The organism is Okeania sp. SIO2C9, from assembly GCF_010672455.1.
Classification (GTDB): domain Bacteria; phylum Cyanobacteriota; class Cyanobacteriia; order Cyanobacteriales; family Microcoleaceae; genus Okeania.
Genome location: NZ_JAAHGO010000068.1, coordinates 1 through 49,650 on the forward strand (window position 1 = coordinate 1; position 49,650 = coordinate 49,650).

General features: G+C 36.1%; 34 protein-coding genes, 1 tRNA gene and 5 pseudogenes. 22 read left to right on the forward strand and 18 right to left on the reverse strand.

The window, feature by feature from the left end; translation table 11 throughout:
• Window positions 1-18 precede the first annotated feature (18 nt).
• On the reverse strand, window positions 19-162 hold the full coding sequence (locus tag F6K23_RS31670) for a hypothetical protein (RefSeq protein ID WP_293163484.1): 144 nt from the start codon (window positions 160-162) through the stop codon (window positions 19-21).
• 265 nt (window positions 163-427) lie between these two features.
• Between F6K23_RS31670 and F6K23_RS31675 the strand changes: the two are divergent.
• From F6K23_RS31675 to F6K23_RS31690, 4 genes and pseudogenes are all read left to right on the forward strand, one after another.
• Window positions 428-1,277 (forward strand): annotated as a pseudogene (locus tag F6K23_RS31675) (IS630 family transposase).
• Between the two features lie 429 nt (window positions 1,278-1,706).
• Window positions 1,707-2,216, forward strand: a complete 510-nt coding sequence (locus F6K23_RS31680) for a hypothetical protein (protein WP_293163488.1) — start codon at window positions 1,707-1,709, stop codon at window positions 2,214-2,216.
• 261 nt (window positions 2,217-2,477) lie between these two features.
• Window positions 2,478-3,368, forward strand: coding sequence for a hypothetical protein (locus F6K23_RS31685; RefSeq protein WP_293163491.1), 891 nt, complete (start codon window positions 2,478-2,480; stop codon window positions 3,366-3,368).
• 14 nt (window positions 3,369-3,382) lie between these two features.
• A complete protein-coding gene (locus F6K23_RS31690) occupies window positions 3,383-3,832 on the forward strand; it encodes a DUF2996 domain-containing protein (protein WP_293163493.1) in 450 nt (149 codons plus the stop codon).
• A 155-nt stretch (window positions 3,833-3,987) separates the two neighbouring features.
• Here F6K23_RS31690 and F6K23_RS31695 read toward each other — a convergent pair whose 3' ends face one another.
• A complete protein-coding gene (locus tag F6K23_RS31695) occupies window positions 3,988-4,812 on the reverse strand; it encodes an alpha/beta fold hydrolase (RefSeq protein WP_293163496.1) in 825 nt (274 codons plus the stop codon).
• 786 nt (window positions 4,813-5,598) lie between these two features.
• Window positions 5,599-6,330, reverse strand: a complete 732-nt coding sequence (locus tag F6K23_RS31700) for a 1-acyl-sn-glycerol-3-phosphate acyltransferase (protein WP_293163499.1) — start codon at window positions 6,328-6,330, stop codon at window positions 5,599-5,601.
• 748 nt (window positions 6,331-7,078) lie between these two features.
• Between F6K23_RS31700 and metG the strand changes: the two genes are divergently transcribed.
• The 5 genes from metG (at window position 7,079) to F6K23_RS31725 (ending at window position 15,847) form a co-directional block, all read left to right on the forward strand.
• Window positions 7,079-8,683, forward strand: coding sequence for a methionine--tRNA ligase (gene metG, locus F6K23_RS31705; protein ID WP_293163501.1), 1,605 nt, complete (start codon window positions 7,079-7,081; stop codon window positions 8,681-8,683).
• A 119-nt stretch (window positions 8,684-8,802) separates the two neighbouring features.
• Window positions 8,803-9,411, forward strand: a complete 609-nt coding sequence (locus F6K23_RS31710) for an NYN domain-containing protein (RefSeq protein ID WP_293163503.1) — start codon at window positions 8,803-8,805, stop codon at window positions 9,409-9,411.
• Window positions 9,412-10,095: 684 nt separating this feature from the next.
• Window positions 10,096-11,367 carry an LPS export ABC transporter periplasmic protein LptC gene (lptC, locus tag F6K23_RS31715; RefSeq protein ID WP_293163505.1) on the forward strand — a complete coding sequence of 424 codons (1,272 nt, stop codon included), beginning with the start codon at window positions 10,096-10,098 and terminating at the stop codon, window positions 11,365-11,367.
• A gap of 523 nt (window positions 11,368-11,890) precedes the next feature.
• The gene (locus F6K23_RS31720; protein ID WP_293163507.1) at window positions 11,891-12,967 is read left to right on the forward strand and encodes a tocopherol cyclase family protein; all 1,077 of its coding nucleotides are present in this window, start codon (window positions 11,891-11,893) and stop codon (window positions 12,965-12,967) included.
• 1,119 nt (window positions 12,968-14,086) lie between these two features.
• Window positions 14,087-15,847 (forward strand): GspE/PulE family protein, encoded by a 1,761-nt coding sequence (locus F6K23_RS31725; RefSeq protein ID WP_293163509.1) that lies wholly within the window; start codon window positions 14,087-14,089, stop codon window positions 15,845-15,847.
• Window positions 15,848-17,496: 1,649 nt separating this feature from the next.
• Here the strand turns inward: F6K23_RS31725 and F6K23_RS31730 are convergent.
• Entirely contained in the window at window positions 17,497-17,925 is a 429-nt protein-coding gene (locus F6K23_RS31730) for a phosphomannose isomerase type II C-terminal cupin domain (RefSeq protein ID WP_293163511.1), read from the reverse strand.
• Between the two features lie 1,364 nt (window positions 17,926-19,289).
• On the opposite strand from F6K23_RS31730, the pseudogene F6K23_RS31735 reads away from it, so the two are divergent.
• Window positions 19,290-19,864, forward strand: a pseudogene (locus F6K23_RS31735) (IS1 family transposase); the annotation flags it as partial.
• Window positions 19,865-20,379: 515 nt separating this feature from the next.
• Here the strand turns inward: F6K23_RS31735 and F6K23_RS31740 are convergent.
• Both F6K23_RS31740 and F6K23_RS31745 read right to left on the reverse strand, forming a co-directional pair.
• On the reverse strand, window positions 20,380-20,874 hold the full coding sequence (locus F6K23_RS31740) for an HD domain-containing protein (RefSeq protein WP_367267879.1): 495 nt from the start codon (window positions 20,872-20,874) through the stop codon (window positions 20,380-20,382).
• 979 nt (window positions 20,875-21,853) lie between these two features.
• A pseudogene (locus F6K23_RS31745) lies at window positions 21,854-22,541 on the reverse strand (TIGR03985 family CRISPR-associated protein).
• 204 nt (window positions 22,542-22,745) lie between these two features.
• Between F6K23_RS31745 and F6K23_RS43010 the strand changes: the two are divergent.
• A complete protein-coding gene (locus F6K23_RS43010) occupies window positions 22,746-23,009 on the forward strand; it encodes a hypothetical protein (RefSeq protein ID WP_375340807.1) in 264 nt (87 codons plus the stop codon).
• 125 nt (window positions 23,010-23,134) lie between these two features.
• On the opposite strand, the gene F6K23_RS31750 is transcribed toward F6K23_RS43010, so the two are convergent.
• Together F6K23_RS31750 and F6K23_RS31755 are read right to left on the reverse strand one after the other, a co-directional pair.
• Window positions 23,135-23,207 (reverse strand) — tRNA-Thr (locus tag F6K23_RS31750).
• A gap of 58 nt (window positions 23,208-23,265) precedes the next feature.
• The gene (locus F6K23_RS31755) at window positions 23,266-23,646 is read right to left on the reverse strand and encodes a cytochrome c (RefSeq protein WP_293163514.1); all 381 of its coding nucleotides are present in this window, start codon (window positions 23,644-23,646) and stop codon (window positions 23,266-23,268) included.
• Window positions 23,647-24,171: 525 nt separating this feature from the next.
• Between F6K23_RS31755 and petG the strand changes: the two genes are divergently transcribed.
• Window positions 24,172-24,288 (forward strand): cytochrome b6-f complex subunit V, encoded by a 117-nt coding sequence (gene petG, locus F6K23_RS31760; protein WP_124147707.1) that lies wholly within the window; start codon window positions 24,172-24,174, stop codon window positions 24,286-24,288.
• Here petG and rsmD read toward each other — a convergent pair.
• The 3 genes and pseudogenes from rsmD to ltrA form a co-directional block, all read right to left on the reverse strand.
• The gene (gene rsmD / locus F6K23_RS31765; protein ID WP_293163517.1) at window positions 24,274-24,849 is read right to left on the reverse strand and encodes a 16S rRNA (guanine(966)-N(2))-methyltransferase RsmD; all 576 of its coding nucleotides are present in this window, start codon (window positions 24,847-24,849) and stop codon (window positions 24,274-24,276) included. The two genes, petG and rsmD, sit on opposite strands and share 15 nt — an antisense overlap.
• Before the next feature lie 7 nt (window positions 24,850-24,856).
• Window positions 24,857-25,465, reverse strand: a pseudogene (hisH, locus tag F6K23_RS31770) (imidazole glycerol phosphate synthase subunit HisH); the annotation flags it as partial.
• Between the two features lie 83 nt (window positions 25,466-25,548).
• Window positions 25,549-27,432: a group II intron reverse transcriptase/maturase gene (gene ltrA / locus F6K23_RS31775; RefSeq protein WP_293163520.1), complete on the reverse strand. Its 1,884-nt coding sequence runs from the start codon at window positions 27,430-27,432 to the stop codon at window positions 25,549-25,551.
• A gap of 732 nt (window positions 27,433-28,164) precedes the next feature.
• On the opposite strand from ltrA, the gene F6K23_RS31780 reads away from it, so the two are divergent.
• Entirely contained in the window at window positions 28,165-28,671 is a 507-nt protein-coding gene (locus tag F6K23_RS31780) for a peptidase C15 (protein ID WP_293163523.1), read from the forward strand.
• A gap of 1,927 nt (window positions 28,672-30,598) precedes the next feature.
• Window positions 30,599-33,082 carry a bifunctional diguanylate cyclase/phosphodiesterase gene (locus F6K23_RS31785; RefSeq protein ID WP_293163526.1) on the forward strand — a complete coding sequence of 828 codons (2,484 nt, stop codon included), beginning with the start codon at window positions 30,599-30,601 and terminating at the stop codon, window positions 33,080-33,082.
• 916 nt (window positions 33,083-33,998) lie between these two features.
• On the opposite strand, the gene F6K23_RS31790 is transcribed toward F6K23_RS31785, so the two are convergent.
• Together F6K23_RS31790 and F6K23_RS43015 are read right to left on the reverse strand one after the other, a co-directional pair.
• A complete protein-coding gene (locus F6K23_RS31790; protein WP_293163529.1) occupies window positions 33,999-35,066 on the reverse strand; it encodes an ABC transporter ATP-binding protein in 1,068 nt (355 codons plus the stop codon).
• 414 nt (window positions 35,067-35,480) lie between these two features.
• Window positions 35,481-35,597 (reverse strand): annotated as a pseudogene (locus F6K23_RS43015) (IS200/IS605 family transposase); the annotation flags it as partial.
• A gap of 230 nt (window positions 35,598-35,827) precedes the next feature.
• Here F6K23_RS43015 and F6K23_RS31800 point away from each other — a divergent pair.
• From F6K23_RS31800 to F6K23_RS31825, 8 genes are all read left to right on the forward strand, one after another.
• Window positions 35,828-36,022, forward strand: a complete 195-nt coding sequence (locus F6K23_RS31800) for a hypothetical protein (protein WP_293163534.1) — start codon at window positions 35,828-35,830, stop codon at window positions 36,020-36,022.
• Window positions 36,023-36,617: 595 nt separating this feature from the next.
• A complete protein-coding gene (locus F6K23_RS42335) occupies window positions 36,618-36,983 on the forward strand; it encodes a transposase (RefSeq protein WP_367267880.1) in 366 nt (121 codons plus the stop codon).
• Entirely contained in the window at window positions 36,937-37,164 is a 228-nt protein-coding gene (locus F6K23_RS42340; protein ID WP_367267881.1) for an IS200/IS605 family accessory protein TnpB-related protein, read from the forward strand. The genes F6K23_RS42335 and F6K23_RS42340 overlap by 47 nt, the downstream gene beginning before the upstream one ends.
• Before the next feature lie 19 nt (window positions 37,165-37,183).
• A complete protein-coding gene (locus F6K23_RS42345; RefSeq protein WP_367267882.1) occupies window positions 37,184-37,411 on the forward strand; it encodes a hypothetical protein in 228 nt (75 codons plus the stop codon).
• Window positions 37,412-37,710: 299 nt separating this feature from the next.
• Window positions 37,711-38,676, forward strand: a complete 966-nt coding sequence (hpsE, locus tag F6K23_RS31810; RefSeq protein ID WP_293163537.1) for a hormogonium polysaccharide biosynthesis glycosyltransferase HpsE — start codon at window positions 37,711-37,713, stop codon at window positions 38,674-38,676.
• Window positions 38,677-38,691: 15 nt separating this feature from the next.
• Window positions 38,692-39,762 (forward strand): polysaccharide pyruvyl transferase family protein, encoded by a 1,071-nt coding sequence (locus F6K23_RS31815; RefSeq protein ID WP_293163539.1) that lies wholly within the window; start codon window positions 38,692-38,694, stop codon window positions 39,760-39,762.
• 52 nt (window positions 39,763-39,814) lie between these two features.
• Window positions 39,815-41,608 carry an asparagine synthase-related protein gene (locus F6K23_RS31820; RefSeq protein ID WP_293163542.1) on the forward strand — a complete coding sequence of 598 codons (1,794 nt, stop codon included), beginning with the start codon at window positions 39,815-39,817 and terminating at the stop codon, window positions 41,606-41,608.
• Between the two features lie 593 nt (window positions 41,609-42,201).
• Complete coding sequence (locus F6K23_RS31825) at window positions 42,202-42,570, forward strand: hypothetical protein (RefSeq protein ID WP_293163545.1); 369 nt, start codon at window positions 42,202-42,204, stop codon at window positions 42,568-42,570.
• 124 nt (window positions 42,571-42,694) lie between these two features.
• Here the strand turns inward: F6K23_RS31825 and F6K23_RS31830 are convergent, their stop codons facing one another.
• The 5 genes from F6K23_RS31830 to F6K23_RS31850 form a co-directional block, all read right to left on the reverse strand.
• Window positions 42,695-43,762, reverse strand: coding sequence for a hypothetical protein (locus F6K23_RS31830; protein WP_293163548.1), 1,068 nt, complete (start codon window positions 43,760-43,762; stop codon window positions 42,695-42,697).
• The gene (locus F6K23_RS31835) at window positions 43,759-44,955 is read right to left on the reverse strand and encodes a hypothetical protein (protein ID WP_293163551.1); all 1,197 of its coding nucleotides are present in this window, start codon (window positions 44,953-44,955) and stop codon (window positions 43,759-43,761) included. Before F6K23_RS31835 ends, F6K23_RS31830 begins: the two co-directional genes overlap by 4 nt.
• 531 nt (window positions 44,956-45,486) lie before the next feature.
• On the reverse strand, window positions 45,487-46,671 hold the full coding sequence (locus F6K23_RS31840) for a hypothetical protein (RefSeq protein WP_293163554.1): 1,185 nt from the start codon (window positions 46,669-46,671) through the stop codon (window positions 45,487-45,489).
• Between the two features lie 46 nt (window positions 46,672-46,717).
• The gene (locus F6K23_RS31845) at window positions 46,718-47,884 is read right to left on the reverse strand and encodes a hypothetical protein (RefSeq protein WP_293163557.1); all 1,167 of its coding nucleotides are present in this window, start codon (window positions 47,882-47,884) and stop codon (window positions 46,718-46,720) included.
• Window positions 47,885-48,045: 161 nt separating this feature from the next.
• A complete protein-coding gene (locus F6K23_RS31850; protein ID WP_293163560.1) occupies window positions 48,046-49,530 on the reverse strand; it encodes a DASH family cryptochrome in 1,485 nt (494 codons plus the stop codon).
• Window positions 49,531-49,650: the final 120 nt, after the last annotated feature.

Genomic DNA, 49,650 nt, shown 5'->3' on the forward strand with positions numbered 1-49,650 from the left:
CTTTCCCCATCTCCCCATCTACCACACTCCCCATCTCCCCACCTCCCCATCTCCCCATCTCCCCTTCTCCCCATCTCCCCATCTCCCCATCTCCCCATCTCCCCACCTCCCCATCCCCCCACCCCCCCATCTCCCCATCTCCCCATCTCCCCATCTCCCCATCTCCCCATCTCCCCATCTCCCTACACTTTATCTCCTATTACTATCACCACCACCTTATTTATTTGTCAAGTTTAGCCGTATATTTTATCTCAACAAAATAAGATTAATTTACTTTTTTCTGCTGACCGTAGATTTTTTTTATTTGCCTTTAAACTGATATAAAATTAATCAAAATCAAAGCCATCTATAAGATATAGTCATTTAACTTAAGGATGAGACAAAAATAGGGTAAAATACTCAAATAGAATTGAGGAGAGTTTAAAGAATGAGTTATAGTTTAGACTTAAGACAAAAAGTGATAGATTACGTAGAAAGCGGTGGTAAAATCACCAAAGCAGCGAAACTCTTTGGAATAGGAATAACATCCATATATAGATGGTTAGATAGGGAAGAACTTGAAGCCACAAAGGTAAGGAATCGTCAGAGAAAACTAGATAGAAAAGAATTATAAAAAGATATAAAAGAAAATCCAGAAGCAAAACTTAAACTCATAGCAGAAAAATTTGGAGTCAGTACAACAGCAATTTGGGGTGCCCTGAAAAAAATAAAAATAACTATAAAAAAAAAGAACTGCGTTATAGACAAAGGAATAGAAAAGAAAGAATAAAATATTATAGATTCTTGAGATAATTAATAAAAATATCTGGAAGTCCAAGTAAGCGTATATATTGATGAATCAGGATTTGAGGAGGAAAGCAGTTGTATTGATGCTTGGTCAAAAAGAGGTAAGAAAATTTATGGATACAGACAAGGAAAGGGAGGAAAAAGAGAAAACCTAGTAGCGGGGAGAAGAAAAAGAAAAAAGGACTTAATTGCCCCAATGATATTCACAGGAAGTTTAAATGCAGAAGGATTTGAAGGCTGGCTATCAAAATATTTATTACCCTCAGCTCGAAATTCCTTCAGTATTGATTATGGATAATGCTCCAATCCATCGCCAAAATATAATTAGAGAAATGGTAGAATAAACAGAACATCAAGTAATATTCCTCCCCAAATATTCTCCTGATTTAAATAACATTGAACATGATTTTAGTGCATTAAAGAGAGCCAGAATGTATGCCGATTCACATAAATCTTTAGATGAAATTATTCGTGATTATTGTATAGTTTAATGTCTCATTCTTAAGTTAAATAACTATAGTTCTAGTTGATAATAGTTGTACTTGTGCGGATAAAAAAATCACTTACAATCATCAATACAATCAACTTCATCTATACAAACATAGACTGTAGCTGAAGAAGGAAGAAGGAAAGACTGAAGTTGGAAAGACCGAAGTTGGAAAAAGTGGATGGGGACTCAAACTCCAACCAATTGTAAACACTATTTAGACCGCAGGGTATTAAACCCAAAAGAAAAAGATAAAAATCAGCCATAAGATTTAGTTAAATATTGACCAGACCAACTAGAATTGAAAAAGAAAACATTCGCTCAGTTTTGGACAATTGTTCTCTTAGGCCATCAGAAAAAACAATACGAATAGTACAATTTTAAGAGAAAATTATACTAGCAATCTCAAATATATGATTAAGGACAAACAAAAATGATATACAGTCGTAGATTAGCCAAAATTCTAGCCCCAATATTCATCAGCTTATTGTTATTGACATCTGCTTGTGGTGGAGCCAAACAACCAAGCCGTTTTGACCAAGCCCAAGAACAAAGCAAAACAGAACGTCCTTCCCAAGCTGAACAAGTATCTGGGGGTAGTCTAAACAAATACTTCCCATCATCAAGTGGCGACTATAAACTCAACTATGCTCAAGAGAAAAAAGGTTTTGCTCAAGCAAGTCTTAAAAAAGGTGGTCAAGAAGTAGCAGTCATGTCTATCAATGACATCTCCGCCTCCCCTGCTGCAGCCAACAAATTCCAAAACAGCAGCAAGAAAATAGGAGGATATCCAGCAGTTGAACAAGGTAAAACTACCACTGCGGTATTAGTAGATAATCGTTTCCAGGTAAAAGCTCAATCAAAAGACCCCTCATTTACCCCCAGCGATCGCGAAGCATGGCTACAAAAATTTAATCTAAGTGGCCTATCAAGTCTCAAATAAACAACTCTCCCCTCAAACTGAAACAATTACTCTTCTGTTATAGCAGTGCGCGCTGGTATATTTACTAATTGCAGGAACTACCCAATAGCTAAAAGTCTCATAAGATTTTCTACAGAATGCTTGTGCAAACAGTTTTTTATTCCCCCTATTGCCTTTTGCCTTCCGGAGCTGTTGCCTGCGCGTTTGCGTCAGCATTCCGCACCGAAAGCGCTATAACTTCCAAATTTTCACTTTTTACTTAACCAAAGGAGTCAGACACAAATGAGCAAACCAATTTTTGAATTAGTAGATGAACTGCCCACTGACAATATTACAATTAAAGCCTTACGCGCCTTAGACTTTGTTGTCCCTGGAGAGTGGGATAACTTGGTGGGATTTGAAAATACCATCCGCACTGTAACAGGGGAAGACGACGAAGACCTAATTCAGCAAATAGGCGATCGCGCCGTAATTCTATTCAATGACAAAGCTCAAGGATATCAACGTGCTTTGTGGCTATACCAAACTGTCAGTGGAGCAGGTCGTGCTGTAGGTGCAGCTACCCTAGCTAATATGGTTGGTAATAAAATTCCTCTAGTGGGAGGTTTGTTAACTAGCCTCACTCCTAAACCAGGAAAAGCCCAAACTATCGATCTATCTCTAAAAGTAGTGGCTGAGTTATTAGGTTTTTGCTCCATCAATGGCATTCCCGGAGATAGTATTGGTGACTTTGTAGGGGCTTTGGGTGATTATAGTGGAGAATCTTTGATGCGGTTAGCAGCCTTAGTTTGTTTTGATGGTTTAATTCCTCTTGGGCCAGACTTTTTACAAGCAGTTTCAGAATGGATCGAACAACTATCCCCCTCAGACCTAGAAGAAAACGAAGGTTTTAGGGAAATGGAAGATGCTATTCCTGGGGATGGTAAAGACAGTAAATTAGGCTTTATCGGGGAAGCCTTCGGTTCCGTTTCTGGTTGGATGGGAGATTTTGTCAGTGATCGAGGCATTACTCCCCATAATGTGGCCAATAGTCTGCAAAGTTTTGTAGAATTTAGCGATGATAAATTGGATTATTTGGCTGCATTCTTAGATGTGAGTACCAATTATTATGAACATACAGGAGTTCAAACCCTGGCTCGTCGTTTAGTAGAACGAGCTTATGCAGAAATTTAATTAAGGAAGCATTTATGGCTGAAGAAAAAGAAGCTAAAAAATCTGAAACTAAGCCTGCTGGAGGCAAGGTAAAAAAAGAAAAGCCCCCTGCTGTGGAAGATAAACCTTTTGCGGAGTTTATGCAGCAAGATTATTTGCCAGCTTTGCAACAAGCTCTAACTCAGCAAGGTATTGACGATCTGGACTTGAACCTAGTTAAACAGAAATTACCTATGGTTGGCCTCAGTTCATCTGAAGAATGTTGGCAAGTGATGGGTAAGTTTAAACAAGGCCAGCGTCAGTTCAATGTTTATTTTCCGAAAAAAGATATTAAAGGCCCCAGAGCTTTTTCTTGTGCAGATAATGGTGCAAAACCTGCTACTCTGGAACCTTTTTTAATTGACGAGCGTAAAATTACTCTGGGTTTATTAGTGTTTGGCGTGATTCAACGTCTGAATGCTCAAAAGTGGCTAAGTTTAAACTAGTGCAAAAAGGTAGAAGGCAGGATAGCTTTAGTTATCTAGGATAGCAGAAGGCAGAAGGGAAGAAAGGTTATTGTACAAACTTTTGAATCTTTTTTAACTGGTTAGTTATTTCCGCTATCCTGCACTAGAAAGTTAAGTTGTAGCGATCTTTTATTTTATATAGTAGATACTATGTTTCTGTTTCTCTGTGCTTCAACTAACTCGCTGCCCCATCGACCTCGAATAATTTCGTAGAAGTCCACGTCTGTTTCTAGCAAGCAGGCGTGACCACTATTTGGCAGAATAACCATTTTAGCTTCAGGCAAGTGCTTGACTAAAAACTTAGCTTGTGATATAGATGGCAATAGTCTGTCGGCTGCACTAGCAATAACTAATACAGGTTTTTTTAACTTTTTTAGTTGATTCTTGTCTACCTGGAATGAACGCATTAATTCTAATCGCCAGATTGAGGTCTGTTGAGAAACTGACTGCATGGCCTCTAATAAGGCTTGACGTTCTGCCCTTTCTATCCGGCCAAGAGCTGCTAAAAATGGTAAAGTCCCTGTCACCGATAATCGATATAAATGGCTTGGTAGGTATTGAGTTAGATATGAGCCATATTTGACTAAAGGTTGTTGACTAAATGAGGAGGCTGAGTTGACTAAAATCAGCTTGTTGAATAATTCAGGAGTAGTAAAAGCAACTTTTAGGGCTAGACATCCACCAAAAGATTCTCCACATAGGTAAACAGGTCTTTTCGGTATTGCCTCTCTTTCTATTTTAATTAACTCTACTGTCTTTTCTAATAACTGTTTCCAGCTCGATAGATCGTTGGGTGGAATACTCAGACAGCGAATATCAAAAGCATTTGATAATCTTGACTGTTGCGATCGCAACAATTTACCTGTTCCATCCATAGCAGGCAAGAAAATCAATAGAGGTAATTCTGGTCTAGGTTTAGTTGGCCTTAAAAAACTAATTTGGCTATTTGCCACTTGCATGATTGAATACAAATAAAAAGTAATTAATGATTGATAATTTAATGATTAACAGTTAATATTTCTGAGTAATTTATCATTTAGCTTTTATATCTATAGATTAGAATTTTTTTTCTACGAACTACCTAATTATTACTTAAGATTCGCCTAGTGCAGGATAGCGGAAACAACTGACCAGTTAAAAAATCCTCAAACAATTACAAATCAATATTCTTGACTTTTAACTTCCGCGTAGTAGCACTGGTCTGACTTAACTAACAATATAGTAGTTTTGGGGAAAACAAAATTCAATTATTTAATTATTAAATTTATTAATGAATAAGAGCAATTTTTTATATTAGTTTCTAGAATAAATTAGTTGGCCTTAAAAAACTAATGTGGCTATTTGCCACTTGCATGATTGAATACAAATAAAAAGTAATTAATGATTGATAATTTAATGATTAACAGTTAATATTTCTGAGTAATTTATCATTTAGCTTTTATATCTATAAGATTAGAATTTTTTTTCTACGAACTACCTAATTATTACTTAAGATTCGCCTAGTGCAGGATGGCGGAAACAACTGACCAGTTAAAAAATCCTCAAACAATTACAAATCAATATTCTTGACTTTTAACTTCCGCGTAGTAGCACTGGTCTGACTTAACTAACAATATAGTAGTTTTGGGGAAAACAAAATTCAATTATTTAATTATTAAATTTATTAATGAATAAGAGCAATTTTTTATATTAGTTTCTAGAATAAAATAGAGAGATAAATCAAGTAAAATCTAAAGGTTTAATCCTTAAATACAACCTTCTATAAGTAAATTAGCAATTTCTTGGCTAACATAATCGGTCAAATTGTTGACTAACTGTTTAGCATACTTTCCATAATATTGCTGACGGTGGGAAGACTTAACCCAAAACGGGCGACCAAACATGATATTAGAGCGCTGATAAACTATCGCTGGATGCCATCCAGGTTGATTAAATAAAGGTTCTGAAGGATCAAAAAAACTTAACAACTTCAAAGGTATTCTCGAAGAAATTAACTGCTCATCAGATGAAGCGATCGCCACTGGCAAAACTGCCAAATTAGCAACTGGCGAGGGCAAGGCCAAATGAGCAAATCCTCTTTGAAAATCACTAATAAAATTAGGTGGAGTATACCGAACCATAGGTGAAGTTCCTTCTGGAAAAACCCCTACCATTTCTTCAGCTTGTAATAGTTTTGTCGCCTGTCGGAAAAAATCTTGTTGTCTATGAATCGAATTATCTAAAGGAAAACAACCCAAAGCAGTAACCATTTCTCGTAGTACAGGTACTTGGCCCATATAGTGATGACAAGCAAATTTAATTTGTCGATTAACGGCCACTGTAAGTAATAAAGGGTCCATAAAACTACGATGGTTACTTACAACAATTATGCCTCCTTCTGAAGGAATCCTGTCTGCATGATAAACAAAAGTTCTACTGCCAATAGCAGCTAAGAACAAACGAGAAATAAGCAGTAAACTATTTGCTTGGTCTCCCATCTTGGCTCTGAATAATTATGTATGTCGATTCTAGACTCTCATAAATATTTTCTCAGGATAGTAACGTTAGGATACCAAAAGTTAAAATTTCTTTGAGAAAGTCCAGGAAAACATAATAACAGCATTACTGTTATGGTAGGGGGCTTTATTGGCTTTTACAGCTCAATTAATTAATTATATTGGTTAGGTCAATAAACAATCCAGTTAAACAAAGTATAAATCAAATAGGTCGATACTACTAGACTCGTTGTCAATGACCCAACGCTAAACTCCGGTTATAGCGTAGGCTTGTAAGTCTAGTATTTACAAGTCTTGAGTTGACCCGGCTAAGTCTTAATTGACTACGTTAACGGTAGATGCTAAAAGACCTACCTGCGAATACTTCAACAGTTCGCTGCTCTAGAATTCAACAGTTAAACATCTTAATTTGGGTATTGGAAGTGCTGTTGGGAATAGCTGACCGTTAACATTGCCTAGTTGAGCTTTACCCCAGCAATGGGAGTTTTAACCTTATGCGTACAGGTCGTTCATCACAAGCTCATAATTGTCTGAGCGAAAGACGAATACAATAGGTCACTGTCGTATCTTGGAGCCAAGGCGGTAGGGTTTTCAAAGGAGGAAAGTAATTTATTTGCTGGTTGCTTTCCTCCCAGCACTAAATCAAATTATAGTGCGGGTCTCCAGCAACTATTTTAGATGATTGTACCCAGAATCAATTCAAATCAATAGTATTTCACTCTGATTTTCCATGAAAAACACATATAAAACTCAGGATACCTTTGCAATTACAACTCCCCTTTACTACGTTAACGCTCTACCACATATAGGCAGTGCTTATACGACTATTGCTGCTGATACGGTAGCTCGTTTTCAAAGGCTACAAGGTAAATCAGTGCTGATGATTACTGGCACAGATGAGCATGGCCAAAAAATTCAAAGGACAGCTCAGAGCAAAGGCAGATCCCCCCAAGAACATTGTGATTTAGTGGTATCAGGATTTGAGTCTCTCTGGCAACAACTCAATATTCAATATGACCGTTTTAGTCGTACTACTGCATCTAACCATGAATTAATTGTCAAAGAATTTTTCCAAAGAGTTTGGGATCGAGGTGATATCTATTTAAGTCAGCAACAAGGATGGTATTGCGTAGCTTGTGAAGAATTTAAAGAAGAGCGCGAACTTCTAGAAGATAAATATTGCTCTATTCATACTAACCAAAAAGTAGAATGGCGCGATGAGCAAAATTATTTCTTTCGTCTTTCTAAATATCAGGAAAAACTACAAGCTTTTTACCAAGAACAGCCTAATTTTATTCAACCAGAAAGTCGTCGCAATGAAGTCTTAAATTTTGTTAACCAAGGATTACAAGACTTTTCAATCTCTAGAGTTAATGTAGATTGGGGTTTTCAATTACCAGTAGATCCAAGCCATACTATTTATGTTTGGTTTGATGCTCTATTAGGTTATGTAACAGCACTCCTAGATCCTGATAGTGAACCTACCCTAGAGAATGCTTTATCAAAATGGTGGCCGATTAATCTACACCTAATTGGTAAAGATATACTGCGTTTTCATGCTGTTTATTGGCCAGCAATGCTAATGTCAGCAGATTTACCAATCTCTCATCATGTTTTTGGACATGGATTTTTGACCAAAGATGGGAAGAAAATGGGTAAATCTCTGGGTAATACTTTAGATCCATTTGAATTAGTCAAAAAGTATGGCTCCGACGCAGTTCGTTACTATTTTCTCAAAGAAATAGAATTTGGGGTAGATGGTGATTTTAGTGAAACCCGCTTTATTAATGTCCTAAACGCTGACTTAGCTAATGACTTGGGTAATCTACTAAATCGTACTCTCAAAATGGCTCATAAATATTTCAAAGGCCAAATTCCAGATATTAATGGTGAGCAAATAGAAGTCACTCATCCACTTAAAGCAATAGGCATGAGTTTGGGCGAACAAGTTATTCAAGCTTATACTGATTTAGCTTTTAGTCAAGTTTGTGAAGCCGTATTGGCCTTAATTAGAACTGGCAATAAATATATAGACGAAACTGCTCCTTGGAGTCTATATAAGCAGGGTCAGTTAGAGACCTTAGCAGAAGTGTTATATTCTGTGTTGGAATCTGTTAGACTCGCGTCTTATCTTTTATCGCCAATAATTCCTAATATTAGCAATGTTATCTATCAGCAACTAGGTTTCTCAAATGACTTTAACGATAAATCAGTAATTAATAGTTCAGAAATTTTTGTCAAACAAACAAACTGGGGCGCTTTACCAAAAAATCAAATTCTTGGGCAACCTCAACCGATTTTTCAAAGAATAGAGCTGGCAGAAACTGTTTCTTAAAAAGCTAATTGTAGTATCGTTTTTTTTCAAATTACATCGTCTATTTTGTGTGCTGAAAAATTATATCTGAGTTAAGAATTCCATTTCTTTATTCAATAAAAAAACCGAGGTTAAAAATCATGTTGAATCATCAACAAATAGAAATTAATGAGATATTTACTCCCGAACAATTGCTAGAAAATCGTGGCAGAGTAGCAATTTTTATTGATGGATCTAATCTATTTTATGCTGCTTTGCAATTAGGAATAGAAATTGATTACACTAAGCTTCTTTGTCGTCTTACTGGTGGTTCTCGCCTTCTACGTTCCTTTTTCTATACAGGAGTAGATCGTACTAATGAAAAACAGCAAGGATTTTTGTTGTGGATGCGTCGTAATGGTTATCGTGTCATTTCTAAAGATTTAGTACAACTACCGGATGGTTCTAAAAAAGCTAATCTTGATGTAGAAATAGCAGTTGATATGATGGCTTTAGTCGGTTCTTATGATACTGCTATATTAGTTAGTGGAGATGGAGATTTAGCTTATGCTGTAGATGCTGTTAGTTATAGGGGTGTTCGGGTCGAGGTAGTTAGTTTGAGGTCTATGACTAGCGATAGTTTAATTAATGTTTCTGACCGTTATGTAGATTTAGAAAACATTAAAGAAGACATCCAAAAAACTTCTAAGTCTCCTGGTTATACCTATCGTCCCCTATCAGCTATAGGTTTAATGGAAGAACATGATTAAAAATAATATTTGTTCTAATTTAATTTAGAAAAATGATCAAACTCTAGAACAATAATCAATTTCAAAGTGTTGTTAGTTTTTGTTGATGTTAGTAGATTAATAACTAGAGAATTATATACTCTACGTTTAATCGGTAAGTTAAAGCAAAAATTGAATATTATTTGCTACAAGGAAAGTTAGAAAATTGAGCATTATCCTAGTAAAAGCAGGAAACTTTTTGCTCATAATTAAAAACTTTCCTTGAGTTTTTTTACTGATATAATAGCAATTTTATAAATGTTTGTTAAACTTTCTTGAGTAGGGGAGTGGGAAAGAAATAAACATAAGAATAATTAACAACAACTGGCGTTCTAATTATCAAAAAAAGTCATTCTGCCTGTGTTAATTACTTACAGCGCAATTCATTTAAGTAGACTACAAAATTCTTTGAGGTTAGGGAGTAGGCAGTAGGAGAATGCTTTGACCAAAAAATAAGGTCATTTCTCAAAAAGTTTTCTACATTTTATTGAGCAGGGGAGTATGGCAGGGCTCATTCATTGTCACTAGAAGAAAAATTGATAGGGAGATGGGGACCCACCCCTCGCCCCTCCCCCTGCCTTTCAAGGGGATGAAAAAAATAAACTTTAGTATTTTAAGCCTCTGACTTCAGCGGTCAGTACTGATAACTGATAACTGATAACTGAAATGACCACTGTAGTCTATCTATTTGAAAACCGCTATAATTCTCAGTCTATATATTCATTAACACTTTCCAGTGCTATATCTATTAACTACTATTCTTGTAGACTTTTTATGATCGAACAAAATAATTCTTTTTCTTATTTCCATAATTCATCAATACCTTTATTCATTTTAGTAACTTTACTTCTAGGAATAACTGCTTGTAATCAACAAAATCAAGTTCAAGAAAGTATATCGGAACAACCTGTTCCTACTCAAACACCAGAGAGTGACTTGACTTTAAATGATGTTACTTTAGAAGAAGCATCAGAAGAAGGTCAAATGTTGTGGCGAGTAAAATCTCAACGAGCTTCATATTTGGAAAATCAAGAATTAATAAGAGTTACAAAACCTGAAGGTGAATTATTTCAAGATGGAAAAGTAACCTATAAAATTACTGCTTTACAAGGAGAAGTATATCAAGATGGAAACAAAATTATATTGATAGATGAAATAGAAGTATATGATATTCAAAATAAAGTAGTTATTAGAGGACAACAACTGGAGTGGTTGACAGAACCAGGAATTATTATTGTCACTAATAATATTACGGGTAGTAACGAACAAATACAAGCATCAGCTCAGAAAGCAAAAGTTATTAGTCAAGAAAAAAAAATAGAGTTTTATGGTCAAGTAGTAGCTATGGTCAAAGAACCTGTGCTTAAAATACAAACAGAACAACTATTTTGGCAAATAGAGCAAAAAAAATTGGTTACTAATCAACCTATAAAAATCGAACAACTCAAAGATCAAAATGTTATTGGCAGTGCTTATGGTGACGAATCAGAATATGATTTAGGCAATAAAATAGCTACTCTCAAAAAAAATGTGCAGCTACTCCAAACTGACCCAAAAGTACAAATAAGTAGCGACTTAGTTACTTGGAATATGTCACAAAATTTGATTACTTCTCCAGGACCTATAACAGTATTAGAACAAGAAGAAAAAGTAGTATTGAAAGCTAATCAAGGTCAAGGAAATTTTCAAAACAATACCTTCAATTTATTAGGAGATGTTATTGGTGTAGGACAAAATAATCAAGCTCAGTTGAATAGCGATCGCCTAACTTGGTACTTTGAAAATCAAACTTTTGAAGCAGAAGGAAACGTATTTTATCGTCAAGTTGACCCACCATTTAATGTTAGAGGTCCTCGGGCAGTTGGACAACTAGAAAATGAAAAAGTTACCATTGAAGGTGGTAGTAGTAATGTAGTCACAGAAATTATTCCTCAATGAAAGAAGAAGGAAGAAGGAAGAAGGAAGAAGGAAGAAGTTAAGAAGTAAAGAAGGAAAAATCTTACCGAATAATTAATAATTAATAATTAAATAATTTTGGTTTAAAGCCTCCCCTTTTAAGGGGAAAAAAAGAAATAATATTTCATTATATTCAATCAAGAATGGTTTTAACCAGAGGTAATTATCAATTATCAATTATCCATTAATTAAGTTGTCTAAGTTTTCAGCTTTTGATATGTCTGCGACCTTTCCTTCGACTGCTGTATATGCAGTTAATGTTTATCAAAATAATTGGGTCGCGCAACCTTGCATTAAAAGGCAAAATATTTTTGGAGGGTGGTTCATCCATCTCCGTGAAAAAAATAACTTCTGAGTTCTGATTTTGTTAAACAGTGCTACACCATATTTAATATTTACAAAAGCCTAAGTTCTGAAAATATTAACCCACAACCTACCGCCTAATTCTCTACAAAATCTCGAAAATTTTCATAAAATATTCAGCAAGTATATTATATTCGCAGTTGTGAGAACATATCCAAAACAAACACCCCATAGTGGCTATCACTGGGATGGTAGCGATCGCCGTTTCTTTGAAGGTTGGTATTACCGAGTCACCCTACCAGAAGAAAAACAAACCTTCGCCTTTATGTACTCTATAGAAGATCCTATAGGTGGCCAACCTTACAGCGGTGGTGGCGCTCAAATTCTCGGTCCGAATGATGAATATCTCTGTCGCACCTTCCCAGATGTCAAAAAATTTTGGGCAGCACCAGAAGTCCTAGAATTAGGTCATTGGGGAAAAACAAATTTACCAGCTCCCATTGGTTATCTAGACCCACAAGTATTCGATGCTCAAATCAAACAAGGATATCAAGCTACTGCCACTTGGCATCAAGGAATTCTCTGTGACCCTGGAAAAAATAACTACTGCCGTTGGCAATACCAAACAAAACCTATCTATGGTTGGGGAGACCCAGACGCACAACAACAATCAACTGCTGGTTGGTTATCATTTTTGCCAATTTTTGAGCCTGGATGGCAAATATTAATGGCTCACGGTCTTGCCACTGGATGGATAGAATGGAATAGCAAAATCTATGAGTTTACCAATGCACCTGCCTATAGCGAAAAAAATTGGGGCGGTGCTTTCCCCAAAAAGTGGTTTTGGCTCAATTGCAACAGTTTCTATGACGAATCAGATTTAGCTTTAACTGCTGGTGGTGGTAAGCGAGGAGTATTGTGGTGGATGGAAGAAGTGGCAATGGTTGGTATTCATTATCAAGGTAAATTTTATGAGTTTGTACCGTGGAATTCGGAAGTACATTGGCAAATTCAGCCTTGGGGAGAATGGCAAATGCAAGCCAAAAATGACAAGTTTGAAGTAGAGTTGAATGGAACGACGAACTTATCTGGTACACCTCTACGAGCACCATCTGAACAGGGATTAATATTTTTGTGCCGGGATACTATGCGCGGTCATTTAATCTTGAGGTTAAGAGAAAATCGGGGTAGTCATTCAAAGTTGATTCTGGAAGCAAGAAGTGATTTATGTGGTTTAGAAGTTGGTGGGGAGTCTTGGGAGAAAACCTGGATTAATTAATACCAAATTTACAAGACTTATATCATGTCCGCTTACAGCGGTTTTCCTGCACGGTAGACCACAGTAGAGACGTTTCATGGAACGTCCCTACAAGGTGCGTAATTATGACGATGTGGTTCATCAATATGAAAAGCGCTGTAATATCATGTCCGGTAGCATCGGTCTTGTATAGCAAAGGTAGGCAATAGCTCCGGAAAGCAACAGCTCCGGAAGGCAGGAATACTACTATAGCAAGAAAAAAAACTTAAATTTCCTGTAGATATTCACTCTGGGGTTTACACAAATCCTCTTACACAGGGCAAATATCCGTATAATCCCTGCTCCCTGTTTCCTTCTCCCTCACAGGAGTGCGCGTTCCCTGTCTTAGTCGGCATTCCCATGGCGAGGAGACCGTTCCCTACGGGACGCTTTCCTTGCGGAATGCTATCGCAAACGCGTTAACATAGTTGTTCGCTAGCAAACGCCGGGTTCCGACCGCTTGCTACTGTCGTCGTCGCGGGTTCGCACCGCTTATAAGTATTCAAGCGGACATGATATGATTCAAATTCCCTGTAGGTGTCGTTTCAAACCTCAAATTATTTTGAGTGTGGCATAGTTACCAAAATTATTTATCAGCTAGGTTGATACTTAATTCTCATCTAGGAAATCAAAAAATATTGGTGTTTCTACGATTTTTTCCTTTTCATAGAAGTTATCATCTTGAACACGAATAAATAATGATAAATTCAGTTCTATACCCCCTTAAAAAGTAAAAATATATTTGAAAATAAGAGATGTACGAGGTGAATTTAGGAGACTCTATTATACAACATTTCTCCCGTTTTTAAACCCAAAATAATTTGTATAATCATATACAGAAATTTTATTCATTTTCAAACAAAAATGAGCGACTTATTATATTAAATTTATAGTATTTTTAAGTTCTCTGATTGCCTATGATATTTCACTTTTTTCCAGAATATTTTCTACAAAACCTTTCTCAAAACTCCTACAGAAGACCAAAATCATAAAAGGGTTTTAATTTAATCACAACAGTGTTAGTCTCAGAAGTTGGAGGAGAACAAAAAATATTTTCTCCTTCATGCAATATGATTAAAAATCATTTCTAATTAATTGGCTATGAGTACATCAACTTCTGTTCTATCAGCTTGGCAACTCTTAAGAAATCGTGAAATTACTTGCCAACAAGCATTGGAAAATTTAGTAGATAAACGAGGAATAGTAAATCTACAACTACTTGATAAAGAAGTAGCATATCGTTTCTTTAGAGAATTTCCAGATCGAAAAGACTTACCACCAGTAATTCCTCTACTGTTATGGCGTAACTGTTATTACTTAGCCTCCCCTATAGAAATATGTGCCGATGAGATGAAAAATATGAGCGATCGTACTTTTTCAGACATCAAAATTATTTTTATAGCAGAAAAGAGCTATAGCGCCTGGTATCATCGAGAAAAAATAGACCCCAACTCGATTTCTGGAAATCAGTTAATTAATCCTTTAACTGGAGAGCTAGAAGAAGAAGATGTCTGCGCCACCACAGAATTATATCTTTCTCAAGCAGCAGACCAAATTGGTCGAATAAAAACAATCATTTCCGGCGCTCTGCGTAACCGTGCTAGCGACATTCATCTTGAACCTACTGGAGATGGTCTACGAGTACGTTACCGTATTGATGGCATCCTCAGAAATATTACCACCTTACCAGCAGATATTGGTCGTCGAGTAGTGGTTGCTATCAAGGTCATGTGTGATATGGATATCGCTGAAAGTAGATGTCCTCAAGATGGGAGAATTAGCGAACAATATGTAGGAGAGAATGATTCTAATATAGGAATAGATTTACGAGTCAGTACCCTTCCCTGCGTTGGTGGAGAAAAAGCTGTAATTAGATTACTAACTTCCAAAAATCCTTTTTCTAGTTTGGATAAGTTGGGATTTTCTGAGCGGAGTTTGAGTGTATACAAAAGTTGGTTGCGCCAACCACAGGGAATGATTATTTTTACAGGACCGACTGGTTCTGGGAAAACAAGCACCCTATACACCAGTTTGTTATCAGTGGCAACAGAACACGTTAATGTCGTTACTGTTGAAGACCCAGTAGAATATGTATTACCCGGAATTACTCAAACTCAGGTAAATGAAAGAGCAGGAATGACTTTTGCCGCTGGTCTACGGGCAATTTTGCGTCAAGACCCCGATATTATTATGATGGGAGAAATACGCGATCGCGAGACTGCAGATACAGCGGTAAGAGCTGCATTGACTGGTCACTTAGTCTTGACTACTCTCCACACTAATGATGCCATAGGCGCAATTCCTCGGTTAAAGGATATCGGTCCTGACCCTGCTTTGATGAGTGATGCGCTATTGGGTATTGTTGCACAAAGATTAGTGCGCAAAATTTGCCCCCATTGTGGAGAAGCTTATACTCCGACAAAGACTGATTTACAAATATTGGGTTTAGAACAGCCACAAATATTGCCTTCTATGAGTTTTGCTGTTAGCAAAAGTCTATCTGCTTATGCTTCTGCTTTGAATAATGGTAATGGTGGACAAACTATATCTGCTGTTACTCCGAGTATAAAGCATGAAATTCAGGGAAAATGGCGTATTGGTCGCGGTTGCTCTAATTGTTTCCATTCTGGTTATTCTGGTAGAGAAGCAATTGTAGAATTATTGGATGTAGATGATCGGGTTCGTGAGTTGATTTATGAAGGTACTATGACTCAATTACAGCGTTATTTGAAGCAAAATGGTTTTGTTTCTTTCCAAACTGCTGCTGTTGAAAAGGTAACTCAAGGAATAACTACAGTTGAAGAAGTACAGCGTGTTTTGCCACGGAGTGCTTTATATACTCAGAATTTTACCAGAGGTTGATATTAAATAGGGTTTGTTGAAAAAGTCTTATGAGTGAGGGTCGGAGTCAGGAGTCAGGATTCAGTAGGGGAGGCATGGGTAGGGCGACGTACAAGAGAAAAAAAGAAGGAAGATAAAGAAGAAAGTTTTTTATCATCAGGACTTACGCATACTACCACATATAGTAGGGGTTAACGGTCGTTAACCCCTACAAATGGTGTATAATTTTGTCTTTTGCGTAATATCATGTCCGCTTGAATACTTTTGAATACTTAGGGTTTGCGCTCATAAAGTCTTTTTGCTCTTTGTAGGAGACAGGAGACAGGAGAAATGGGAATGAGCGAAGAGGTAGTAGAAAGAATTGTAAGAATGATTTTTCTGCCTAACTATGCGCCTAAAATACGCTCCATGCATGAGCATGAAGAGCTGAAAACCAGGTACTGCAATTCGACCGCAAAAAAGCTAAAGTCTTTATATGTCAATGCTTTTAGATTTAATCAGCAAGCCCTACTTATACTTTGGTGAAAGGAAGACAGAGGGTAGAAGGCAGCTATGCTGAAGAGTTTCTTTTAATTGAAACTTAATTCTATACACGCTCCGATGCTATCGGACATGATATAAGTCCGGATCATGGTATTAAGCGATTAAGCGGACATAATATAACTTATCTTCTCCACAGGCTTAAAATCTGTAGGAACTCCAGCTACTGATACACATAACTTTCCAGGTAGACTCTAATGATGTGTAATATAACTTTTTGGCGTTGGTGATTTGAGATATGATATCATTTCCGGATCATTAGGGATCAAAAAACTGTCTCCTTCTATTCCTCTTTCTTATTCTTTCTTCCTTCCTGAGTTTTGAGTTCTGACTTTTAAGTAATTAAGATTAATATCATACACGCGCTTCACCAATGCCAACTTTTTTTAGTATCCTCACCCATTTTTAGGTTTCTCAGTCCAGTTATACTGCGCTAACAAAGTTTAACACATTATTATATAATTAATTATAGCAGTCTTCACAAAGGTAGGTTACAGAACTTCTGCCCTCAGCATAAGTGCCTTCTGCCTTTAACTTCCCGCCAGGGAAGTCCCGCGCTCTCCCTAAGGGGAGCGGAGGGATGGGAAAGCCAAGGCCAATAGTCGGATACCTCCACAAATAAAACCTTCCTATACCCTTGACAAGCTAGAAGGTATGGATGTTATCATCAAGGTCAACACAGGGGGAGGACATCACCTCACACGAAACAGCGGTCATTTTTTTCATAATGTAAGAATCCCGTGTTGTCGCGCTATGCGCAACGTCGGGAGTATGTCAAGTAAAAATCTCTGTATTCTATGTTAATGAAAACTGCTACAATATGGTCTATAGGATAGATATTTCAAAAATATAGCTGTTTTTTAGACAGTCCTACAACCATAATGGTATAGATTGAACTTGGGACAAATTACCTGATGATGTTAGCTCCGATAATAAATAAATAAAGAAGATGTATTTCGCTTTCTTTCCTACTCACAGTTTTTTCCACTCCAGGTCTCCCCTACTTCCGTACTCGCTCTAGCATTACGCGAGCACTACTACCGTTTTTTATTTAATGCCGGAGTGGATAAATAACCTCTGTTTTCTACTTTTCTTAGTGAAAACTGATATGAGCGATCGCCTAACTAAAATTATTTTGAAGATACTTCTGTATCAGCTTCTGGAAAACGAGTAATATCATCTTCCCCAAGATATTCCCCATTTTGAATTTCAATCATTACTAGAGGAATTGTACCAGGATTTTCTACACGATGTGCTGTGTTTGGTGGAACATAAGTTGATTGTTTTTGCAGGAGTAAATGTTCTGTACCATCAAACACAACTTTAGCAGTACCAGAAACCACAATCCAATGTTCACTACGATGATAGTGCATTTGGGTCGTAATATGATGTTTTGGTTTGACCTCTATACGATTAATTTTGTAACGTGGACCTTCTTCCAACATTGTGACTGTACCCCAAGGCGGTGTTCTTGTAGGATGTTCATGTTGACTTGAGACCGTAGCTTCAGAATTTACAACTGGGGTCGAAGACTGTTGATTATTTTGTGTTTCACTCATAAATTTTTTTTGGATTACATCAAATAATAATCTACTTTCACATTTTACTACAGAATGCCATTGACATCCTCCCGATGCTGCTCTAGGAGACAGCCCAAGTCCCGCTCCATTGCTGATAGGGGCTTTCTGCTAAATAACATCAAGTTTTTCGTTTTAATCTTGCTTTTAGGATGTCTTATATTAGAGTTGTTGGGAAATAAAAATTCAGGTAGTCCTGTATAGTAATGGTGAATGGTGGCTGAAATGCTTGCTATACCGTTACCGAAAAAATTACAATGCACCACTACCAAAATTCAAAAGCCTCAAAAGCTTACTATATAAGATTTTCAGGATTGGAGGTTTGAAAAACACTATAAACGTTGACTAATAAGGGTTTTAGCCATTTTTTTAGCTTAATTCCCAACAACTCTATTATGTCCGGTTGAATAGTTATTGTATAGTTGGAGCTGGGGATTAGGGGATTACAGCGGTTTTCATTTGGGTAAACCACAGTAGAGACGTTCCATGGAACGTCCCTACAAGATTTTGCTTGTGAAGATGTGGTTCATCAATTTGAAAAGCGCTGTAAGGAATGACAAAAGTGGTTTTATCTCAACGTTGGTTGAAGACCCGCGCTCTCCCGTAGGGGAGCTAGGGCATGTTTGCGCAGCATTCCGCAGGAAAAACCAATCAATAAGAGCGGTTCTTACAATAGTATGCTATACTCAAATAAAATAAGGCTGCTGGACGAGCAGTGTCAGTCTGTGGAGCGACCGTAAGACCGAAAAGAGGTTCGGCCTCGGAGGCAGGTGCTATGTTAGCGCAGCTCCTCTGTCAAGAGGAAGCAGAAAGCCCCTATCAGTGATGTTAGGGAATCCCGCGCTGTCACGCAAGTGCAGCGTCGGGAGGATGTCAATAGTTCTTTCTCTTTCTTATTTCCAACTAATCCGCATTAACCCAAGCGGTGGGGAATAAAATGTTTAGGGGAATAGTCTATAACCCTGGTGTTTCCAACTAATCCGCATTAACCCAAGTGGTGGGTTCCCTTATTTTTAAGAGAAATGGCTAAAAAAGTTTCCAACTAATCCCTATTAACCCAAGGGGTGGGGAGCAATGATATTCTGAGATAACACAGATGAATTGTCTTTATTGCCAAAGCCATAAAGTAATCAAAAATGGTCATCGTTAGGGAAAACAGAGTTACTTGTGTCGTGACTGTGGCCGTCAATTGCCTCCTAACGGAGGAGCTACGCTTTCGAGAAAACCCATGTCCTAGTGCAGAATGGCGGAAATAACTGACCAGTTACACAATCCTAAAAGCCTTACCAATCAATACTTCTGACTTCTGACTTCTGACTTGGTGACTTCCGCGTAGCGGCACTAGAGGTTATAGTTCTGATGTGAAAATGTCCCTGAATGGTATGGGATTCCGAGATATTGAGAGAGTCACTGGTATTTCCCACAACACAATACTTAACTGGGTGAGACTGGCAGAAGCCCAGATTCATCAGGAAAACTATGAAATTCCTGAAACAGCTAAAATTGACAAGCTTTAGACTTTTGTGGGCTCAAAAAAAACAAAATTTGGGTCTGGACAGTTGTGAATACTAAAATGCCGGGAATTCTGAAGTTTGTGATCGGCGATCGCTCATTGCTAACTTTCACCACATTATGACAGATGATTCAGGGTTGGGCTTGTTTCTTATATGTTACAGATGGATACAAAATTTATCTTTGTTTAATTGAGAATTGCGTTCGCGTAGCGGTGCGGAGCACTATCATCTACTCAGCAAAACCGCTAGCTCCGAGAGTAGAAGGAGAAAACTGCTGTCTGAGGCACTATTTAGCCTGGCTAAATCGTAAAACTTTGTATTATTCCAAGTCCACTGAGATGTTGTACAACTCAATTCGCTTGCTTATCTATTATTGGAAACATGGACAACTCCCTAAATTTTCCTAATTATATCATGTCCGAAGGCAATCGTTTGTGTAAAAGTTAGCGTGGATATCTATAAGGAAATTTAAGTTTTTTTTCTTGCTCTTATACCAAATCCAAAAAAGGTAGTTACATCTTAATTTGTGATTTATTGCTACAATTAAAAATTTTATATATCAATCAAATGTCAAAATTAAGAATTTTTTCCTCTTTTTTATCTAGTTTTTCTTTCCCTGTTGTCTGTTCCCTGTTGTCTGTTCCCTGTTGCCTGTTGCCCGTCTCGAGACTGTAGCAATATTTTATGAAATTGGCATTAAGCCTTCCTGCCTTCCGGAGCTGTTGCCTACCTTTGCTATACAACAACGATGCTACCGGACACGATATTATTCGTCACTGTGCAATGCCAAAAGGTTTATTTATTTTCCGCAGATGTTTAATGTAGAAGCTCTAGTTCCTGAATTCAGAATTATGGTTCCTGACTGACTCCTAACTAACAATCTAACTCACAAACAACCCGCTCTAATTCTGTCTTCAAGAAATTAGAAGCACCTTGTTGATAAATCTCCAGCAAACTGCGATAAAACCATAACGAACCCTCTTTTCCCCCCCTTAAACTTCTGCCAAACTGTATCGCCTTCTCTATAAAAGTCAGCTAGAGTAGAACGAGCATTATGTAATTTGTCCGCCATTGATACCCGCAGCACAGAAGTCGAAGCACAACGCATTTTTTCTAAATACCGTAACTTGCGTTCGCGCCACGGTGGTTTAGGTATTGTCAAAGATTCCGTGCAACTATCAACAATACTTAGAACCCTCTCTCCAAACTGTTGCCTAATTAATTCACGAGTCTTTTCTCCTCCTTGATCTTCCACAGCATCATGCAAAACAGCAGCGATCGCTTCATCTTCATCCCCACCATCTTCCAACACCAACACTGCCACACTAAGCAAATGACTAATGTAGGGAATATCACTACCTTTTCTCACCTGATGAGCATGAAGTTGAGTTGCTAATACTAAACCCGTATTTCTCACAAACTGATTTAAGAAGCCGATTAACAAATTGAAACTTGTGGTTTTTCCCAACAAGAGAAATATGGTCGGACAGCTCCGAGACCTCGCTATCCCATCCTACGGAATGCTGCGCAAACGACCGCTGTCTTGGTCGATTGGATATGGCTCTGGGACTAGCTCTTGACAGAGCCGCTCCGAAGATCGCCATCCCATCCTAAGGTCATGCTGCGCAAACGACCGCTTTTTTTCCCCGATCAAGGGGAGGCTTCAAGGCGCGAATTATTTAATTATTAATTATTAATTATTAATTATTAATTATTAATTATTCGGTAATTATCCCTCCAGAGAAATTAGCGATAACTTCTTTTGCTTTAACTCTACCAAAATTGAATTTTTGAAAGATGTACTGACTAGAACTTGGAGTCATAAACTGAGTAGAATTTGACTAATTTTTGGGGATTTATTATAGCAAGTTTTGTGATTGTATTCAACTCTTGATTGAGGAACAAATTAATTAATTTTTCTTGAAAAAATCGCGGTTAATTTCTACTTTTTCCACAGTCTAATCAATTGGGTTCTAAACTCTAGAAAGAACAACACACTGTGGTTTTCTCTAATTGGCGATCGCTGTGTTAAAACCATTGTCCCGTAAATCTTCTGGGGTTGGAGACCGCATTCTTTGTGAGAAATGCGGGTAAAGCTTGTTCAAAACGATTTGAAAGTTTCATATTTTCTGATTAGATGTCTTTATTTGATAGTATAAAGTAGTGGTGAAAAAGGGGGTTGGAGTAAGATTTTTTTTAAACAAGCTTTGAAGGAGAATTCATAAGCTAGAATTCAATAGTTAGGAGAGAAAGACATTTTTATCAGATAAATAATGTCATTTTTTTTTGTAGGTAGTTTTGGGGGTAACTGTACAATCTGATTTTATATCAGTAGGAAATTCTAACTCTAGGCTCAATAACTACTGAATTATATTACTATTATAAAATTTCCAAGTTTATTGAATATTTTTAGTTATAGTTTGACGCAAATTCCAAGGAGATAATACTTCGACTTTTGCTCCCCAAGCCCTCAAACGCATAATTATGTTGTAATGATCTTTACGGTAGTTAACTCGACAATAAATATCATCGGGAGAACGAACTTTTAAGATTTTTAATAGCTCCCGTTTATGTTCTAATTTACCCTCCGAACTATTAATCAAACTTTGAGCTTGTTTATAAGAAATTTTTGTGAATAAATTTTCTATTTCCGTACCTTTAATATACAGATTATTAAAGTATTTATCGAACCTAATTAGTAGAACATCTTTAGGTTTATAAAAATCAAAACCCCAAGCTTCATTTCTCTTTATTTCTATTTCCGGTGGTTTTTTTGATTGACATATTTTGAGAGAAAAATTAGGCAGATTAACTCTATGCCAATCTAACCTCCAAACTTTTTATTCTGTCAAGACGATAATCATACCAATCTATTCTCGTGCCACTATAATCCTTTAGAGTTTGACCATAAGCAAATAGATAAGGTGCGCGCTGAGAATAGTAAAGACAAACAGGATAGACTATATAATCTTCCTCATCATCTTGACGATCTTGAAAATTTCTAGCACTAACATAAGTAATTTTTATAGGTGGAATAGGCTGAGAATGCCAAATCTCTTTGAGTTTTTCCCGGAAAGAAAGTATTTATTGTTAATGATAACTGGTGATGTACAATAGATAACTTCCTACAGTATCCGCTGAGAAAAAGATACTCTCAAAGTAGACTTTGCTAGGACTCCTTTTAGTTAAGCTATTCAAGTTTATGGAGACCAAATTGTCAAAGATGTAGCAAAAAAGCTAGATCAAATGATTTCTGGGGGATAACTTAAAGAAGGGAAACTGCTGAAAATAAAAGGACCTATTTCCGTATTAGCAAGTTATACTTTTGCCCATCAACTGGGACATTTATATGGAGCGATCGCCGTTTCAGACACTCGTTTAAATGCTTATGTTGTTGTTATTAGCACCACTCCCGACTATCCTCTAGGAACTCGCATTGACTTGGAAACTGGTAATTATACAAGTACCTCCTTTACCTTCGTTGGAACCATCATTTTTAATCTATTGGGAACGATGATATTTTCAGGACTTACGCAGAGACTCTACATATAGGGAGGGGGCCATTCGGAGCTTTGCGGAACGCAAATACCATTCGCCCCTACAAACCGACGCTCCCACAGACCTGAGAGCGCGGGTCTCCAACCAACGTTGAGATAAGAATTTGAATTGATAAAAAAAGCCGGTGAGGAGACTCGAACTCCTGACCGTTCGATTACAAGTCGAGTGCTCTACCAACTGAGCTACACCGGCAACGTTCTTAATAATAGCAAAGCTGCAACTATTTATGCAACCCCTTTTTACTTTTAAATCACATTTGTTTTAAATAGCTTAATAAATCGGCCATTTCCCGATCGGTGGGCTGAAATTGGGGCATAGGTGGTGTTTGGCCACTAACTACTTGCTTAATAATTGCCACATCTGACTTGCGTTGGGAAATTCCTTCTAAATATGGTCCTATCTGACTTTCTAACACCCACTCGTGACAACCTGCACAGTTCATTTGAAAAATTGCATGGCCTTGAACTGGGTCTCCATCGATAGACAATACTCTCTTTGTATAAGGATCGGAAACCTGAAACTGCCTAAATCCTAAAAACATAAATAGGATTGCCAACAGAACAGCCAGACCAACTAAGGCGCTCCACTTCAGTAAGACTTCTTTTTTGGTATCAGCAAGCTGGTTATCCAAAATCTTTAATATCTCAAAAAGTATCTACAAGAAAGTTTAATATCAATTAACATACCTTAACAGCATTGCTCTTTTTAGGGTAATACTTTTATGTCAAGTACAAAGATTTAATATTAATCAATACTTTGAGGAACTATATTATTTATATTTGTATACAGAACCAATTTGGTATCTTGACCTTGATGACATTTTTGAGCCATGGAGTCTCGGTGGGATAGAGGCCAATACTAGAAAAATATTCTCATACTCCTCCATGATGAATATTCGTATCTTCTCACTCTCTTTTTGGTATATTTACCCGCGTAAAAATTTGAGAGGCAAGTCATACATGGATTAAAGCAATACTTGAAAATACTTTAATACGTCCCATCTGCCCATCTGCTCCTATATTTTTAAATAAATCCCATAAGGGTTTTATATATTGGCCTGGGATTTCTTTACTGGCACTTCCTCCCCAGACTCAAAAGAAATAGTAATATTGATCGATAAACAAATAAAAATTTCAACTATTAAGGAGTTGGCTTCGTGGTAGAACCATTACTTTCTGGAATCGTACTAGGTCTGATACTCGTGACATTGGCAGGACTATTTTTTGCAGCCTACCAACAATATCGACGGGGCAACCAATTAAACATCGACTAGATTAGTCAATCTCTCCTCTTGTTGGGGACGAAAGAAAGTCAAAGCTGTATTGCCATAAACTTTCTGCCGACAAATTTCTAAGGTGGACACTGATTTAACAGACAATCCTTCGGGACTATGTTCCACTGCTAACTCGCTGGTTGGTGCTAGAAGTTGATATTGGGCGATCGCCTCCAATACTGGTTGATATAAATCACTAGCATAAGGTGGGTCAAAATAAATCAAGTCAAACTTTTGCCCTACCAGCACTTTTAAACGTTTTAATACATCTCCTCGTAACACCTGAAATTCCTGGGATGACCTGGCCACAAGTTGCCAATTTTGATGAATTACAGTACAAGCAGGGCCATACTTTTCAATAGCGATCGCTAAGGATGCTCCTCGACATAAAGCTTCAGCACCCATGGAACCCACACCTGCACATATATCCAACCATCTACAACCAACTATATTAGTTTGCCAAATATTAAAGACTGCTTCTCGCACTTTGGCTAAAGTTGGGCGAGTGGTCATTCCTGGTAAAGTTTTTAACGGACGATTTCCATATATCCTTAAATTCATGGTTGTTCTAACCAGCTAAGGCCAAATTTTCAGATATAACTTTACTAACAAAATTTGACAAAATTTGTAGTCCAAGAGTAGAAGATTTTTCTGGGTGAAATTGTACTGCCATTAAATTGTTTTGACCTACTGCTGCTGTAACTGTTTGATGGCCGTGAGTGACTGTTGCTGCTGTAACTTGAGAGTCAGTGGGGTCAACATAGTAGGAATGAACAAAATATACCCAAGGTTGAGAAGTTATGTCACTCCACAAAGGATGGTCTGGTTGAGTAAATTGTAGTTGGTTCCAACCCATTTGGGGAATTGTCAGACCAGGTTCAGATTTAAACCGACGTACTTTTCCAGCAAGTATTCCTAAACCTGGTTCCTGACCTTCTTCGCTACTTTCAAATAATATTTGCAAACCTAAACATATACCTAAAAAAGGTTTACCTGAAGCAATGACTTGTTTTATGGGTGTTTCTAAGTGGCGTGAGCGCAAATGTTGCACTGCCGGGTCGAAAGACCCTACTCCTGGTAAAATTACTGCATCAGCTTGTTCTATTTCTATGGTCGAATCTGTAATTTTTGGGGTTGCACCAGTTTTTTCTAAACCTTTACAGACAGAATGTAAATTGTTAAACTAAGCAAGCTCATTTCCAGATTATTCTTTTATAGAACCTGCTCGTCTTCAGAACCGGACGTGAGACTTTCACCTCATCACGGCTCCTCTCTTAAACGTCCCTTTTCATGGGTACACCCCTGCCTTAATATCAACATATCGTCAACCCATAAATAATCTTCAGGTAAATCCTGTAACTTTGGTTTTGCGTATGTCTTTTTATCTAAGGCAGTTTTAGTATCGTGGCAATGTCGGTGCAACAGTTGTTTATTCTCATAAGTGTTGTCACCGCCTTCAGACTTTGGTTTTATATGGTCTACTTCTAATAGGTCATTTGGTCTAAAGGTTAGTCCACAAAATGCGCATTTATTCTTTTGTCGCTTTAATAGCGTTGTGACTTCTTTCCTTACGCCTGGATGTTTTCCGATTCTGCTACTCCAATAAGTCCAGTCACCGTCATAGGGTGATTTATTACCTTTTACCTTGATGTGGCTTATAATAGGAACATCTGAGTGTTGGTTAAGTATATATTCGCCGTCATTAAGTATCCAATCTCTGGTTTCTTTGTAGCGAGGGAAATACTTATCTTTAACCCATTTGGCTGGCTTATTTGGATGCCTTCTACTTGCCCATCGCCATAGTCTTTTCCATAGGAGAAAATCAAGTTTTTGAAATATCTCTTTACTGATCGCGGCTGAGTAGTAGTTAGCCCATCCTCTAATTACCGGGTTTAACTTGCTTATTAAAGCCTCTGTTGGAGCGGTTTTGTGTGAGTTACATATATCCGCCAGTTTTCGGTAGTGGGTTTTTATACTTTTGGAGGATGGTTTAATCAGCGTTTTGAATTCTTTTTTGGTTGTCTTAATGTTCCATTGCCTGATAGTGAAACCAAGAAAGTCAAATCCAGGTTTGTTTCCTTCATGTTCTTCCAAGGTGTGGGCAATCTTAGTTTTCTCTGGTTTTAGTTCTAATCCTACTTGGTTTAACCATTCCTGTATTACGGCTTTTGCTTTTAAAACTACTTTGATGTCTTCGTGTAGGATTACAAAGTCATCAGCATAGCGTATTAGGGAAAGACTTTTCATTTTGTCTCTCTGACCTATTTGCCTTCCTCTGTTATCTTTAATATCAAGAGTTTTGGCAAATTCCATTAGCCTTTCTTCCATACCGTGTAGGGCGATGTTTGCTAGTAAGGGCGATATTACCCCTCCCTGTGGCGTTCCTTCCATAGTGCTTGAGAATTGATTATTGTCAAATACACCAGCTCTTAACCATTGTTTGATTAATTGCCTGTAGGGTGTCTGACCTAATTTTCTCAACAGTGCATCATGGTTAATTCGGTCAAAACATTTTGATATATCAGCATCAAGTACATATTTTGACTTTTTGTTAATGCTGAGATAGATTGCTTCAATAGCATCATGCGTTGACCGTCCTGGTCTAAAACCATAGCTATTAGGCTCAAAGCGTGCTTCCCACTCTGGTTCCATACCTAATTTTACCAAGGCTTGTAATGCACGGTCGTACATTGTAGGGATTCCAAGAGGTCTCTTTTCATCCCTCCCTGGTTTTGGTATATATACTCTGCGGGTCGGGCTTGCCTTGAGGTGTCGTGATGCTAGTAGGTTCACCAAGTTAAGTCTTTGTATGGGTGGCAGGTTTTTAATACCATCTATCCCCGCAGTTTTCTTCCCCTGGTTATCCTGTGTCACGCGCCTAACAGCTAGCAACCTAGCGTAATAGCTTTTTAAAAGAAGTTTTTGGTATCTGTGCATCTTGCGGAGTTCGCCACGGCTGGATGCTTTGTAAATCAATTTTTGTAATTTGAATACAGATTTCTCCACTCGTTTCCAATTTATATCCTTCCATTTAAGGACCGGATTGATTGAAATTTGTGAAGGTATATCGCCTGTATCCCTTGCTACGCTTAAAAATGGCTTAGGATTCCCTAACTTTCTTTTTAGTGTCTGAGCTTTATTCATTACTATTCGTTGCCTTACATTACGTCTAACAGTGGGTAAGTCTGCAAATAAAGCTTTTTACCCAATCCTACTCCCCCTAAGACCTACGACTAAAGTGCGTAGATTGACCTTGAATGGCTTCCTAAGTTCTCGACCTATATTCTTAGGTGTCAAAGAGAGGTTTCCTCGTTCCCTTATTCCTTTTTACGGCTGATTTAGTGGGGTAAAATCTCCCGGAGGGTTCAGTATGGTTGTTGATAATATCACGCACATAAGATTATCCAATGACCCTCTGACTTTCGTCCTACATTCCATAGCTACCTTTGGAGTGGTTCTACGTAACGAGAGTTTAATCACCTTCCTATTCGTCCACTTGTCAGCCTTTGCTTGCGGTATCGTTCCTCGGTAACTGGTATTTTCCCGCTTTTAGACCAGCTTCACAGATTGATGTTCAGTCGCTACCATGTGGCCTATGCTGTCAACCCAACAACAGGGCGGGTGGAATTTCACCACCAAGGTAATAAGAGTTATTCACAAGTCGAGGTTATCCTCATGTGTTGACTTGGAACGGCCATTTATACCTAGTTTCCTAGTTTAGTGGCCAACGAGTCGCACACCCATATCGTAGTCTATGACTGCAATAGTTGGCATTAATTTTTCTCCTTATTTTGTGATTGGCAATTTTATTATAGTCAAGAAGTTAGTATGATTTAAAGAATTTACACATTTTTTTATTTTGTCTTTGTTTGAAGAATGAAAATCAAAGTTTTACTGACATCATTTGATATATGGAAACCTCACCATAAATCTAATTCTTCTGATGATTTACTTAGTTTAATATTTGTTCAAAATTTAACTAATTATTCGTTAAGTTTTTTAAGAAAGTTACCTGTTGATACACAGATAGCTACAGAGATTGTTATTGATAAAATAGAAGAAATTAAGCCTGATGTGATTGTTTGTTGTGGTATGGCAGAAAAAAGAAAAATTCTCACAATAGAATCTCAAGCTAGTTGTGGAGAAGTTGTGATGAAAACTTCTATTGATTTAGCAGAGTTAGTTTTAGGATTGGATGTAACTGAGATTAGTAATGATGCAGGAAAATTTGTTTGTGAATACTTGTATTATTCAGTTTTAAAATATCTCGATATGCGTTGTTATCAAAGTAAATGTATATTTGTTCATGTGCCTGTTTTAACAGAAAATAATCGGGATAAAATTGTAGGAGATTTTATGAAAATATTATTATCTATCGTTTAATAATTGATATAGACCCCATTTTATCCAAACAATTCTATGCTTATTCAAGGCTTCAGTTATTAAATAATAAGTCAAGCATAGCTATGTTTTTAATGATTATAGACATAAAGTGAATATATATTATTCATAATTGACTATCTTCCTACTCTCTATTATCTTATTAACTAAGATGTAGCAAAACTTTGCCGTCTACACAGTGTTTACAATTGCTTGGGATTTTAGCACCCATCTACTTTTTCCTTCTTTCTTCTTCCTTATTCAAGGCTGGTATGAATTGAAGCTTGATCTATAACTACAGAACAAGAGTTTAGCTAAATCTTTACTAAACTTATCTCAAAAATTAATGACTATTTCACTGTCAATTACTCCCTAATGTATTTCGTAATTTAGTTGATTTTTACATTCCATTAATCCCAGAACATGATTTTTTTTTACTTTGGCAACTCTTGAAGGTTATTATTTCTGATTGTTCTTACCATCCGTCAGGAATATCTGCCTTCAAAGAAAATCTACTTTCATCTAAATATCTTAAGTCTATTTCTCCTGTAAAAAAATCTCAGGATATATAAAAACTCTGAAACTTTTACCTCTATTCTATGTTCCCTTTTCCCTAAATTAAAAGATATTTTTACCCGCAACTGAAATAAAATTGTTATAGCTCTGTCTCTCACTTGAGGAAATTGACTTTGCAAACTATTCTTTCTCAAAGTTTTTTCGTCTCCGTATTTAATTCTCTAATAAACCCGAGCTAAATCACCATTTTGCTTCCTTTAATCTCAGAATATATTTTGAGGACAAAAATCGGCAATTAATTTTGTGTGCCTGCTTAGTAGCAGTTTTCTATTTATCAGAAAACATTGGTCTTTAATCATTAGTTTTAAAAACATTAAAATAGTTGCTTACCGAATAATTAATAATTAATAATTAATAATTAATAATTAAATAATTCGCGCCTTGAAGCCTCCCCTTGATCGGGGAAAAAAAGCGGTCGTTTGCGCAGCATTCCGTAGGATGGGATTGCGAGGTCTCCTCGCCATATCCAATCGACCAAGAAAAGAAATAATATCTCCTGATATTCAATCAAGGACGGTTTTAACCAGAGGTAATTATCAATTATCCATTATCAATTAATGAATGGGGTATTTTGAAAAGTATTATTTCCTGAATTTTAGAATATAAAAAAAATGAGGAATAGATTTTAAATTTCAATTATCTTCATTGACAGTATATTTTTTTTGTGATAAATTACAAATATGGTCTAAAAATGTATTTATTAGGGAACAACTATCTCTATAATTACCTGTAGCTAAACTGACCCTGGATTGAATCAATGTACAAATAATCTAGGAGTTATAACAAGAGTAACTCCTCCTAATCAAGGCTTAAATATAGAAAGAACTGATTTAAAGAATATTCTTAATAGTACCGAAAAATACTCCACTGAAGTGATGATACTAAAAACTATTAGTATTTTATCTGTCATTCTCATATTTTAAAAAATTTTATCTTTGTAATTCTGTACTATAGCTATCAGCCTTGAGTCAGTTAATTAATTAAGTATACGGCAAGATGCTCAACCTACTTTAGGGAGTATAAAAAAAATTAGACTGATATATCTAATTGTATTTGCTGCTATGAATAATTGTATATGGGTGTTAGCTCGAACAAGGTGTTTTTGAGAAAGTATTCCAGTAAATAAAGAAGTCTGCTTTTCACAGTATCACCACCTATAAGTTCAGAAGATACGTCAAGTTATTGAAAATAATCATAAAAATATTTTGAGCAATCATGTTCAAATTTTTTTAAAATAAATCATCCAGTTGAAAATGAAAATATCTATCATATCGAAGAAAAAAGTGTAAAAATAAACGCTATAATTTACCCAGTTAGCAAAAATAAAATTATCTTAATTACTAATAATATTCAAGTGATTAACTCCAATAGTAAATTACAAAAAAAACACTCTATAGTTACAGAAACAGATGAACAATTACAAACACTTTTAGAAGCAATACCAGGATTAGTTTCTTGGATTAGCTCAGATTTATATTATCTAGGAGTAAATAGACATTTAGCTGAAATTTACAAATTATCTCCAGAAGAATTTATTGGTAAAAAGATTGGTTTTCTGAGTGGAGATGATGCAGAATTTCCCAAATTTGTACGTGATTTTTTTGATAGTAACTCCACCGTTACTGTACAAGAAATGAAATCATCTGTAGGCCAATATCTCATAGTTGCTCAAAAATACAATCAGGGTCAAGCAGCGTGTACTGTTGGACTTGATATTACTGAACTACGGCAAACAGAAACAGCTCTAGCATTGACAGGTAAAGCAGTAGAAAGTAGCAGTGAAGCGATTAGTATGACCGATGCTAGTGGTAATCACATCTATCAAAATTCAGCATTTACTCAACTTTTTAATTACGCAACAGTAGAAGAATTAAATGCTAATGGTGGGTTACTAAGTTTAATAACAGATGAGAGAGCAGCTCAACAAATATCTGACACTATGAAAAATGGAAAATCATGGAATGGAGAAGTCTCCTGTCGTAGTCGTGACGATCGCCTAATCCAGATTTTTATCCGGATAGATGCGATCGAAGATGCAAAAGAGCAAGTAATAGGATTTGTTGCTGTTAGTGCAGATATTACCGAACGAAAGCAAGCAGAGAAACAAATGCGGGAAAATGAACAAAGATTCCGAGCGCTAATTGAAAATAGCACAGATATTATCCAAATTTTAGACAAGAATGGCATTTATCAATACCTTAGTCCCTCCCAAGAACGAATTTTAGGTTACACTTCTCAAGAATTAATAGGTAAATCTGCATTGGAGTTAATTCACCCCAACGATCAGTGGTGGATGAAACAGGTAATAGAAGGAGTAAAACAACATCCAAAAACACGCCGGGGGTTAGATGAATATCAAGTCCGCCATAAAAATGGTAGTTGGTGTGTATTTGATGCAGTAGTAATGAATTTACTTGATGATCGATCAGTTCGGGGAATTGTCATCAACTGCCACGACGTAACAGAAAGAAAATCAGCAGAGGATAAACTACTGCATCAATCTTTGTATGATAGTCTCACAGATTTGCCAAATAGAGCTTTATTAATGGATCGACTACAGCAAGCATTGGCACGTACCCGCAGAACCCCCAATTATCTATTTGCTGTACTCACTATTGACTTAGATAGATTTAAGATAATTAATGAAAGTCACGGTCACTCTATGGGAGACAGACTCTTAGTCGAAATTACCAAAAGAATCCAAATTTGTTTGCGACCAATAGATACGGTAGCACGAATAGGTAGTGATGAGTTTGTTATTCTTCTAGAGACAGTTCACGACCAAGAAGATGCTATAGGGTTAGCAACTCTGATACAAACAGCGATCGCTCAACCTATAGAATTATATACTCAGAGACTCTTGATTACTGCGAGTATCGGTATTGTCATCAGTTCAAACGATTATCAATGGGCAGGGGATCTGCTACGAGATGCTAATATTGCTATGGATCAAGCTAAAGCTCAAAATCCGGGGAGTTATTTAGTATTCACCATATCCATGCACAACAACGTTACAGAAAAGATGCAATTAGAGCATGACCTGCGTCACGCTTTAGAGATGTTAGAAGATTTAGCTTCCCCAGTTACCAATAATTTTTTTCTCAACTACCAACCAATTATTTCTCTATGTACAGGTAAATTATTAGGGTTTGAAGCTTTAGTACGCTGGCGACATCCTGAACGCGGTATTATTTCTCCAGTAAAATTTATCCCCCTGGCAGAAGAAACAGGTTTGATTCTTCCTCTCGGTCAATGGGTATTGTGGGAAGCTTGTCGTCAACTCCAAGAATGGCAGGAAATCTACTCTCAAACTGACCTGACTGTAGCTGTAAATATTTCTGGTAAACAGTTTTCTCAACCTAACTTAATTTTACATATTCAAGGTATTTTGCAACAGACAGGTACAAATCCTCAAAGGTTGAAAATAGAGATTACAGAAAGCGTGGTCATGGATAATGCTGAGTCTGCTATTACTGTTTTATCTCAACTGCAAGAGTTAGGAATACAGTTAAGTGTTGATGATTTTGGTACAGGATATTCATCTCTGAGTTATTTGCATCGTTTTCCTATTAATACTCTGAAAGTAGATAAATCTTTTGTGACAAATATGGGAATTAATGGCGAAAATTGTGAAATTGTGCGGGCAGTTATTACATTAGCTCATAGTCTGGGATTAGATGTGGTAGCAGAGGGGATAGAAACAGATCAACAGTTGAGTCAACTTAAGAATTTAGGATGTGAATATGGTCAAGGATACTTATTTTCTAAACCTGTAGATGCGGAAAGAGCAACAGCATTATTAGATACTAATTTTTTGGAGTCAGGAGACAGGAGTTGATTAATTGATAATTGATAATTGATAATTGATAATGGATAATTGATAATTACCTCTGGTTAAAACCGCTCTTGGTTGAATATAAGGAAATATTATTTCTTCTCTTGGTTGATTGGATATGGTTAGGAAACCTATCCATCCCTCAACCGCTTTTTTCCCCTTAAAAAGGGAGGCTTCAAGGCGCGAATTATTTAATTATTAATTATTAATCGGTAAGAGGGAAGATGTGGGGAGAAATAGTACAAAAAATTCAATACACCAGAGCAGGTGTTTCCTCACTCATTGATGCGCTAAAAGACTTGACTACTATAATTAGGGTTTGCTGAAAAAGTCTTATGGGTGAGGGTAGGAGACAGGAGACAACCCATCCCTAACCCCTCCGGTGGAGGATAAGATAGGATAAATCTGTACTTAGAGGAGATAGGAGTAAGAATTGTAAGAATAATTTTTATGCCCAACTATTAGCCTAAAATACACTCCTTTTTCAGGGTTTTCTACGTGATACCAGGCACTTTTTAAAGGTTCCAAAAAGGCACTTAACCTTTCTCTGTAAATACTTTTAGATTTAATCAGCAAACCCTAATTATATAGAACTCAATATATTACAGCACTTTTTAGGATAGTGAGGTACAGTTTGAAAATTAATATTTTTTTCCCTACTCCCTACTCCCTACTCCCTACTCCCTAAAGTCCTAAAATTTTGTACCTCATCAACTCCAAAACTGCTGTAATATTAGACATCTCCAGAAAATAAATCTTTTAATTAGAGCAGGCTAAGGATACGAAAAATTCACCCTAAAAAATCTTTTTTCGTGCCTTTGCGCGTAAAAATATCTTACCTGTTACCTGTTGCCTGTTGCCTGTTGCCTGTTGCCTGTTGCCTACTCTTGCAAAAAACCTATATCTTTTTCGGAGATTTCTATTGAAGTAAACGATCGCCAGACTCCACATCAAACCAATGAATCTGTTTAGCAGGTAATTCTAAAGTTACTAATTCACCCCAAGTTTGGTCATAAGGAACTAAAGCACGGATATTTTGTTCGGAATTTTCTACCCGAACAATTAACAGTTTTTCCTTACCTAAATTCTCTACCAAAAATACCTTACCTTTAATAGCAACCTCAGAATTTTCAGCCAAAACAAAACGTACATCTTCCGGACGAATACCCATAACAATTTGTTTTGGAATTGTGGGAAAATCAGGTAGAGGAATTTTAAAATCACCCAAAATAGCATAATTTTCTTCACATTTAAGAGTCAGTAAATTCATTTGCGGACTACCGACAAAACCAGCTACAAATTTATTAGCAGGACGACTATAAATTTTATGAGGTGCATCAAGTTGTTGTAAGTAACCATCATATAAAATTGCTACTTTACTTGATAAAGTCATTGCTTCCGTTTGGTCGTGAGTCACATAAACTACAGGTTTTTGTTGAGAATTAAATAACTGTTTCAACTCTGCTCGTACTTGTTCGCGCAATAGTGCATCTAAATTACTGAGAGGTTCATCTAACAAAAATACTTCAGGGTTGCGTACCAGCGATCGAGCTAATGCCACCCTTTGTCTTTGTCCACCAGACATCTCCCGGGGTTTGCGGTCTAGCAATTGTCCTAATTCGAGTTTCTGAGCAACATTATTAACTCGTTGCTGAATTTCATCTTGAGGTATTTTGCGGAGTTTCAAAGAGGCAGCAATATTTTCAAAGACCGTCATGTGCGGGTAAAGGGCGTAACTTTGAAACACCATTGCAATATTACGACCGCCCGGTGGTACGTTTGTTACATCGCGATCGCCTATCACGACTTTACCCTGAGTGGGTGTTTCTAACCCAGCAATAAGTCTTAGTAGGGTTGATTTTCCACAACCAGAAGGTCCCAGTAAAGTTAAAAATTCCCCATCTTCAACTTCAATATTCATATCTTTAACGGGAATGACATTTTTAGTAAATTGTTTTCTGAGATTTATTAATTGCAGTTTTGCCATGATATTTGATTATTTTTTACCTTTTGATTTTCACTTACAGCAGGTTTTAATTTCGGTTAACATCTGGCCTGCTATAGCAACCGCCAGGTTGATGTTTGACAATTAGTGCGAGCATCTTGCTCGCCTCATAAATCATCATAATTACCGAATAATTAAGATTTAAAGCCTCTCCTTGGCTTCGCCGCGAGCTGCCTACAAGGAGAAACAAGCGGTCGTTAGCGCAGCTTCCCGAAGGGTGGGATGACGCAATTCGGAGCGACTCTGATAAGAGCGGGTCTCCTCGCCATATCCAATCGACCAAGAGAGAAAAATTTTTCATGATTAGTCAATCCTATCCGTTTTCAAGGAGAGGTAATTATTAATTATTAATTATTAATTGTTGAACCGATGCCCTAACTATAGTGGCGACTGCTATATTTTAACTGGACTCACCAAGACTTTCTTGCGTCTGTTGGGAATCCAAACTAAATGGACATGGGCTAAACCTATAGAATGGTTGCCATGACGATATATTTTTTGCTGGTTTCTCATGTTGATGGGTTGATATTTATGGACAACTTGATGATAATGGAGACATGAGCAAAAAAACAAAAAACATGGGATGCCAGTAAGTTCTACTGCATCCCGATAAAAATCTATCAGCCATCCTAGAATATTTGTGCGGTGAAGCAAACAAAGTGTTTAACTGTTCTGTTTATTACGCCCGACAAGTTTTTCTTAAGGAAAATAGATTTGTCACTCAAGGTGAGCTTTGCGGGCAAATGAAATGGAACAGACATTTTAACGCGATGTATGCTTCTAGTGCTCAACAAATATGCAACGGCATTGTTGAATCTTTCAAAAGTTTTAAACAACTGTCGAAACTGTTTGGAAGCGGTGAATTGGTTAACAAGCACAAACCACCTAACTATCGAAAACCCGGTTTATTTACCGAATTATTAATTATTAATTATTAATTATTAAATAATTATGGTTTAAAGCCTCCCCTTTTAAGGGGAAAAAAGCGGTCGAGGGATGGCGAGGTCTCCTCGCCATATCCAATCGACCAAGAGAAGAAATAATATCTCCTTATATTCAATTCCGTAACGGTTAAAACCCGAGGTAATTATCAATTATCCATTATCCATTATCAATTAATGAATGTTTCTTATCCTAAAAGATGGTTGAAACTGACCGATAAAGGAATTAGAGTTCCATGATTGACGCAAGGTTAAAGCATGGTTTGGATTAGAGAATTTCTATATCCCAATGGCTAGTAACCTAGACTGGAACTCAATTAAAGAGATTAGGATTTTACCTCATCACGGCTGTTTTTATGTCGAGTTTGTCTATGAATTGACATCCTCCCGACGCTGCTCTAGGAGACAGCGCGGGATTCCTAACCATCGCGCTCTTAGGCCTTTCTGCTGCCTCTTGCAGAGGAGCTGCGCTAACAATGCACCAGCCTCCAAGGTCGAGCCTCTTTTCGGTCTTAAAGTCGCTCCACAGACTGACACTGCTAGCCCAGCAGCCAGACTCTAAGTTTAACATACTATTGACAAAACCGCAAAATTGATTGGTTCTCCCATGCGACGCTCCCCTTCGGGAGAGCGCGGGTCTTCAACCAACGTTGAAATAAAAATTCAATTAGTCAAGTTAGACAAAACCCATGCTCTTTCTATTGACCACGGTTTAGACAACTGGTTGACTTGTGTGGATACTCTAGGACACAGCTTTATTGTCGATGGCAAACATCTGAAATCGAAAAACCAGTGGTACAACAAACAAATAGCTGCTCTCAAGGAAAATCAACCACAAGGTTTTTGGTCTAAAAGATTAGCTCGCATCACTGAAAAGCGTGATTGCTTCGTTCCTCGCAACCAGATGCGGGATGCTGTTAACATGCGCAGCGCGATTAATCATCAACCATGGCCTTAAACATGGAATTGGTACAATCGTTTTTGGTTGGAATAAAGGTCAAAAACAATCAATTGAACTAGGGACTAAAACTAACCAAAAGTTGGTACAAATTCCTACTGCAAGACTCAAAGAACGAATCAAGGAACTTTGTAGCTTATATGGGTTACAATTTGTAGAAACCGAAGAGTCTTATACCTAGAAAGCTAGCTTTTTAGATCATGATGTTCTCCCAACCAGGGCGTGAAAAACCCGACAACTGGGAACCATCAGGAAAGCGCGTTAAACGAGGTTTATATCGTTCTGCTGCGGGCTATTTAATTAATGCTGATTGCAATGGTGCAGCCAACATCCTTAGAAAAGTAGCTGGAAGGTTCAATCTTAATTTGGACCAACTAGGTAGAGGCGCATTGACAACGCCTTTAAGAGTTCGATTTTGGATTGCTTAAGAATCCCCGTCTATGCGCGAGCGGGGAGTGTCAAGAAATATTCTCCTTGTGTAGATTAAGTGAGGTAAAAAACAAAAAACAATGTACTTCACCACACTGAGAAATGCTATTTTACTCCAAACAATCAATCAAAATATTGTCATTTTTATCGATAAAATTTATAGTATTTTCAGCCTGTATGCCATAATAAAAATTATGGGATGTTTTCCTGATTAACATGAACTATGGGGAATAATGAACTACATCTCTTAATTACTTAAAACTTTAATTCTGGTAAATTAGTAAACTCAAACCCATTTATGCTCCAATTTACAATAGCTATATGCACTTATAATGGAGAAACTCGTTTAGGTGAAGTTCTAGAAAAACTCAGTCATCAATTAAATCAGCATAATATTTCTTGGGAAGTTTTGGTTGTTGATAATAATAGTCAAGATAAAACTGCTGAATGTGTGTGTAAGTACCAAACTCTTTGGGCAGGAAAAATTGAATTAAGATACACTTTTGAATCAAAACAAGGATTAGCTTTTGCTCGACAAACTGCTATTGAAAAAGCACGAGGTAAATTAGTCGGATTTATTGATGATGATAATTTTCCTCAAAAAGATTGGTTAGAGTCAGCTTGTTTTTTTGCTGAAAGTCATCCTCAAGTAGGAGCATTTGGTAGTCAAGTTGAGGGTTATTTTGAAAAAGAACTACCAAAAGATTTTGATAAAATAGCTAGTTTTTTAGCAGTAATTGACCGTGGAGAACAAGCTTTTATTTATCAACCAGAAAAACGAATTCTCCCTCCTGGAGCGGGACTAGTTGTTCTTCGTCAAGCTTGGTTAGACTGTGTTCCGAAAAAATTATTTCTCACAGGTAGAATTGGTAACTCTATGTTAGCCAGTGAAGATTTAGAAGCTTTATCCTATATCCAACGTGGCGGTTGGGAAATTTGGCATAATCCTCAGATGGTAATTACACATAAAATACCTCCAAAGCGCTTAGAAAAAGAATACTTACTTTCTCTGGTAAGGGGTGTTGGTTTAGCAAGACATCATATCAGAATGATTCGTATAAGTAGTTGGCAAAGACCCTTGGCTGTTCCTATTTATATTGCAAATGATTTGAGGAAAATATTATTGTATTATTTACAGCATGGAAAACATTGTCAAACAGAACTTAGTTTAGCTTGTAAGATGGAATTTTTATGGAGTAGTTTATTAAGCCCTTTTTATCTTTGGAGAAAAAAGTTATCTGACTATATTAATACATTCAAATAAAATATAAATAATACTATGACAAACCCTGAAACTATTAAAGAAAAATTGCATCATTCTCTAGCTAATCTAGAAAAATATGAAAAATGTGCCTTACTAGATTATCCTGATTATTTGAATTTAGGAGACCATCTAATTTGGTTAGGTTCTGTTCTTTATCTAACTAAAGTTAATCACACAAAAATTGAGTATTCTGCTAGTGTGAAAAATTTTTCTGCTAGAGAAATGGAAGAAAAAATTGGTCAAGCTCCTATCTTTCTTAATGGTGGTGGAAATTTAGGAGATTTGTGGGGAGAATGTCAAAGATTTCGAGAGAAAATTATTACTCAATATCAAGACCGTCCTATAGTAATTTTACCCCAAAGTATTTACTTTAAAAATTTAGAGAATCTCAAAAATACAGCAAATATTTTTAATAGTCACCCAGATTTAACAATTTTTGTTAGAGATAGTCTAAGTTATGAACTGGCTAGTGAATATTTTACTAAATGCCAAATTTTTATGGCTCCTGATATGGCTTTTCAAATGATTAATAGTCTGAACAGAGAGCAACAAAAAAATCACAACAATTCTATACTGTATCTATGTCGAGATGACCGTGAATTGAATCAAACTTTTGCTCCTACTCAGCTCGGATTATCTAATTTAGTTATTGAGGATTGGGTTTCCTACAAATGGGTGTTAGGAGTCGAAAAAACTAAGTTTATGAGATTGGTAGCAACTCTATTTAGAGAAGGATGGCAAAGAGGTTTAGCTACTCCCCAAGAATGGTTTACCAGGCAACAATGGCTAGCTTCTCATCCCTATACACCCAAGTTTCAGAATTTACAATACTCTAATTTACACAGTCGGTCGTGGCACTTTATTCATAGTGCAATCTATCAATTGCAACCCCATAAATTAGTAATTACCAATCGTTTACATGGTCATATTTTATGTATTTTACTCAATAAACCTCACATATTTTTGCCCAATGCTTATCACAAAAATGAATTATTTTATCAAACCTGGACATGGGAAATTCCCTTTTGTAAATTTGTCAAAGATTTAGATGAAATTCCTACCTCAGTATCTGAATTACTGAGTTAATTAGAATTAGTTCCATAATTAAATATAAAAATAGGAAAAAAATCAATAAATTATGACTAATCTAATAATTATTGTCGATCAAAATCCAGAACGTAGAACAAATTTTATCAACAAAGTTAGACCATTATTACCACCCTTCACAGGATTAGTAACTAACTCTTGTATGACAGGATATTTTGCTAGTATTTGGGCAGCTAATTCTCAAGCTCCTATCACTCATTGTACCAATAATAATGGTGCTGCTGTAGTTTGGGGAAATGCCATAACTCATGATTCAACCGAGCAGATTAATGCAGATTCTTTACAACAAAAATGGAATCCTTTCAACAATAATAATACTTTTCCTAGCTTTGATGGTTTTTACGCTGCTGTAGTTTACAATCCCGAACATGGACTGATAGTTGGAACCGATTTATTAGGCTTTTTTCCTCTTTATTATTATACTGATGAAAATGTTGTTCTCATTGGCTCAAGTCCAGAACTTTTTAGATATCATCCTAACTTTAATACTAAATTTAATCCACAAGGTTTAGTAGGATTATTATTACTGCGGGTTTTAGTTAACGGAGAAACACTTTGGTCAAATGCCAAACGTTTAGGTGCAGGAAATATCCTGCAATGGCACCCTGAAACTGGTGCTAAAGAGTTAGAACATTATCGTCTTCCTTGCTCCAGCGAGTATGCTCCCTATTCCCATCTTTCATTTTCAGAACATTTAGATATTCTAGATGAAGCAATAGACCAGGCGATCGCTCGCCAAACTTCCACAAGCAAAAAACATAACTTTTTGTTGTCAGGAGGGTTAGACTCGCGGATGTTAGCCGGATTTCTCCAGCGTCAAGGAATTGAGCCAGTGGCCTTTACTCTAGGGAAAAAGGGCGATATAGAGCTAGAATGTGCCACTGCTGTAGCTCGTCATTTTGGTTGGGAACACAAAGTTGTTTCAACTCCGATGAGCCAGTATCCTTTTTATGCTAACTTTGTCGTCAATTGGGAACACTTGGCTGGAGGTTTTGGTGGCACAACTGGGATGTTTTCCGATGCTCACTCCTATCTAAGAGATTCACCAGGCACAATTATTAATGGTTTAGCTATAGATCCAACTATTGGTTGGAAATATTACAATATCCATACTTCTTTCCAAGAGACATTTTTAAAGTGTAAAGTCTTTTCACCTAAGATATTAAGTCAATTACTCAACCAAGATATATTTGCTAATTTAGTCTCGGATACAATGGACACTCTTCAAAAGACTTATGATGCATATTCAGGTTTAGAGTATCAAAAAGAATTTTACTTCAGGCTTTACCATCTTCATCGATTGAAGCTGGGTATATTAGCTTGGGAAAGTTCCTTTGGTGCATGGCCGATACTACCAATATTAGATAGAAAACTGTTAGAAAGTATAGTTGTATTACCAGCTTCAACAATGAAGAGCAGACTGGCGCAAAAAGAACTTGTCTGTACGCGATTTCCACATTTAGCACAATTACCATTAGACCGCAATTCTTGGGATATGCAGCCCCTAAAACCTAGTCCAACTCGTCAACAGTTAAGTTTATTATTCAAATTGCAACAAAAATGGCGAAGGCTAAAACTTGAATTTGGTTATGACCAACGTTATTACTATAGAATTTTTGATATTAACAATGTAGGATATCAAGCAGTACGAAGAGAAGCAGAACCTTATCGATCTAAAGTCGAGCATTTATTTAATATGGATGTTTTGAATGAATTGCTACCTCCTCCTGATGTTAAGTTAAAATATAAGTCAGATTCTATTCTAGAAGCCTCTGGGCTTAAAGTTTTATTAGGACTGTTACTCTGGTCAAAAAATAATTTGTAATTCATCTTTCAACAATTAATAATTAATAATTAATAATTACCTCTCCTTGAAAAGAAGAGGATTGACTAATCATGAAAAATTTTCTTTTTATCCCCTTTTAAGGGGAGGCTTTAAACCACAATTTTTCGGTAATTTGTATGTCTAAAGCTCATCTCTGGCAAGAATAAATAGTTGAAGCTGATGGTTTTATTACTATTAGCGTAACTATTGAAAATCCTCAACAAAATCGACAGCAATTATGGTATCGCATACCCAAAAATTATCGTTCTATCTTAACGTCAAGCTGCGACCCTTTTCTCATTGTTGTCATCTTTTTGGCAATGAATCAAAACACAGATTTAATGGTACATGGAGAAATTTCTCCCTCTCTACTGAAAAATTTAGAATAGTTTCAAATAATTTGGTCTGCTTGGAAACCAGAGCAATATAAAATCATCCAAATTAATGTTGAAACTGAACGAGAGCAAGAAACAATTTTAGAAACAGAAAAAGCCATTAGTGCTTTTTCTGGAGGAGTTGATAGTTGTTTTACAGCCTTTCGTCATCATCGAGGAGATTGTGGCAGACAAAAACGTAATCTAAAAGCAGGTTTGATGGTGCATGGTTTTGATATTCCCATAGAGCAAAAAGAAATATTTCCTAGTGCTGCTCAAAAGTCTCAAATCATGTTATCAAATTTAGGTATGGAATTAATTCCGATGGCAACTAACTTTCGGAAAGTAATTAAACTTGATTGGGAAGATGTTTTTGGCACAGCGATCACTTCTTGTTTGTCTTTAGTTCAGAAAGGTTATAATATAGGCTTAATTCCTGCTTATTATGCTTATCGAGACATTTCTCTACCCTATTACTCAAATCCATTAACCGTTCCTTTACTATCCAGTCAATCTTTTGCGGTCGTACATGATGGGGGTAAATTAGGTCGTTTAGAGAAAATAAAAGAGATTCATAATTGGGATTAAGCTTTGGTGATTTTTTTACTGAATAAACAAAAAAAGAACTAGAATTTATTAATTTTCAAAAGGTTTTATTTGATTGAGTAAAGCATTTTTCCGTTCTCTATTTGAGTCAATAATTATGATAAAGTTAGCCATAATTTTTGAGATTTTTCATCTTGTTGTTAATTAATTTATATAGTTGTTTTATATTGTCTTGATTACTTTCTGCGGGTAAAGAAAAATGTTCTTGAATTAGATCGATACCCATTTGAGAATTAGCAATTACACCAGTTACTAAATCAATTTCAATTCCCAAACCAGAAAGAACAGATTTTGCTCCCTGAATACCACATAAATCAGAAGCACTCAGAATATGAATATCTATCATTTGGTGCTGTTTCAAATATTTAAGAATATCCAAAACATGATAACTGCCAATTAAACCATCACCAAACTCTAAAACAATTAAGTCTGGCTGGTTTGCCTGGAAATGATTAATAATATTTAAACTAGAGGAAATTATATTATTAATATCATTACCACAGGTAGAAGGAAAGCCCATATCAACAAAATCTAAAACAGATTGAGCGCCTGCATTCTGAAATAATATCAATTCTTCAAGAAAGGCAAAACCTGTTAGCTTCCCAGCAACAACTTTTTTCCCTGTTTCAGAAAAAGCTCGAATAATATTACAAGCCATTGTTGTTTTTCCTGTTTCCATTCCTGTGCCAATTAAAGCAATAGTTGCTGCTGGGTTGGATTGAATAGGAATTTTTGGTAGAGTAAAGTCAAAAAGATTAAGTATTTTTCCATCATTATTAGTAATAATTCCTAAAACTTTGATTGGCATAGGATTACCCCATTCAGGAAAAATACCTGTTACTTTTCCCGCAACACCAGCAGAACCTAGTAAATACAAGATATCGTCAGAACTAATACTATCAGTTACAACACCAGCAAATTCTAGAGTAGCTTTTCGATAACCCAATACCACAGGCAGAATATCTCCCTCTGTTGCTACACTAATATCTCCGTTAATAGACTCAATGTAAGCCCTTTTGTTTTCAGTTTCTAATACTTCAACAACTACACAATCTCCCTCTTTAACCTTCACTTGATTAAGAGCATTAATTTCTACAGAAACTGCTGAACTAAAATCAACATTTTTGAATATAGATGGAATTTTATCAAAATCTTTTTTGTTGTTTAAAATCATAATTTTTGCTTCCATGCATTTTTAATTTTTTTGAGATTATTTTTGATTTCTAAAGGAGTATTTTTTTTGATATATTCTAAAATTCGATTGCGTTTAATTGACTTTTGTAGGGCTTTTACCCAAGATTGGGATAACAAACTTTTATCTCTTGCTTGAATTTGATTGATGAGACTTTCCATCACACCAATTTCCAAACCTCTAAGCTTGAGATTTAAAATTTGTTGGTCTGTAACATCTTTTTCAAAACAACAAGGCAGTCCATAATTTAAAGCACGAAAAGTCAGAATAGTACGAATACACTTCTCACATTTTCCACAGTTTTGATCTTTATTTTCTCCTTGCCAGCAAACTCGTAGATTTTCTGTAATTTCTTGCCAATTTAGAATTTTCTCAGTTTTTTGTAATCGAGTAAAAGCAGATCCATCATTAATAATTTCTAAAGACTTACTTGATAAAAATGAATCTGTAATCGGGTCGAAAGCAGAAGGCAAAACCATTTTGGTGTAGTAAGTAGAAGCAGGAATAATTCCTTGAGTATAACCTTTACTGAAAAAATGTAAACAAGAAGCTACGGTTGTATTAAAAACATCTTCCCAATCAAGTTTAATGACTTGACGAAAATTAGTAGCCATCTCAATTAACTCTATTCCTAAACTGTTCGTTATAATTATAGATTTTTTCAACGCTCTAGTAAATACATCTTCTTGTGAAATAGGAATATCTAAACCATGTACCATTAAACCAGCTAATAAATTATATTTTTTTCTTCTATGAACATCTTTACTATGACGAAAAGCAGTAAAACAACTATCTAAACCACCTGAAAATGCTGAAATAGCTTTTGGTTGACCTAATGGCTTTTCTAATTCTTTTTCTGTGTCTGCTTGAACCATAATTTTTGTATATTTTTGCAATGGATAGCAGCACCATGCATCTTGAAATTCATCTAAATTATCCAGTAAAGAAGGAGAGACTTGACCATGGACAATTAGATCACAACCTTGACTCATTGCTAATAAAATTGTCGCAATCACAAAAGAATCACAGGTAGTGTTTATCTCTTCTTGATATTTAAGAGAAAAACGATACCAAAGATTAACTTGAGATTGATTTGACATTTCTATAGTGGTACTGACATGAACTAAATTATTGATTATTTTAGTTTCTTCTTGCCAAAGATGTATTTTTGCCATTACTATATTATAATTTGCTTTAGGAATAGGAAGATTTGAGATTAACAGTCAAGTCTTTGAGGAACAAAAAATTTTGTTAGACAATACAATAATAAAATTTACTATGTTTGAGCAAATTTATCAAGATTATGTCTGCCATTCAATATTTATGTTTTATTATTGAGGGTTTTAATGCAGTATTATAAATTTTTTCATTCTCTTTAACAGACTGCCACAAATTAATCATTGGTTGTGGATAATCAACACCAATTTTTACACCAAACTTCTTTTGTTCAACTCGGTGTAATGAGGTACACCTTATTTTACAGCGCTTTTCGCTCTTGATGAACCACATCTTCACAAGCAAAACTTTGTAGGGACGTTCCATGGAACGTCCCTACTGTGGTCTACCCAAATGAAAACCGCTGTAAGGCAGAAGTCAGAAGTCAAAAACCAAGAAGATTGGACTGTACCTAATATCAAAGGAAACCGCTGTATCATGTCCGTTGTAAGAATTGTATAGTGCTTAAAATTATTGGCAAAATTATCAAGTTAGGTAAACGAAAAATTCAATTTTTTGAGATACTGCTTAATTTTAAATTTAAGTATTTTGAACTTAATTGCTTTCACTAAATCTTGCCTACCAATATTTTCTAGAGGATCAATCAATGAGGAAAGAAAATTGGCTTTTACTTCTGTTGAAACAGGTATATTATTAATCATTTTTGGAGTTACATCATTTTCTACAAATGCCTCTGATTCAGCAAGTTTGCTAAGAATCAGTAATCCTAACATTGTTCGGACACATTTTTCACAATAGCCACAGTTAATTTTTTCTTTGGGCAAGACTTTAATTTGATGACAAGGTTGCATTAAATTCAAACCAGGTTGCCACTGTGCCAAAATCTTTAATTTTTGAATACGAGTTAAACCATACTCTTCCACTTGAATTTGAATACCAGCACTGGAAAAATTATTAATCAATAGAGGATTTCCACCCGTTATCAATTCTTCTAATCCTACTCCATCGGAAGCGAACAAAATCTTAGAAAAACGATGATTAAAAGCATGGGCGACCGCAATATTTGCTGCACTAAAACCTATTGAAGTAAAACACTCATAACTTGGACAAAGTGAACGAGCATTAACATGAATAGGTATTAATTGAAAATTCTCAGTTTTCCCTAAATTAGTTAATCTTTCTGTGACTATCTCAAAAGCAGATAAACGCTCTGGTACAGGAGTCGATCCATTGAAATCATACTCATTAACTCCAAAGAATAGTAAGCATTCACGAATAGATTCTGGATGTTCTAAGGGATAATTGAGACGATTGTTGCGTAATGTGGTTAAACCATCAACTCCCCCTGAAAGAAAACAACCCGTGTAAGGAGTTGTTCTAGGATATGATGGTATCAATCCATCTTGAGGTTCAATGGTTAAAGGCTGACAATGATCGTACCAGAGTTGATAAATTGCCATTGCTGCATCTAAACCAGAGTATAATCGAGGACAAATAGAACCTTGAACAAAAATCCGTTTTTCTCCCAACCAGACAGCAAAAGGTAAACTAGCTAAAACGAAAGCATTAGCACTAGGTTGTAAATCTTCTGCAAAAGGGTAAGGGGCCTCAAAATACAAGACTTGTGCTGATGTTTTGGCAGTTTCCCAAATTATATCGGCAGCAACTCGTCTTCTTTCTCCTAATTCTTCGGTGCGTAAGTTTTCTATTCTCATTATTTCTACTCCATTAAACTTTTGATAAACTCAAAAAAACAGATTTTCATTTTGGTAAATTTAAAATATTTCTAGCATTATTGATTGATTTTTTTGCCCATTGTTTTAGCATTTTGTTAGTCTTGATCAAATAATTTTTACGTTTTAATGCTTTCTGCATAGCTTCTAGCAATTCTGGATCATCTCCTCGTTGTTCAAGAATAGCGATCGCCTGTAAAATCCGAAAACGATTATCTAAATTATCTATTACTTGCTGACTAAATGCTTCTAAATCAAGAGATTCAGGAAAAGTTTTAGCTTCAGATAAAGAATGGCAGGTACGCAAAAAAGCCATTGTCCACAAACATTTACGACATTGACCACAATTATATCTAGTTTCTTTTACTTGCCAACAAACACGCAAATGTTCTAAAGCTAAATCCCAAGTAGAAATATCTTTAATTTTGTCAAAGCGACTAGCTTCACACCCATCATGTATTAATTCAAGAGATGGAATACTCCACAGTGGATCGAGTCCAGGATGAGAGCCATGAGGAAATAAAAAGGCATAATAATACGATGAGGGTATATAAATTTTATGAAAAATTGATCCTAAAAAATGGGCTACTGCCGCTATAGCTGCACCATGATAGTCATCCCAATAAACATAGCGATCGCTATACTGACGGATATTAGTTTGTACTTCAATAAACTCAAGATTTAATTTTTCTGCAATTTGTCTTAATCTTGGGCTTACTATTTCACAAAATTTGGAGTTATTGACAGGAATATCAAAACCATGAACAAAAATGAGATGAGTAATTTCTTCTCTATGTTTTTTGAGTGTATAAAAAGAATCTACTCCACCAGAAAAAAATAATCCTACTCCTTTCTTTGAGTTAGAATATGTTGAATAATCTAAGTTTTTTTGTTGTTCAAATTCAATCATATTCCAAGATGAATCCCAATTATGTTTTACCAGTTGAACTTTTTGAGCAGAAGCCAATATCTGGTCGGAAACTGGAGTTTGCAGCCATACATTTAAACCTTTTTTCATAGCACATAAAAGTACAGTAGGAATAAAAGGATCGGCAGATTGGTTAATTTCTAAATTCTGATTATTTGTCTTAAACCAAACTTCAATAGCTTCGTGAGAATCAGAAATTACAGAAGATAATTGAGTATAATTATTTTCTATTGATAAATTTAGTTTTTCAAGTTCTATCTTATTCATAGTTTAGGTATCTAAATCCTTTGATGAAGTATAAATATATAGATACAAGGAATCTTTGATATTAACAGTCAAGCCTTTGAGGAACAAAAAATTTTGTTAGACAATACAATAATAAATTTTACTATATTTGATCGAATTTATCAATTATATATGTCTGCCATTCAATATTTCTGCTTCCTTATTGAGGGTTTTAATGCAGCATTATAAATTTTTTCATTCTCCTTAACAGACTGCCACAAATCAATCATTGGCTGTGGATAATCAACACCAATTTTTACACCAAACCTCTCTTGTTCAACAGGTGATAATTTCCCTGGTTCATGTATTTTAGCAGCAGGTATTCCTTTTAATTCTGGCAACCAATGTTTAACATATTTTCCTTGGGAGTCGTAATCTTTTGCCTGTTTAGGAATATTAAAATAACGAAAACCCCGTGCATCATTTCCTACTCCAGCAGTATAATTCCAATTTCCCCAGTTACTACAAACATCATAATCTATCAGTAAAGACTCAAACCATTCAGCACCTATTTGCCAATTAATTCCTAAATTTTTAGTCAGAAAACTAGCAACATTTTGTCTACCACGATTTGACATAAAACCTGTCATTAAAAGTTCGCGCATATTAGCATCTACTAGGGGAAATCCTGTTTGACCTTCTTGCCATTTTCTAAATTTTTCCCAATCTTCTTGCCAAGGAATAGCTACTCCTTGTAAACCAGACTTATAAAATACTTTATTTCCATGTTTTTGACAAATAAACCGGAAATAATCTCGCCATAATAATTCAAATATCAACCAATAAGTAGAATTATTTTTTACCCTCAGCTCTTCATATTCTAGCACCTGTTCATAAATATAACGAGGTGATAAACATCCTAAAGCTAACCAAGGAGAAAATTTAGAGGAATAATTTGCCCCGAGCATTCCATTTCTTGTTTCTTTATAAACTTTTAGACAGTCTTGCTGCCAAAAGTAATTTTTTACTCTTTCTTTTCCAGCAATTTCTCCGCCTCTAAATGCTAAAACTGCTCGTGAATCTTGTGGTGGTAATTCTAGATTTAGTTTGGATAAAGTAGGTAACTCTCCCAGCTCAACTTCTGGCAAAAATGGTAATTTTTTAGGAGTTGAAAATGTAGGATTTATACTGGATTTTTTTTCTATCTCTTTCCGAAAACTGGTAAATACTTCTGGTAATTGTTTAATTTCAAAAGGTAAATCATCAGGATGGTAAAGTGTGTGACCCCAAAATGATTGAAACTTAACCCCAATTTTTTTTAATGCTTGATGAAGTGCTGTTTCTACTTTAATTTCTTCTGCTGTAACTTCTTGATGAAAAAATACAGATTTAACCTTCAATTCTTGAGCAAGTTGAGGAATTGCTATTTCTGGTTTTTGTTGACGAATTATTAAATTGCTACCTAATTTTTGCAGAGTATTACGCAAGTCAGCAATACTTTCAATTAAAAAATTTGCCCGAAAAGCACCTGTTTTAGGAAAGCCAAAATTAGTCTTACCAAATTGTCTTGAATCGAAGCAATAAACAGGAATAATTTGAGCCTTAGTTTTTAGTGCTTTATCGAGCGGTTCATGGTCATGGACGCGTAAGTCGTTACGATACCATAATATAATTCTGTCTTGATTCATAAGCTTTTATATCAATTTGATAAATGTTTGCTACAAATAACTTTCTAGGTTTTAGGTGGTCGGTGGTCGGTGGTCGGTGGTCGGTGGTCGGTGGTCGGTGGTAGGGGTTAAGTATTAGGA

Coding starts and splice junctions, on each gene's coding strand:
- F6K23_RS31845 (WP_293163557.1), bottom strand. CDS start 47,884: ATGAATAAGATAGAACTTGAAAAACTAAATTTATCAATAGAAAATAAT.
- metG (WP_293163501.1), top strand. CDS start 7,079: ATGAAAAACACATATAAAACTCAGGATACCTTTGCAATTACAACTCCC.
- F6K23_RS31825 (WP_293163545.1), top strand. CDS start 42,202: ATGGTGCATGGTTTTGATATTCCCATAGAGCAAAAAGAAATATTTCCT.
- F6K23_RS31685 (WP_293163491.1), top strand. CDS start 2,478: ATGAGCAAACCAATTTTTGAATTAGTAGATGAACTGCCCACTGACAAT.
- ltrA (WP_293163520.1), bottom strand. CDS start 27,432: ATGAATAAAGCTCAGACACTAAAAAGAAAGTTAGGGAATCCTAAGCCA.
- F6K23_RS31730 (WP_293163511.1), bottom strand. CDS start 17,925: ATGAGTGAAACACAAAATAATCAACAGTCTTCGACCCCAGTTGTAAAT.
- F6K23_RS31835 (WP_293163551.1), bottom strand. CDS start 44,955: ATGGCAAAAATACATCTTTGGCAAGAAGAAACTAAAATAATCAATAAT.
- F6K23_RS31815 (WP_293163539.1), top strand. CDS start 38,692: ATGACAAACCCTGAAACTATTAAAGAAAAATTGCATCATTCTCTAGCT.
- F6K23_RS31800 (WP_293163534.1), top strand. CDS start 35,828: ATGAAATGGAACAGACATTTTAACGCGATGTATGCTTCTAGTGCTCAA.
- F6K23_RS31700 (WP_293163499.1), bottom strand. CDS start 6,330: ATGGGAGACCAAGCAAATAGTTTACTGCTTATTTCTCGTTTGTTCTTA.
- F6K23_RS31780 (WP_293163523.1), top strand. CDS start 28,165: ATGAAAATCAAAGTTTTACTGACATCATTTGATATATGGAAACCTCAC.
- F6K23_RS31790 (WP_293163529.1), bottom strand. CDS start 35,066: ATGGCAAAACTGCAATTAATAAATCTCAGAAAACAATTTACTAAAAAT.
- F6K23_RS31690 (WP_293163493.1), top strand. CDS start 3,383: ATGGCTGAAGAAAAAGAAGCTAAAAAATCTGAAACTAAGCCTGCTGGA.
- F6K23_RS42340 (WP_367267881.1), top strand. CDS start 36,937: ATGCTGTTAACATGCGCAGCGCGATTAATCATCAACCATGGCCTTAAA.
- F6K23_RS31710 (WP_293163503.1), top strand. CDS start 8,803: ATGTTGAATCATCAACAAATAGAAATTAATGAGATATTTACTCCCGAA.
- F6K23_RS31820 (WP_293163542.1), top strand. CDS start 39,815: ATGACTAATCTAATAATTATTGTCGATCAAAATCCAGAACGTAGAACA.
- F6K23_RS31670 (WP_293163484.1), bottom strand. CDS start 162: ATGGGGAGATGGGGAGATGGGGAGATGGGGAGATGGGGGGGTGGGGGG.
- F6K23_RS31680 (WP_293163488.1), top strand. CDS start 1,707: ATGATATACAGTCGTAGATTAGCCAAAATTCTAGCCCCAATATTCATC.
- F6K23_RS31725 (WP_293163509.1), top strand. CDS start 14,087: ATGAGTACATCAACTTCTGTTCTATCAGCTTGGCAACTCTTAAGAAAT.
- hpsE (WP_293163537.1), top strand. CDS start 37,711: ATGCTCCAATTTACAATAGCTATATGCACTTATAATGGAGAAACTCGT.
- F6K23_RS31850 (WP_293163560.1), bottom strand. CDS start 49,530: ATGAATCAAGACAGAATTATATTATGGTATCGTAACGACTTACGCGTC.
- rsmD (WP_293163517.1), bottom strand. CDS start 24,849: ATGAATTTAAGGATATATGGAAATCGTCCGTTAAAAACTTTACCAGGA.
- lptC (WP_293163505.1), top strand. CDS start 10,096: ATGACCACTGTAGTCTATCTATTTGAAAACCGCTATAATTCTCAGTCT.
- F6K23_RS42345 (WP_367267882.1), top strand. CDS start 37,184: ATGATGTTCTCCCAACCAGGGCGTGAAAAACCCGACAACTGGGAACCA.
- F6K23_RS31830 (WP_293163548.1), bottom strand. CDS start 43,762: ATGATTTTAAACAACAAAAAAGATTTTGATAAAATTCCATCTATATTC.
- F6K23_RS31840 (WP_293163554.1), bottom strand. CDS start 46,671: ATGAGAATAGAAAACTTACGCACCGAAGAATTAGGAGAAAGAAGACGA.
- F6K23_RS31695 (WP_293163496.1), bottom strand. CDS start 4,812: ATGCAAGTGGCAAATAGCCAAATTAGTTTTTTAAGGCCAACTAAACCT.